The organism is Arsukibacterium sp. (assembly GCF_033721375.1).
Classification (GTDB): domain Bacteria; phylum Pseudomonadota; class Gammaproteobacteria; order Enterobacterales; family Alteromonadaceae; genus Alishewanella.
In genome coordinates this window covers 57,672-115,342 of the sequence record NZ_JAWWAP010000012.1, presented here as the reverse complement: position 1 = coordinate 115,342, position 57,671 = coordinate 57,672, and the positions used below count along the sequence as shown (strand labels likewise).

At 50.2% G+C, this 57,671-nt stretch carries 48 protein-coding genes (2 of these 48 cut by a window edge); 22 read left to right on the top strand and 26 right to left on the bottom strand.

The features are described from left to right. From R3187_RS17575 to R3187_RS17560, 4 genes are all read right to left on the bottom strand, one after another. Nucleotides 1-1,930: the 5' portion of an EAL domain-containing protein gene (locus R3187_RS17575; protein ID WP_318968368.1), read on the bottom strand. 2,651 nt of this gene lie to the left of the window's left edge; 1,930 of the gene's 4,581 nt are visible here — the first part of the coding sequence; the start codon lies at nt 1,928-1,930; the stop codon falls past the left edge of the window. A gap of 118 nt (nt 1,931-2,048) precedes the next feature. After that, on the bottom strand, nt 2,049-3,011 hold the full coding sequence (locus R3187_RS17570) for a cobalamin biosynthesis protein (RefSeq protein ID WP_318968367.1): 963 nt from the start codon (nt 3,009-3,011) through the stop codon (nt 2,049-2,051). A gap of 34 nt (nt 3,012-3,045) precedes the next feature. After that, complete coding sequence (gene mtnN, locus R3187_RS17565; protein WP_318968366.1) at nt 3,046-3,756, bottom strand: 5'-methylthioadenosine/S-adenosylhomocysteine nucleosidase; 711 nt, start codon at nt 3,754-3,756, stop codon at nt 3,046-3,048. An 81-nt stretch (nt 3,757-3,837) separates the two neighbouring features. Next, nucleotides 3,838-4,734: a pirin family protein gene (locus R3187_RS17560; protein ID WP_318968365.1), complete on the bottom strand. Its 897-nt coding sequence runs from the start codon at nt 4,732-4,734 to the stop codon at nt 3,838-3,840. Nucleotides 4,735-4,939: 205 nt separating this feature from the next. Between R3187_RS17560 and R3187_RS17555 the strand changes: the two genes are divergently transcribed. Next, the gene (locus R3187_RS17555) at nt 4,940-5,476 is read left to right on the top strand and encodes a hypothetical protein (RefSeq protein WP_318968364.1); all 537 of its coding nucleotides are present in this window, start codon (nt 4,940-4,942) and stop codon (nt 5,474-5,476) included. 90 nt (nt 5,477-5,566) lie between these two features. On the opposite strand, the gene R3187_RS17550 is transcribed toward R3187_RS17555, so the two are convergent. Further along, nucleotides 5,567-6,022, bottom strand: coding sequence for a methylated-DNA--[protein]-cysteine S-methyltransferase (locus R3187_RS17550; RefSeq protein WP_318968363.1), 456 nt, complete (start codon nt 6,020-6,022; stop codon nt 5,567-5,569). Nucleotides 6,023-6,026: 4 nt separating this feature from the next. Continuing rightward, the gene (locus R3187_RS17545; RefSeq protein WP_318968362.1) at nt 6,027-7,412 is read right to left on the bottom strand and encodes a DNA-3-methyladenine glycosylase 2 family protein; all 1,386 of its coding nucleotides are present in this window, start codon (nt 7,410-7,412) and stop codon (nt 6,027-6,029) included. Nucleotides 7,413-7,602: 190 nt separating this feature from the next. Between R3187_RS17545 and R3187_RS17540 the strand changes: the two genes are divergently transcribed. The 3 genes from R3187_RS17540 (at nt 7,603) to R3187_RS17530 (ending at nt 10,373) form a co-directional block, all read left to right on the top strand. Next, nucleotides 7,603-7,944 (top strand): HopJ type III effector protein, encoded by a 342-nt coding sequence (locus R3187_RS17540; RefSeq protein ID WP_318968361.1) that lies wholly within the window; start codon nt 7,603-7,605, stop codon nt 7,942-7,944. A gap of 70 nt (nt 7,945-8,014) precedes the next feature. Further along, nucleotides 8,015-9,250 (top strand): DUF819 domain-containing protein, encoded by a 1,236-nt coding sequence (locus R3187_RS17535; RefSeq protein WP_318968360.1) that lies wholly within the window; start codon nt 8,015-8,017, stop codon nt 9,248-9,250. A 37-nt stretch (nt 9,251-9,287) separates the two neighbouring features. Beyond that, the gene (locus R3187_RS17530) at nt 9,288-10,373 is read left to right on the top strand and encodes an AI-2E family transporter (RefSeq protein WP_318968359.1); all 1,086 of its coding nucleotides are present in this window, start codon (nt 9,288-9,290) and stop codon (nt 10,371-10,373) included. 120 nt (nt 10,374-10,493) lie between these two features. On the opposite strand, the gene R3187_RS17525 is transcribed toward R3187_RS17530, so the two are convergent. From R3187_RS17525 to R3187_RS17515, 3 genes are all read right to left on the bottom strand, one after another. After that, nucleotides 10,494-12,077 (bottom strand): methyl-accepting chemotaxis protein, encoded by a 1,584-nt coding sequence (locus R3187_RS17525; RefSeq protein ID WP_318968358.1) that lies wholly within the window; start codon nt 12,075-12,077, stop codon nt 10,494-10,496. A gap of 218 nt (nt 12,078-12,295) precedes the next feature. Next, complete coding sequence (locus R3187_RS17520) at nt 12,296-12,490, bottom strand: hypothetical protein (RefSeq protein ID WP_097111743.1); 195 nt, start codon at nt 12,488-12,490, stop codon at nt 12,296-12,298. 166 nt (nt 12,491-12,656) lie between these two features. Beyond that, complete coding sequence (locus R3187_RS17515) at nt 12,657-13,307, bottom strand: DUF2726 domain-containing protein (RefSeq protein ID WP_318968357.1); 651 nt, start codon at nt 13,305-13,307, stop codon at nt 12,657-12,659. Nucleotides 13,308-13,503: 196 nt separating this feature from the next. On the opposite strand from R3187_RS17515, the gene aceB reads away from it, so the two are divergent. After that, nucleotides 13,504-15,108, top strand: coding sequence for a malate synthase A (aceB, locus tag R3187_RS17510; protein WP_318968356.1), 1,605 nt, complete (start codon nt 13,504-13,506; stop codon nt 15,106-15,108). Between the two features lie 738 nt (nt 15,109-15,846). On the opposite strand, the gene R3187_RS17505 is transcribed toward aceB, so the two are convergent. Beyond that, entirely contained in the window at nt 15,847-16,785 is a 939-nt protein-coding gene (locus tag R3187_RS17505) for a LysR family transcriptional regulator (RefSeq protein WP_290618675.1), read from the bottom strand. Between the two features lie 193 nt (nt 16,786-16,978). Between R3187_RS17505 and R3187_RS17500 the strand changes: the two genes are divergently transcribed. From R3187_RS17500 to R3187_RS17485, 4 genes are all read left to right on the top strand, one after another. Further along, nucleotides 16,979-18,565 (top strand): isocitrate lyase, encoded by a 1,587-nt coding sequence (locus R3187_RS17500; RefSeq protein ID WP_318968355.1) that lies wholly within the window; start codon nt 16,979-16,981, stop codon nt 18,563-18,565. A 156-nt stretch (nt 18,566-18,721) separates the two neighbouring features. Further along, nucleotides 18,722-21,982: a winged helix-turn-helix domain-containing protein gene (locus R3187_RS17495; protein ID WP_318968354.1), complete on the top strand. Its 3,261-nt coding sequence runs from the start codon at nt 18,722-18,724 to the stop codon at nt 21,980-21,982. Nucleotides 21,983-21,999: 17 nt separating this feature from the next. Next, the gene (locus R3187_RS17490; protein WP_318968353.1) at nt 22,000-22,371 is read left to right on the top strand and encodes a DP-EP family protein; all 372 of its coding nucleotides are present in this window, start codon (nt 22,000-22,002) and stop codon (nt 22,369-22,371) included. Nucleotides 22,372-22,524: 153 nt separating this feature from the next. Then, entirely contained in the window at nt 22,525-23,493 is a 969-nt protein-coding gene (locus tag R3187_RS17485; protein ID WP_318968352.1) for a diguanylate cyclase, read from the top strand. Between the two features lie 41 nt (nt 23,494-23,534). Here R3187_RS17485 and R3187_RS17480 read toward each other — a convergent pair whose 3' ends face one another. The 6 genes from R3187_RS17480 to R3187_RS17455 form a co-directional block, all read right to left on the bottom strand. Next, nucleotides 23,535-23,759, bottom strand: a complete 225-nt coding sequence (locus R3187_RS17480; RefSeq protein ID WP_318968351.1) for an RNA-binding S4 domain-containing protein — start codon at nt 23,757-23,759, stop codon at nt 23,535-23,537. Between the two features lie 25 nt (nt 23,760-23,784). Further along, nucleotides 23,785-24,495, bottom strand: coding sequence for a tRNA-uridine aminocarboxypropyltransferase (locus R3187_RS17475; RefSeq protein WP_318968350.1), 711 nt, complete (start codon nt 24,493-24,495; stop codon nt 23,785-23,787). A gap of 122 nt (nt 24,496-24,617) precedes the next feature. Beyond that, complete coding sequence (locus tag R3187_RS17470) at nt 24,618-24,959, bottom strand: DUF3718 domain-containing protein (RefSeq protein WP_318968349.1); 342 nt, start codon at nt 24,957-24,959, stop codon at nt 24,618-24,620. Between the two features lie 148 nt (nt 24,960-25,107). After that, the gene (locus R3187_RS17465) at nt 25,108-25,851 is read right to left on the bottom strand and encodes a LytTR family DNA-binding domain-containing protein (protein ID WP_318968348.1); all 744 of its coding nucleotides are present in this window, start codon (nt 25,849-25,851) and stop codon (nt 25,108-25,110) included. Further along, nucleotides 25,835-26,920 carry a sensor histidine kinase gene (locus tag R3187_RS17460; RefSeq protein WP_318968347.1) on the bottom strand — a complete coding sequence of 362 codons (1,086 nt, stop codon included), beginning with the start codon at nt 26,918-26,920 and terminating at the stop codon, nt 25,835-25,837. The genes R3187_RS17465 and R3187_RS17460 overlap by 17 nt, the downstream gene beginning before the upstream one ends. Next, nucleotides 26,917-27,966: a sensor histidine kinase gene (locus tag R3187_RS17455; RefSeq protein WP_318968346.1), complete on the bottom strand. Its 1,050-nt coding sequence runs from the start codon at nt 27,964-27,966 to the stop codon at nt 26,917-26,919. The genes R3187_RS17460 and R3187_RS17455 overlap by 4 nt, the downstream gene beginning before the upstream one ends. 197 nt (nt 27,967-28,163) lie before the next feature. On the opposite strand from R3187_RS17455, the gene R3187_RS17450 reads away from it, so the two are divergent. The 3 genes from R3187_RS17450 to R3187_RS17440 are packed head-to-tail and all read left to right on the top strand — an operon-like array spanning nt 28,164 to nt 30,846. Continuing rightward, complete coding sequence (locus R3187_RS17450) at nt 28,164-29,159, top strand: M14 family zinc carboxypeptidase (RefSeq protein ID WP_318968345.1); 996 nt, start codon at nt 28,164-28,166, stop codon at nt 29,157-29,159. Continuing rightward, complete coding sequence (locus R3187_RS17445) at nt 29,147-29,914, top strand: alpha/beta hydrolase (RefSeq protein WP_318968344.1); 768 nt, start codon at nt 29,147-29,149, stop codon at nt 29,912-29,914. Before R3187_RS17450 ends, R3187_RS17445 begins: the two co-directional genes overlap by 13 nt. 29 nt (nt 29,915-29,943) lie before the next feature. Continuing rightward, a complete protein-coding gene (locus R3187_RS17440) occupies nt 29,944-30,846 on the top strand; it encodes a pseudouridine synthase (protein ID WP_318968343.1) in 903 nt (300 codons plus the stop codon). A gap of 8 nt (nt 30,847-30,854) precedes the next feature. Here R3187_RS17440 and R3187_RS17435 read toward each other — a convergent pair whose 3' ends face one another. The 6 genes from R3187_RS17435 to R3187_RS17410 form a co-directional block, all read right to left on the bottom strand. After that, nucleotides 30,855-31,310: a YaiI/YqxD family protein gene (locus tag R3187_RS17435; protein ID WP_318968342.1), complete on the bottom strand. Its 456-nt coding sequence runs from the start codon at nt 31,308-31,310 to the stop codon at nt 30,855-30,857. Between the two features lie 35 nt (nt 31,311-31,345). Next, complete coding sequence (locus tag R3187_RS17430; RefSeq protein WP_318968341.1) at nt 31,346-34,681, bottom strand: two-component regulator propeller domain-containing protein; 3,336 nt, start codon at nt 34,679-34,681, stop codon at nt 31,346-31,348. 59 nt (nt 34,682-34,740) lie between these two features. Further along, entirely contained in the window at nt 34,741-36,255 is a 1,515-nt protein-coding gene (locus tag R3187_RS17425) for an NAD(P)H-hydrate dehydratase (RefSeq protein ID WP_318968340.1), read from the bottom strand. 28 nt (nt 36,256-36,283) lie between these two features. Beyond that, nucleotides 36,284-38,044: a bifunctional isocitrate dehydrogenase kinase/phosphatase gene (gene aceK / locus R3187_RS17420; RefSeq protein WP_318968339.1), complete on the bottom strand. Its 1,761-nt coding sequence runs from the start codon at nt 38,042-38,044 to the stop codon at nt 36,284-36,286. Between the two features lie 16 nt (nt 38,045-38,060). Continuing rightward, complete coding sequence (locus tag R3187_RS17415) at nt 38,061-38,687, bottom strand: CAP domain-containing protein (protein ID WP_318968338.1); 627 nt, start codon at nt 38,685-38,687, stop codon at nt 38,061-38,063. Nucleotides 38,688-38,763: 76 nt separating this feature from the next. After that, nucleotides 38,764-40,191, bottom strand: coding sequence for a YfcC family protein (locus R3187_RS17410; RefSeq protein ID WP_318968337.1), 1,428 nt, complete (start codon nt 40,189-40,191; stop codon nt 38,764-38,766). Nucleotides 40,192-40,400: 209 nt separating this feature from the next. Here R3187_RS17410 and R3187_RS17405 point away from each other — a divergent pair, with 209 nt between their 5' ends. Beyond that, complete coding sequence (locus R3187_RS17405) at nt 40,401-42,446, top strand: fused MFS/spermidine synthase (protein ID WP_318968336.1); 2,046 nt, start codon at nt 40,401-40,403, stop codon at nt 42,444-42,446. 299 nt (nt 42,447-42,745) lie between these two features. On the opposite strand, the gene putA is transcribed toward R3187_RS17405, so the two are convergent. Next, the gene (gene putA / locus R3187_RS17400) at nt 42,746-46,552 is read right to left on the bottom strand and encodes a bifunctional proline dehydrogenase/L-glutamate gamma-semialdehyde dehydrogenase PutA (RefSeq protein WP_318968335.1); all 3,807 of its coding nucleotides are present in this window, start codon (nt 46,550-46,552) and stop codon (nt 42,746-42,748) included. Nucleotides 46,553-46,856: 304 nt separating this feature from the next. Here putA and R3187_RS17395 point away from each other — a divergent pair, with 304 nt between their 5' ends. Both R3187_RS17395 and R3187_RS17390 read left to right on the top strand, forming a co-directional pair. Continuing rightward, entirely contained in the window at nt 46,857-47,636 is a 780-nt protein-coding gene (locus R3187_RS17395) for a MipA/OmpV family protein (RefSeq protein ID WP_318968334.1), read from the top strand. Between the two features lie 36 nt (nt 47,637-47,672). Beyond that, nucleotides 47,673-48,323, top strand: coding sequence for a hypothetical protein (locus R3187_RS17390; RefSeq protein ID WP_318968333.1), 651 nt, complete (start codon nt 47,673-47,675; stop codon nt 48,321-48,323). Here the strand turns inward: R3187_RS17390 and R3187_RS17385 are convergent. Beyond that, complete coding sequence (locus tag R3187_RS17385) at nt 48,277-48,522, bottom strand: EF-hand domain-containing protein (protein ID WP_318968332.1); 246 nt, start codon at nt 48,520-48,522, stop codon at nt 48,277-48,279. The genes R3187_RS17390 and R3187_RS17385 overlap by 47 nt on opposite strands. Nucleotides 48,523-48,692: 170 nt before the next feature. Here R3187_RS17385 and R3187_RS17380 point away from each other — a divergent pair, with 170 nt between their 5' ends. The 4 genes from R3187_RS17380 to R3187_RS17365 all read left to right on the top strand — a co-directional run bounded on the left by R3187_RS17380 (nt 48,693) and on the right by R3187_RS17365 (nt 52,411). After that, entirely contained in the window at nt 48,693-49,658 is a 966-nt protein-coding gene (locus R3187_RS17380) for an aldo/keto reductase (protein ID WP_318968331.1), read from the top strand. 40 nt (nt 49,659-49,698) lie between these two features. Beyond that, nucleotides 49,699-50,295 carry a DUF6064 family protein gene (locus R3187_RS17375; RefSeq protein ID WP_318968330.1) on the top strand — a complete coding sequence of 199 codons (597 nt, stop codon included), beginning with the start codon at nt 49,699-49,701 and terminating at the stop codon, nt 50,293-50,295. A 368-nt stretch (nt 50,296-50,663) separates the two neighbouring features. After that, nucleotides 50,664-51,230 (top strand): hypothetical protein, encoded by a 567-nt coding sequence (locus tag R3187_RS17370; RefSeq protein ID WP_318968329.1) that lies wholly within the window; start codon nt 50,664-50,666, stop codon nt 51,228-51,230. Nucleotides 51,231-51,286: 56 nt separating this feature from the next. Beyond that, nucleotides 51,287-52,411 (top strand): transcriptional regulator, encoded by a 1,125-nt coding sequence (locus R3187_RS17365; RefSeq protein WP_318968328.1) that lies wholly within the window; start codon nt 51,287-51,289, stop codon nt 52,409-52,411. A 17-nt stretch (nt 52,412-52,428) separates the two neighbouring features. On the opposite strand, the gene R3187_RS17360 is transcribed toward R3187_RS17365, so the two are convergent. Then, nucleotides 52,429-52,887, bottom strand: a complete 459-nt coding sequence (locus R3187_RS17360) for a gamma-glutamylcyclotransferase family protein (RefSeq protein ID WP_318968327.1) — start codon at nt 52,885-52,887, stop codon at nt 52,429-52,431. Nucleotides 52,888-52,899: 12 nt separating this feature from the next. Beyond that, nucleotides 52,900-53,619, bottom strand: a complete 720-nt coding sequence (locus R3187_RS17355; RefSeq protein WP_318968326.1) for a hypothetical protein — start codon at nt 53,617-53,619, stop codon at nt 52,900-52,902. A 220-nt stretch (nt 53,620-53,839) separates the two neighbouring features. Here R3187_RS17355 and R3187_RS17350 point away from each other — a divergent pair, with 220 nt between their 5' ends. The 3 genes in view from R3187_RS17350 to R3187_RS17340 are tightly spaced (at most 3 nt apart) and all read left to right on the top strand, a layout consistent with a single transcriptional unit that may run on beyond the window. After that, nucleotides 53,840-54,496: an ABC transporter ATP-binding protein gene (locus tag R3187_RS17350; RefSeq protein ID WP_318968325.1), complete on the top strand. Its 657-nt coding sequence runs from the start codon at nt 53,840-53,842 to the stop codon at nt 54,494-54,496. Then, nucleotides 54,489-56,924 (top strand): ABC transporter permease, encoded by a 2,436-nt coding sequence (locus R3187_RS17345; RefSeq protein WP_318968324.1) that lies wholly within the window; start codon nt 54,489-54,491, stop codon nt 56,922-56,924. Before R3187_RS17350 ends, R3187_RS17345 begins: the two co-directional genes overlap by 8 nt. Before the next feature lie 3 nt (nt 56,925-56,927). Continuing rightward, nucleotides 56,928-57,671 carry the 5' portion of a lipocalin-like domain-containing protein gene (locus tag R3187_RS17340; RefSeq protein WP_318968323.1) on the top strand. Its footprint extends 315 nt past the window's final position, so only the first 744 of its 1,059 coding nucleotides appear in the window; it begins with the start codon at nt 56,928-56,930; its stop codon lies off the right edge, out of view.

Genomic DNA, 57,671 nt, shown 5'->3' with positions numbered 1-57,671 from the left:
CAATCTGCAGAGTATCAGGTTGTAATCTGCTCAGGCCGCTATGCGAGGAAAACCAGATATCGCCGGCAGCGTCTTTTTGCAGCGCATAGACCTGTTGCGCAATTAGTTTATTGGCAGTGCTGAAGTGATATTTTAGTTCCAGGGTATCGCTGTCAAAGCCCAGCAAACCAATACTGTTGATGCCGATCCACAGAATGCCGTAGTTATCCAGCACCATCTTATCAGCATAGCGTTGCAGTTCTGGGCGGTAAGGGCTGGTCTGATATAACTGGGTAATGGTATTAAGCTGGCTATTGAATATCCAGAGCTGGTCTGAAAAGGTTACCAGAAGCCGGTCAGGGCTGCCGGGCAGGGCACCAACAATACCCGCATAATAATGCATAGGCAGTTGCTGAAATACCTCAAGCTCTTCTATTACTCCGCTTGCCGGGGTATAGCGGTAAACTTTTCCTTCCTGATCAAAATACAGCTGGTTGTTTCCCTGTTCAGCTTTTGCATAGTAGTAAAAATTGGCACTCTTCAGAAGCTCGCGATGTTCATCATTTGCCACCGGCAGCGGCAAAAGCTGACCAGTATCCATATCAAATAAATTAAGGCCGTCAGGTGAGACATACCACAATTGCCCGGGGTTATCATGATCAAGCATAACCTGGAGAATGGTACCCGGATGCCAGGTGGCTTTCAGGTCGTCCGAGACAAAATAGGACTGGGTAACGCCGGTAGCAACATTAACTTTGTTTAAGCCATTACTGGTGCCAATCCATAAGTTATTCTTATCATCGGCTGCTAACTGATACACTTTGTCGTTGCTCAGGTGTTTACCCAGGGTGGTCTGGCGGCTGATATGTTCAAACGCCAGCGAGCGCGGATGCCAGTAAAATACGCCATCGTCTCTTGAGGCTAACCAGTAACCGCCAAAATCATCGGCCACCAGATCCATAATATTGTCATCATATAGGCCAAGATCACTGTCACTAAAGCGCAGCACAAATTGCAGGGTATTGTCATGACTTTCAAAGTGAAATAAGCCCTGCTCGGTCGCTACCAGTGCTTTGCCGTCCAGCCAGTGCAGTTGCCAGATATTATAATCAGCAATATGTTGGCTGGCTTGCAGAGGCGAACTTGCCATCGCTGTGCCAGGCTTTGCTGCTTTTACTTCGGCTAAATTTACACTGTACAGTCCTTCAACAGTACCGATATATAAGCGGCCGGCTGCCACACTCAAATGTTTCACATTTTGCTGATCGTCCGTTGCTGTTTTCTTATCTAAATAAGGCAGGTAATGATGGTTGCCTGTGGTCGTGTCATACTGGATAAGGCCATCGACTGCGCCGATAAACAACTGATCTTCATCTAAAAGCAGGGTTCTGAGCCAGCCATCTTCAATGTTGTTTTCTGTTAAGCTGAGTAAGCGGGTGCTGGCGCCGGTGTTTTTATTTAACCGGTATACTTCATCATCGACAATATATAGTAAATGATTGTTATCCTGGTCTATAACGTCATTGATAAGTTGGTAGTGTGATCGCTCGCTATCGGTAGCAATAGTCATAAATAAGTCAAAAACGCTGCGCTCTTTATCGTATAAATAGATACCAATATGTTCTGCCGCTGCCCAGACTCTGCCCTGGTTATCTTCAATGACTTTGCTAAAGACGATATCGTTAAAACTATGCTCAGCCGCGTGCAAATGGGTCACTTTGTTGGCATCAAAGCGATTAAGGCCACCTTCAGTCGCTACCCATAAAAAACCATTGCTGTCGATCGTCAGATCGCGCACTGTACTTTGCGATAAGCCCTGCTCAGGCGTCAGCGGTTGCAGCAGTGGTCTCTGGGCGATGCTTGAGCAAGATAAGATCAACAACAAGCCAAACAGCATGGTTCTGAAAAAGAACCCGCTTCGTTCAGGCAACAGATCAACTCTGAATATCACGTAATTTCCTACTCCGGCAGCTTTATATCGTTATTAGTGCTACAGCTATTTTGCTGCGACAGACCTTATACTGACTATACCAGTAATGTCTAGTAAGAAGAGTATAAAACCACACAGTTCAGGCCAGTAATATAATGCTGGCAATGTAGCTCGCTAACACACTGCAAAATAACATAATTAGTGCAGTTTGCTGGGCATTTACCAGCAATATTGCCCGCAAAATATCATTGGCGCCGGGTTCAGTGCCACTGCCCAGCCGCTGGCGGGATATTTTAATGCCAGCATAAAATGCCGGGCCGCCCAGTTGGCTGTTAAGGGCACTGGCGCCCGCTGCCAGCAGTAAGCGGCTGGGTATGTTCAGATACAGTGCGCCGGCGTGCCGGAAGTTGCGCCAGGCTTTAACCAGCCCGGTTTGCACCGCCAGCAATATTGCGGAAATAATAAGCCCCGGCGCTACCGCCCACTGATAACAGCGTGCCGCAGCGCGACCAAAATAACGAAAATGAGCGAGTTTGCTGTTCCATTGGCGGGCAGCGACCTGCAGCAGGGTATAGGCCAGTGCCAGTAAACCGCCGCCGATTAAAAACCAGAATAATACTGCTATCAGCTGTGCTGCATTGTAATGCAGCACACTTTCTATACAGGCTTTACTTAACCCCATTGCCGATAATTGCTGACGGTCCCGCAGCAACAGTGGCTTAGCGCGTTCTCTGGCCAGAGTCAGCTGTTGCCGCTTAATACCATCAGCCACCAAAGCAGCCTGCTGCAGGCTAAGCCGGCTGCCAAGACAGAAATATAGTATAAGTGCATCCAGTACCAGTGGCAGCTCTGAAACCAGATAAAAACCAAACGTAATGGCCAGGCTCAATGTCAGTACCAGCAGCAACGCCAGAGTGCCCGACAATTGCTGTTGAAAACGGCTACGGCTGATATCAGGGTGGACCTTGTTGCCAAGCCGCTTAAGCAATATCGCCAGGCCATGAAACGGCGCCCGGGCACCTGGCAATGTCAGCCAGCGGCTGGCCAGCAAAGCCAGCAGCGCCAGCACAGGCCAGGGGGGAAGCGCGTTTAGCCATTGCATTATGATATTATCGCCTGGCCGAATAAGTGGCGCATTACAACTTTACCGAGCTCAGCTGATCCAATAATGCGACCACCATTGCCGAGCTGTTTTTTGATGCAACTTCAAGGTAGGCATCGAAAGAGACCGGAGATTCTTTGCCAGCGATGTCACTCAAGCTGCGGATCACCACAAAAGGGGTATTTAGCATATGGCATACCTGAGCAATAGCGGCACCTTCCATTTCTACCGCCAGCATAGCCGGAAAACGGGCGCGGGTTTGGGCTATTCGTTCCGGATCACACATAAAACTGTCGCCGGTAGTAATCAGGCCGCTTTTGGTTTTACAAAAACCGAGACTGGCAATGGTCTTTTCTGCAGCACTGACCAGAACCGGGTGGGCGCTATAGGCGGCTGGCATTTGCGGTACCTGACCGTATTCGTAACCAAAGGCGGTAACATCAACATCATGATGGCGCACTTCAGTACCGATGGCGATATCGCCGACATTAAGTTCCGGGTCAAAGCCGCCGGCTGAACCGGTATTAATAATACAATCAGGTTTAAAGTGATTAATAAGTAAGGTAGTAGCAACAGCAGCGGCAACTTTGCCAATTCCTGACTGGACAATAACCACGTCATTACCGGCCAGCTGACCGCGAATAAACTGATAGTTGCCAATATGTTCGGTGCTGGTTGCGCTAAGCTGCTGCTTTAGCAGGGCGACTTCCGGTTCCATTGCACCGATAATACCAAATAATTTCATAACTGGGCCTATTTACTGAAACGCTAGACTGAAAACGCTAGTATAAAGGCCCTGCGCCGGAAAATCCTCTGTTAATCGGGCTCAGGTTTGTGGATTGAGCTTAATTTCAGTTGCCGGCCCGCCTGCAGTAAGCTTGCCTTGCTGGTAGTCGCGAATCGCCTGTTCAATTTCAGCACTACTGTTCATGACAAAAGGACCATACTGCACTACGGGCTCAGCAATAGGTTTACCTGCCAGTAAAATTAAGCTGGCTTCACCGCTGGCGACCAGCGTTACCTGTTCACCCTGATTTAGTAAACCGGCATGATGCTCCTTTAATTGCTGCACATTACCTGCTTGTTTTACCGCTACGCTGCCAACAAAGGGGTAAAGCAGCACATGATGCTCTGCCGGTAACGGGACGGTCAGCTCGGTGCCGGCTGCCATCCGGATATCATAGAACAACGGTTCCGTGCTTAAACCATTGATCGGCCCGGTGACTGTGGTTGCGTTATGTTTAAAGCTGCCGGCGATAACTTTAACGCTGACACCCGGTACAACTTCAAACTGGGGTATCTGCTCAGGGCTGATATCGGCATAGGCAGCGGGTTTCATTTTCTCTGCCGCTGGTAAATTTAACCATAACTGAAAGCCCTGCATCAGTCCCTGTTCCTGCTGTGGCATTTCCGAGTGAATAATGCCACGGCCAGCAGTCATCCACTGGACTCCACCACTTTTCAGATGACCTTTATTGCCCAGATGGTCTTCATGCAACATATGGCCATGCAGCATATAGGTCACTGTTTCAAAGCCGCGGTGCGGATGAGGCGGAAAGCCCTTAATGTAATCATCTGCCTGCTCAGAACCAAAGCAGTCGAGCATTAAAAATGGATCAAACCGTAACTGGGCGTTCAGCCCCAGGCTGCGTTTGATTTTCACGCCGGCACCATCTGATACCGACATGGCAGGAATGATCTGTCGTAGACTGCGATTGCTCATAATTTTTCCTGTCCGAAAGGATAGTAAATGTATTAAAGCGCAACTAAACAGAATATAAAATGCCATTTTTGGCGACTATTCGTTCGAAAAAGCTGAAAGATTACTGGCGAAGCGGCTAAGTTCAGCAGCTGTTAAGTCTGAGAGGCTAAGCTACCACTCATTGCGACACTGACAGTTTGACTTAAAAAGTAATGGAGTAACGAAAATGAAAAAAGTTTTAATTGCATCTGCCCTGATGGCAATGACAGTAAGCGCAACCAGTATGGCAAACCCGGTGTGGGATTATGTGGGTGCCGGTTACACCGATGCTGCCGGTGATGGTCCTTACGTTGAGGGCTCTTTCCGCCTGAACCGCAATTGGGTAGCGGATGCCAGCTATGCCCGTTTATCAAATGGCCCGTTTGATGCAAATCAGCTGAAAGCCGGTTTGAACTATATTATGGGTACTACGCTGGACTTTTCACCGAATACCCAGACCTATTTGCTAGGTGGGGTCGAGAACTGGTCTGGCGATGCTGATGAAACCGGCGCTTATGCCGGCGTAGGCGTGCGTCATCCGTTAACGCCACAAGTAGAATTGTACAGCGAAGCGACTTACCACACGGTATATGACGATCACGGCAGTCTGGCTGGCGGTATCGCCTATTTTCTGAGCCCTGCCTGGGCGATTCGTGGAAATTTAGCACTTAACAGCGGCGATGTTAAAAACGAGTTCCGCTTCGGGGTGTCTTATCAGTTTTAATTAATCTGTTTTAAGGCGCTGCCAACGGCAGCGCCTGCCTGTTTGCTTGCAGGTTTGCCGGGTATATCCCGGCTTTTTTATGCCAGAATGTCACGTCCGTTGCTGCTCATGACGCAGCAACCAGGCTTTATTATCGAGGCCTCCGGCGTAGCCGGTAAGGCTGCCATTGGCGCCGATCACCCGATGGCAGGGCACAACAATAGCTATCGGGTTTTTACCGTTAGCAGCGCCCACAGCCCGCACGGCTTTTGGGTTGGCAATTTCCCGGGCAATGTCTGCATAACTGCAGGTCTGGCCAAATGACAGCTTACAAAGTGCCTGCCACACCTGTTGCTGAAAAGCCGTACCGGTGGCGGCCAATGGCAAATCAAATTGGGTCAGACTGCCGGCAAAATACTGTTGTAACTGGCTGGCTGCTTTGTTTGTCAGCGCTGACGGTTTATCGGCTGTCGTCGTTTTTGTTGCAAGATGGATGGCGCTGATCCCCTGCTCAGTGGCGAATATCCGGACCGGGCCCAACGGACTGTCAATGGTTTGCTGAAACATCGGTTTACTCTCCTGTCTGACACCAAAGCTGAAAAGTGGCATAGCTGCGCCATGGCGCCAGGCTGGCATTATCAGCTGCAGTGTACTGGTTACGGGCCAGTGCTTTCTGAATACCTAAGTCGCCAGCCAGCCAGATATCACTGTCGCTCTGGCCACGCATTCTGGCATAGTTTACCGTCCAGGGACCAATGCCTTTAATGCTGAGCCAGCGCTCCGGGCTGGCGTCAGGCTCAGCCAGCACAAAAGCTGCCAAATCGCGTAGAGTTTGCCGGCGTAACGCCGGTACTTTAATCATTTGTAACTCGCTGCCAAGTACAGCCTGTGGGCTGGGAAACAGCTTTTTATCCCCGCCGATTTCAGTTCCCAGCGCCTGCACCAGCCGGTTAAGCTGAGTGCGGGCGCCGGCCACACTGACCTGCTGACCAAGAATGGCTCTGACCCCTGCTTCCCAGTTATTCCAAAGCCCCGGGATCCGCAAACCGCTTATTAACCTGTTGCTGAAAAGCGGGTTAACGGCCAGTTGCTGCTCAATCTGCAGCAGGTTAGCGTCTAAATCCAGCAACCGGCGCAGCTGCTGAATTAACGCCCGCAAACCATGCGAGCCGGGCCAATGTAATGTCAGCGCCAGACTGTGGCTTGTTTTGGGAGCAATCTCAAACCAGCCTGGCTGCTGCAGATAACTGAAGGTCCGGCCGTAACGTTCACCCTCTACCCAGTCTATACCGTTCAGGGTGCGAGCCTGCCAGAATGCCAGCATCTGGTCCCAGGCCAGTGGTGGCCGGTAGTTAAGTTCCAGCTGCAAGCCTGTGCCGCTTGTTTTCACCGTATGGCGGCGGATAGCTGACGGATTGAGCTGCAGTTGCCTGACAAAGGCATCGTTAAAGCGCCGGACACTGCGAAACCCTGCCTGATAAGCAATACTGGTAACAGGTAACTGTGTTTCATGCAGCAGTTTTTTGGCAAACAATACTTGCTGGCTCAGCGCGTACTGGGTTGGGGTTAACCCCATTTGCTGGCGGAACAGTTTACGCAGGTAGCGATCTGTAATACCAAGGCGTGACGCCAGCTGAAGCTGACTATGTTGCTGCAGGGCGCCTTCATCTATTAAACGCAGCGCCCGGTGCAGGGTAGTTTGAGTACCCTGCCAGGCAGCTGAGCCGGGGGCACTGTCAGGCCGGCAGCGTAAACAGGGCCGAAACCCGGCCAGACTGGCAGCGGCAGCAGAAAAATAGTAACTTACCTGCTGCTCTGCCGGTGCCCTGGCCGGACAGATTGGCCGGCAGAAAATGCCGGTGCTTTTTACGGCAGTAAAAAACAAGCCATCAAATCGTGAATCACGGGCCAGTCTCGCTTGTTGGCATACGGCGTTAGTTAACATAAGTGCTGTCATTTTATCCTGAACCAGGCTGAGTATATCAACAGGGTGGGGGAAAGCTGGCCATATCCGGAACTAAAAAGTAATTTATTGTTATCATTAGGGCGGTATTATTGCAGTTCGCGTCGCTGCGGCTTAATATCAGCAGATGGATCCGGGCAGGATAACAAGCGGCCAGCGAGGCCGGTATAACGCAGGAGTTGCAATGTTAGAAAGCTTTTTTATTCAGTTAAGTACTGAGCCTGAAACCATCAGTTTTCAGCAAAGTACCGGTATTATCGACCAGATGTATCATTTTCAGCCCTGCGCTTTTAAAAATGGCGAGCTTGAGAATGCCGCAGGTGAAAATACCGGAAGCTGTAAAATACTGGCATTTGGCGCTCTGCATCAGCTATCAGAGCCACAAACCCTGTTTTTATTCGGTGATTATTACCGGGATGTGCTGGCAAATCCGAAAGGGGATGATCATCAGAATATCCGTAATTTTATCCGCAGCGGCTGGGATGGTGTGCACTTTGAGCAGCAACCACTGCAGTTAAAAGAATAAGGCACCAGCGCTAAACGGTGGCCGGATTTACCCCTGATTCCAATAATAATAAAATGACACAGGACGAAATATGTCTCAACCACCTCTGTTTACAAATGATGCCGTGGTCCTTGGCTTACTGGCTGTTATTCTGGGCCTGGTGTTTTATACCAGTCATAGTACCAACCGTGCTTGCCAGGGGTTTTACAAATATATTCCTGCATTGTTACTTTGCTATTTTATCCCGTCGCTGTTAAACAGTTTTAATATTATTGATGGCGAAACTTCATCACTGTATAAAGTGGCCTCCCGTTACCTGCTGCCAGCCAGCCTGATCTTACTGACCCTGAGTGTCGACTTTAAAGCAATTCTGGGCCTTGGGCCCAAAGCTCTGATTATGTTTTTTACCGGTACTCTCGGTATTATTATTGGCGGACCCATTGCCTTACTGAGTGTTGGCTACTTTTTCCCAGAGCAGCTTGGTGGCGATGTCTGGCGTGGCATGACTACTGTCGCGGGCAGCTGGATTGGCGGCGGCGCGAATCAGGCGGCAATGAAAGAGGTGTTTGAAGTAGACGGCAGTTTATTCTCAGTTATGATCACCGTTGATGTGCTGGTAGCAAACGTCTGGTTAGCTGTGCTGTTATTTATGGCCAGCCGGGCAAAGCAAATTGATGCAGCGAACGGCGCCGATACCCGAGCAATCGGCTATTTGCAGCGGAAAATAGAGCAGTATCAGGCCGAAAACTCCCGGATCCCGACTATTCAGGATATTATGCTGATTGTGGCAGTGGCATTTGGCGTTACCGGTCTGGCGCATGCGCTGGCAGATGTCATTGCGCCCTGGATCGGCCGGGAGGCACCTTATCTGGCCGATTACAGTTTAACCAGTGGCTTTTTCTGGCTGGTCGTTATTGCCACCACCGTTGGTTTACTGTTGTCATTAACCCCTGCCCGTAAACTCGAGGGAGCAGGCGCCTCTAAAGTGGGGACGGCGTTTTTATATATTCTGGTGGCGACCATCGGCATGCAAATGGATGTAACCGCCATTATGAGCAATAAGCTGATGTTCCTGGTTGGCATAATATGGATGCTGGTGCATGCTATCTTATTGCTGGTGGTGGCTAAGCTGATTAAAGCACCGATGTTTTATCTGGCTGTCGGCAGTCAGGCGAATGTCGGCGGTGCGGCGTCCGCGCCGGTGGTGGCAGCGGCCTTTCACCCATCTCTGGCGCCGGTTGGGGTGTTGCTGGCGGTACTGGGTTATGGCTTAGGCACTTATGGTGCTTATATTTGTGGCTTAATTTTGCAACAGGTTGCGCCTTAGCAATGATAGGGCAGCTATTGATAAAGGGAGTTTTCTGTTGAGTAATCAGGTTAAAATTGAGCCAGGACATTGGGTACTTATTGTCTTTTTGTTACTGGCGCTTTATGCCAGCTATTTGCTGATAGCGCCCTATATTGGTCCTGTGGTGCTGGCTTTTGTCTTGTCATTACTGTGTTTTCCGGTTCACCAGAAAATTGTTCAAAAAATTCCTGATAAACCTAATTTGGCATCAACTATTACCTGTACGTTACTGGTATTGGTGATTCTGATACCTGCCGCTCTGGTTTTAATGGCCATTGTGCAGCAAGGGATCACGTTCGCGAAACAAAGCTATCAATGGGTTGAACAGGGTAAGGCCGAAGATTTGCTGCAGCAGCCTGTTGTAAAAAATACTATTGATCGGTTAAACGAGTTTTTGCCGAACAGTGATTTTAGTATTGACGGTATTATTGATAAATTTACTGAATTCGCTTCTGGTTTCAGTAAAGAGCTGCTTGATATCAGCACCAAGATAGTTGGGGATGTCACAGGGATGATTATCAGTTTTTTCCTGATGCTATTTGTGCTGTTTTTTTTATTGCGGGACCATAAGAAAATTATTGAGGGTTTGTACTGGATCTTGCCACTGGCCCGCTCGCAGGAAGAAAAATTACTGACCGAAGCAAACACGGTAGCACGTTCTGCAGTGCTGGGTACCTTCCTGACCGCACTGGCGCAGGGGGCGGCAGGCGGCATTGGTATGGCGATAGTGGGTATGCCAGGTTTATTCTGGGGCACAATGATGGTGTTTGCCTCTCTGATCCCGGTGGTCGGTGCGGCATTAATCTGGGTGCCTGCCAGTTTATATCTGATACTAACCGGCGACTGGCCCTGGGCACTATTCCTGATTTTCTGGGGAGCTGTTGTGGTTGGTTCTATAGATAATTTTTTACGGCCCGTATTGATGCAGGGCACGTCAAACATGAGTACGCTGTTCTTATTCTTATCTCTGATTGGTGGTTTGCAATTGTTTGGCATTATTGGCCTGATTTACGGGCCTATAATATTTGGCTTAACTCATGTATTGATTAAGCTTTATACTCTTGAATTTCAGGAGTTCCTGGAGAAACAAGACAAAAGCTAATTATTGTCTGGCCGAAGCTGACAGCTCAGCCAGCACCACCCGCAAGTTACAGAAAATTGCCGGTGAGCTGCATGAGCTGGTAGTAAGGTTCAAACGCTAATGGCTAAACACAACCGGGAACTATGCCACTTTAAACTGACTGGCCAGTTGTTGCAGCTCTGTGCCCAGCCGGCTTAAGTCGTTGCTGGCTGCCGCTGTTTCTTCACTGGCGGTAGCCGATTGTTCAGCCACGTCCCGGATGCTGAAGATACTACGGTTAATCTCCTCTGCGACAGTACTTTGCTGAAGCGCCGCGGCAGCAATTTGCTGATTCATCTGCTGAATGCTGGTTACCGCAGTGTTGATAGCCTGTATCGCGTCACCGGCATCATCTGCACTTTCCAGGGTTTCGTTGGCAAGGCCAGAGCTTTTATGCATGTTGCTGACGGCTGCTTCTGCTCTTTGTTGCAAAGTGCTGATCAGCTGCTCTATCTGGCCCGTTGATTCCTGCGTGCGAAACGCCAGGGCTCTTACTTCTTCTGCAACTACGGAGAAACCCCGACCGGCTTCCCCGGCTCTGGCCGCTTCAATAGCCGCATTCAGTGCCAGCAGGTTGGTTTGGTCGGCAATGCTTTTAATGACATCCAGCACTGAACCAATATTATTGCTCTGCTCTTTCAGCTCGCCGAGTGAACTTGCTGAGGTGGTCACCTCATGGGCCAGCGCTTTAATTTGTTTAATGGTTTTCTGAACAACCTGCTCGCCTAATGTTGCCTGATCAGAGGACTCTGTGGCGGCAGATGACGCATCCTCTGCGCTGCGGGCAACTTCCTGCACCGTGGCAGCCATTTCGTTCATTGCCGTAGCAACCTGCTCTGTTTCTTCTTTTTGCTTGCTAACGCCTGCCGAGTTTTGTTCGGAAATGGCAGCCATCTCTTCAGTTGCGGTCGCCAGCTGAGAAATACCCGAAGTAAGATTATTGATTAACGCCCGCAGACTGATGCTCATTTTCTGCATGGCCTGCATCAGCTGTCCGGGTTCATCATGGCGGTTGGTTGGCAAATCTTCAGTAATATCACCGGCGGCAATTTTCTCAGCTACTTGCACTACGTGTTGTAAAGGAGCTACAACCATCTGGGTAATAATAAGCGCAGCCAGCACCCCGATAACAATGGCGACAATCGCAGCAACAATGATCATCAGCTTCAACTGGCTGGTTTCCTGTTCCAGAATTTCCAATTGATTGGCTACAGAGCGGGTACCCGCATCGTCGGCCGCCAATGCAGCCGCAATCATTTGTTGCTCAATAGCCGGCAATTGGCTCTGCCCGGCCTGGCCATTAAGCCTGATAATTTGCGATAGCTGCTGCTGATAGGTAGCAATATTGGTTAGCATTTCCCGCATTAACGCGGCACTTTCGTCAGTAGTAAACAGTGGCAGGGTTTTTTCACCCAGCTGCCGGGCCTGGTTACTAAGGTCCAGTGCTCGCTGCAGATACTGGGGATCTTGCTGGATCTGGAAATTCTTATCCTGATGGCGGGCTTCACTGACCAGCAGGTTGGTTTCACTGACATTAGTTACAACCTGAAACCGACTGGTCATACTGCTAAGCGCGTTATAACTTAATACGGAACTTATTATCAGAATAAACAATACCAGGCCAAAGCCGGTAAGTAACTTGGCCCGGACACTCAGATTTTGGGTAAGGGTTGAAATAGCAGACATGTTAGACGCCTCACTTAAATATTTTGTTGGCAATGACAGATATGCTCCTCTGACTGTACAGGAACGATAGTTGTTACTGTTGATTAAATAAGCTTAAGTGTAATCCGGCCTAATGCAAGTTTTTGCCGGGAAAGGTTATTTTGTCGTCAGCAGTAAGCAGAAAATAGAAAGGCCAGCAGTACGCTGGCCTTGATTTATACCGGCCTGAATAAATACAGCTAGACGCTGATATTGATATTCTGACCGATATTTCCTACTGGTGATGCTGCTGACGTTTGCTCAACCGTCTGCATGGCACTTTGGACCAACATGTTGGTCATCTGTGCCTGCTGGTTTTGCTGCTTTTTTGCCATAACTGCGCCCAGTACTTCAAAGCTCTGTGCAGTTGCCAGAGCACCAACGGATTGACTCATAGTACCTCCTATTCACAATACGTCAGCACTGTATCGGCAGGGTGCAGAAATACTTTAGGCATTTTTTTGCCGGTTTGTTTTTTGGCAGTATTCAGATAAATGAATGCCGCCCGTTGCAGCGGGCGGCATTCCAACTTAGCGCGGAGTGACTCATTTCTCCAAAGCGTTAAGAAGCCTGTATCAGCGCAGTTTGCTGCGCTTTAATTTGGGAGTGTGATAATACCGGGGTTAAGCCGGTACCAGCAGGTTGGGCCGGTTTGTAAGAACGTACTGGCCGGGTCGGGCCTTTTTTAACCAGGCCTTTGTACAATGGTTCCGCTTTAACCGTTGGTTTGCCTAAGCGTTGGGCCAGTGCCTGCTGTAAATCAGCTGCGGTATAACCAGCTTTAATTTTAATTCGCAGGTAGGGCACGCCCGCTGCTTCCAGCGCGCCACTGACGAACCAATCCGGTGCTGCTTTGTGGCCATCTTTATTGCTGTTATTAACTAAATCCAGTACGGCGACTACCCGTAAATCGTCTGCAGCACACAATACGAAATCCAGATACTTGGCATTGAGTTTTACCAGGGTACTGCGCCGGGCTTTTTCATTAGCATTTTCTTTTACTTCGATAACATCGGCAAGCTTGATCCGGTTTAAAACTTTGTATTCGCCTTCTACAGCCTTTTCCAGCAAGTTCTGAAAAGAGCGCTCTACCGGGCTGAACAGGCTATTCCGTTTTTGTACCTGAAACGGGTTTCCGTTATCGATAAAGCGACTGGCAACCATCGCTACCAGCACCACCAGTGCTACCAGCAACAACATAATAAATTCCATGCCTACCTCCGACGATAATTTGACATACGCAGTTATACTGAAGTTATGAAGCACAAGTCGTGCCATAAATATCAGATGTTTAGCATTTAATATATTGTTTTGAGTGATGCCAGGCATTTTAGCCATTAATGGTATTTATAGTTGGAAAGGGCTTATAGTTAAGCTACTAAAAGTAACGACAATACAGAGGCTGGATATGGCTGATACAACTAACCGGGCCGGTTTAACAATAACCGGCCAGCTAAACAGCGACTACGATCACATTTTAACGGCAGAAGCCTGTGCTTTCGTCACCGAACTGGTGCGGGAGTTCCGGCCGCGTTTAACCGAATTACTGGCCGACAGAATAAGCCGCCAGCAACAGTTTGATAGCGGCGCCTTACCTGATTTTCTGCCGCAAACCGCGACTATTCGCGGCTCTGACTGGCAGGTAGCGCCGATCCCGACTGATCTACAGGATAGAAGAGTAGAAATAACCGGCCCGGTTGACCGCAAAATGATTATTAATGCCTTAAACGCCGATGTAAAAGTGTTTATGGCCGACTTTGAAGACTCGCAGGCACCGAGTTGGGCCGGCGTAATAGAAGGCCAGATCAACCTGCGCGATGCTAACTTAGGGTCCATCAGCTATACCGATCCGCAAAGTGGTAAACACTACGCGCTGCAGGATAACACGGCACTGTTAATTGCCAGGGTACGTGGTCTGCATTTATGGGAAAAGCATTTACTGGTAGACGGTGCGCAGGTGCCAGGCTCGCTGGTCGATTTTGCCCTGTATTTTTATCACAACTGGCAAACCCGGCTGAAAAATGGCTCTGGTGTCTACTATTATCTGCCAAAACTGCAAAGCTACACTGAAGCGAAGTGGTGGGATGATGTGTTCAGCTTTACTGAGCAAAAATTTAAGGTGGCAACCGGTACTATTCGCGCCACGGTGCTGATTGAAACCCTGCCCGCCGTATTTGAAATGGATGAAATTTTGTATAGCCTAAAAGATCATATCGTGGCGCTGAACTGCGGCCGTTGGGATTATATTTTCAGCTATATCAAAACGTTAAATAATCATGCTGACCGGGTGCTGCCAGACAGGCAGGTGGTTACGATGACCAAGCCGTTTTTAAACGCCTATTCGCGGTTACTGATTAAAACCTGTCATAAACGCGGCGCGCTGGCGATGGGTGGTATGGCGGCCTTTATTCCGGCCAAAGATGCCAGCGAGAACGAAAAGATTCTGGCGCGGGTTACCGCCGATAAAGAACTGGAAGCCAGTAATGGCCACGATGGCACCTGGGTGGCACACCCGGGCCTGGCAGCTACCGCCAATGGCGTATTTGCTAAATATTTAACCGGTGGTAAGGTTAATCAGCTGGATGTCAGCCGCGAGCAGGATGCCGAGATCACTGCTGAGCAGTTGTTAGCACCTTGCGAGGGTGAGCGCACTGAAGAGGGCATGCGCACTAACATCCGGGTAGCGCTGCAATATATTGCCGCCTGGATCAGCGGTAAAGGCTGTGTGCCAATATATGGCTTAATGGAAGATGCGGCCACGGCAGAGATTTCACGCACGTCGATTTGGCAGTGGATTAAGCATGGAAAAAGTTTAAGCAACGGTAAGTTAATTACCAAGGCCCTGTTTGCCGACTTTTTAGAGGAAGAGGCAAAAGTAGTGTTACAGGAAGTAGGAAGCGAGACCTGGCAGAGTCAAAACTTTGACCGGGCCAAGCAATTGCTGCTGGACATTACCACAGCTGATGAACTGGTAGAGTTTTTAACGTTACCGGCTTACCAGCTGCTTGATTAACCTGAGTAAACCAAACCAAAGGCGCTGCCATTGCTGACAGCGCCTTTTTTGTTTTCGGTGCTAATGGAGTTGTTGTTCAATGCCGGATACAACACTCTTCCTCACTCGCCAGGGCAACTCGCCCGTTGCCTTGCGGCAGGGGCTCAGACACTCCCCGGCTCCTTCAAAAGAGGTTCTATCCTCTATTGGTTAAGCCAATACCTGAAAGAGAATGGCTGGAACCCCGTTTTGGTCGACACAGAGTGTCTGAGTGAGTGCGCTAGCGCGAGCGACAAATACGTCGGGAACGTATTTGAACAGCTTCAGCTGGCTCGCGAAGGACAGGACGTCCGAAGTAGTTGCTGTGGCGAGCCAAGGCGGGTGTTGCAGTTGTTCTCCCGACATGCCGGATACAACACTCTTCCTCACTCGCCGGGGCAACTCGCCCGTTGCCTTACGGCAGGGGCTCAGACACTCCCCGGCTCCTTCAAAAGAGGTTCTATCCTCTACTAGTTAAGCCAATATTTGAAAGAAACAGCTGGGACCCCGTTTTGGTCGACACAGAGTGTCTGAGTGAGTGCGCTAGCGCGAGCGAGTTGCTGTGGCGAGCCAAGGCGGGTGTTGCAGTTGTTCTCCCGACATGCCGGATACAACACTCTTCCACACTCGCCGGGGCAACTCGCCCGTTGCCTTGCGGCAGGGGCTCAGACACTCCCCGGCTTCTTCAAAAGAGGTTCTATCCTCTATTGGTTGAATTCGCTAGTTTAACTCATCAGCCGTTTCAACAATCAACCGTCTGAACCAGATATGGCTGGCGTCCTGGTGTAATAGCGGGCTCCAGATCATTTTCAGCTCTATCGATGGAATGGCAAAAGGCGGGTCCATAATGGCCATTGTCGGGTCATTTTCATATAACTTAGCGGCGCGGCTGGGCAGGGTTGCAATTAAATCAATGCCCACAGCCAGGTGCATCGCCACATGGTAGTTTCGTGTAAACACCGAGATATTACGCTGCTTGCCCAGCTTGGCTAAGGCCTCATCTACCCAGCCGAGCTTTTGCACATCTTTTGGATCCATGCCGACACCGACACCAAAGCCGGTTTTACTAACCCAGATATGCTGGGCCTTTAAATAACTGTCCAGATTAAAGCGCTTAACAATAGGATCGCTGGCGTTAATAAGGCAGGAAAAGCTGTCGCGCCAGACGGTTTTCTGGTGAAACGACTGCGGCAGTTGATCAAAGCGGTTAATCGCCATATCTACTTTGCCGTTTTCGACATCATGAAAAGTGACGTCTGACGGCGTCATAATATCCAGACTGGTTAATGGAGCCTGTACGCGCATCTTTTTTAGTAATGCTGGTATCAGCGTCGAAGCAGCGTAATCACTGGCCATAATCCGAAATACCCGCTGGCTGTGCAGAGGCTCAAAATCTTTATTTGGCTGCAGCGTTTCTTCCAAGGTTAGCAGCACACCCCGCACCACCGGTGCCAGCTCGCGGGCGCGTTCAGTGGGTACCATGCCATCTGACGTGCGAACCAGAATAGGATCATTTAATAAGTCGCGCAGCCGTTTTAAGCCGTTGCTCATTGCCGGCTGGGTAATGTTTAACTGGTTGGCAGCCCGGGTCACGTTTTTTTCGCGCAGTAACACATCCAGATAAACCAGCAGGTTTAAATCCATCTTATTAATATTCATCTGCAAAATACCTTGGGCTTTATTTATAACTAAGTTGAATCATAGCATTGGCCGGGCTGTCGCCGTCAAGCGTAAATTGATATTCACTGAAAAAATGATGAGCATCATAAAAATCAGCTATATGAATTGTTGTTTTGTTCTCTATAGTGAATAACAACAACCAGCACAACAGTTTTAGCAAGAGGAAACGGCAATGACAGCTTATCAAGACGATATCAAACACTTCGACAATGTATGTAGCAAGGCCGGTTCTGCCTGGAATGCGATCAGCCCGGAATATGCTGCACGGATGAAACTGCAAAACCGCTTTAAAACCGGGCTGGACATCGCCCAGTACACTGCCGACATCATGCGCGCTGACATGGAGGCCTATGATGGCGATACCAGTCAGTACACCCAGTCATTAGGTTGCTGGCATGGTTTTATTGGTCAGCAGAAACTGATCGCTATCAAGAAACATTTCGGCACCACCAAGAAAAAATACCTGTATTTGTCGGGTTGGATGATTGCCGCGCTGCGCTCTGAGTTCGGGCCATTGCCGGATCAGTCGATGCATGAGAAAACCTCAGTACCGGCACTGATTGAAGAACTGTACACCTTTTTACGCCAGGCCGATGCCCGCGAACTGGGTGGCTTATTCCGCCAGTTAGACGACGCGACCGACGCGGCGAAAAAAGCCGACATTCAGGCAAAAATTGATAACTTTGAAACCCATGTCGTGCCGATTATTGCCGATATTGATGCCGGTTTTGGTAATGCTGAAGCTACCTACTTACTGGCTAAGAAAATGATTGAAGCGGGTGCCTGTGCAATTCAGATTGAAAATCAGGTATCAGATGAAAAACAATGTGGCCACCAGGACGGTAAAGTAACAGTACCGCATGCCGATTTTCTGGCAAAAATTAACGCTGTGCGTTATGCCTTTTTAGAACTGGGTATTGATAACGGCATTATTGTGGCCCGCACCGACTCACTGGGTGCCGGTTTAACCAAGCAAATTGCGGTTACCAACGAGCCTGGCGATTTAGGCGACTTATATAACAGCTTTCTGGATGGCGATGTGATCAGCGGCGCTGACGATATTGCCAATGGCGATGTGGTAGTGAAAGCCAACGGCAAACTGTTAAAGCCAAAACGGCTGGCCAGTGGTTTATTTCAGTTTAAACAAGGTAGCGGTATTGACCGGGTAGTGCTGGACTGTATTACCTCATTGCAAAACGGCGCCGATTTACTGTGGATAGAAACTGAGAAGCCGCATGTTGGCCAGATCGCTGAGATGGTAAACCGGATCCGTGAAGTGGTGCCTAATGCCAAGCTGGTTTATAACAACAGCCCGTCGTTTAACTGGACGTTGAATTTCCGCCAGCAGGTATTTGATGCCTGGCAGGCCGCCGGTAAGGATGTGTCTGCTTATGAGCGTGCTCAGCTGATGAACGCCGACTATGACAGCACTGAACTGGCGCAGGAAGCGGATGATCGGATCCGTACCTTCCAGGCTGACGCGGCGCGCGATGCCGGTATATTCCATCACTTAATTACCCTGCCAACCTACCATACTGCGGCGCTGTCGACCGACAATCTGGCCAAAGAGTACTTTGGTGATGCTGGTATGCTGGGCTATGTTGCTGGCGTGCAGCGTAAGGAGATCCGCGAGGGCATTGCCTGTGTCAAACACCAGAATATGTCAGGCTCTGACATTGGTGATGATCACAAAGAGTATTTCTCAGGTGAAGCTGCGTTAAAAGCCGGTGGTAAGCACAACACCATGAACCAGTTTTAAGCTTTTGACAGGGCTTTAAACTGATGTAACAGTTCCGCTACGTGGTCAGTTGACCCCAGGCAGCCGTAAGGCTGCCTTTTTTATTAACTTAATGCGTTTTAGCATGTTATGTTGTGCAGCATTAATCAGTAGCTGAACCGGCAGAATTATCAGACGATGAGCAATACTTTCTTTTTTGGTGACTGGCAGGTAGAGCCTGCTGCCAATACCCTGCGCCGGGGAAAACAGCTACAGCAACTTGAGCCTAAGGCCATGGATGTATTGCTGTTGTTATGCGGTCATCCGGGCGAGGTGCTAAGTAGCGACGATATTGTCAGGCATTGCTGGCCGGATACCGATACCGGAGATAACCCGCTGCATAAAACCATTACCCAGCTGCGTAAAGCACTGGGCGATAATGCCACTAAGCCGACATTTATAGAGACAATCCGCAAACGGGGCTACCGCACGCTGGCTGAAGTACGCTTTCCACTGGGCCAGCAGCAAAGCGTGCAAACGCAAAGCTGGCAGCAGGGTTCGCCTTTTCCCGGTTTGCAGGCCTATGACGCCCGCTTTGCCAGTGTATTTTTTGGCCGCGGCGCACAAATTGATACCTTGCTGAACCGTATTGCCCAGCAAATAAAGTTCGGCCGCGATTTTTGTCTGCTGCTTGGGCCAAGTGGCAGCGGTAAGTCGTCGCTGATCAATGCCGGGGTCATGCCCAACCTGCTGCAAGCCGGCGGCTTTAATGGTGTTGAGGTGGTGTCGTACAGCAGCCTGGATTTAGCTGATGTTAGTCAGAACCAGTTGTTCAGCAGTCTGGCCAGTGCCTTGCTGGACTGGGAGCTGGGCCCGGAGCAGACCCCGGTATTTGCCGGTGACAGCGCCGCCAGTCTCGCTGAAAAGCTGCAGCAGCAAACAGACGCCGTCTGTCAGCATTGTAAAACCTTACTAGCGAACAACCGCCAGCATACCCGCCGCTTTGCGCTGTTTGTCGACCGCTTGGAAGTATTGTTATCGTCACCGCTATTTAGCGAGCAGCAACGAACCGACTTTGTCGCGCTGCTGGAGCAGCTGGCCAGCAGTGGTGCTGTGCTGATTATCAGCGCCTGTCGCAACGAGTTTTATCCCGATTTAGTGGCTTACCCAAGTTTAATGGCCGGTAAAGCCAAAGGCGCACATTTTGATTTAGCGGCGCCTGGGCGCGCTGATTTACTGCAAATGATCCGTTTACCGGCGCTGGCTGCCGGGCTTGGCTTTGATACTGATCCGGCTAATGCGCTGGGACTGGATGAAATACTGATGCAGGAAGCGGCCAGTAACCCTGATGCGCTGCCAATGCTGCAATATACCCTGCAGCAGTTGTACCTGCAGCGCAGCGAGGATAACAAGTTACTGTTATCTGTGTATAACGCCTTAGGTGGCATTGAAGGCGCCATTGGTAAAAATGCCGAGCAGGCAATTAACCGTTTGCGTAAAACCGAACAAGACAGCTTGCCGCGGGTATTGTCACTACTGGTTACCTTGCGCGAAGACGAGCAAAGCATTACCAGTCGCAGCGCCAGACTGCAACAGCTAGAGACTGACGCTGAGCGGGCACTGGTTAATACTATGATTGAGCAGCGGTTATTTGTCTCGCATCTGCAGCATGGCGAGCCCTGTTTCAGTATTGCTCATGAGGCATTGTTAAGGCGCTGGCCGCGCGCCACCGCCTGGATAGCAGAACACTTTGACAGCTTAAGTGTAAAAAGCCGGCTGCTGCATTTAAGTCAGCGCTGGCGCAGCGAACAGCAAAACAGTGCTTATTTACTGGCCGAGGGTAAGCCGCTGCAGGAAGCACTGCTGCTTCAGCAAAACCAGCTGTTTCAGCTGGATAAAGAAGAAACCGAGTTTATTCAGGCATCCAGCGCCAAAGCAAGGTTAAAGCGCTGGAGCCGCCGCGCCACTCTGACCGTGCTATGCCTGCTTACCGTTACTGCAGTTACGATGAGTGTGCGCAGTTTTAATGCTGAGCAACAGGCGCAGCAAAAACGCCTTGCCGCCGAAAACCTGCTGGGTTTTATGGTAGGGGAGTTTGCCGATAAGCTGCGCAGCATCGGCCGGATGGACTTACTCGACGGTATCAGCAATAAAGCGCTGGAATACTTTACCGATTACTCAGCTGATGATTCGGCACTAAGTACCGAAGCGCGACTGCAGCACGGCCAGACGCTGGAAGCGATGGGCGAGGTGGCCTACTCGCGCGGTAAAACCGACGAAGCAGTTGCAGCATTACAAGCCGCCCGGGTGCAGTTGGAGGCAGTTTTGCTGCAACAGCCGGATAATTTAGAGTTGTTAAAAACCCTCGGCGCCAATGCCTTTTGGCTTGGCCAAATTCAGTATGACGCCAGTAACTGGCAGGCTACCCAGCCGGAGTTTGAGCGCTATTACCAGTATAGCCGGCGGATGTACCAGTTAGCGTCGGATAATATTGATGCCATTATGGAACTGGCATACTCTACCAACTCATTGGGCTCGCTGGCGATGCAGCGGCAGCAGTTTGATAAGGCTCTGTTGAATTTTGAAGAGTCGTTGCGGCTAAAACTGCTGGCGCAGCAACTTAAGCCTGGTAGTGAGCAATTGATGGCAGATATTGCAGATACCCGTTCCTGGCTGGCCAGTGCAACGCTGGCCGATGGTGATTTGCTCTCTGCTATTTCAATTCACCAACAACTCCAGGCAGAGCTTGAGAACCTAAAAGCATCTGCTGAGCCTTATATGCTTGATATTCTGACGAGTAGTTATCAATTGCTGGCTGATTTACTGGAGAATCAAGGCAAAATTGAGGAAGCCTTGACCAAAACCCGCCAAAGTTCAGTCGCAATAGCGAAAACATTACAACAAGATCCAGACAGTAGCACGTGGAAGCGACGTCAACATTATCATAACTTTCAAGTGTTTAAATTTCTGCGTTACTTAACTGAAAACGAAATTGAGTATGCGCTGGCAGCGCACCAATCTGCATTAAATCAAGAGCGTGAATCGTTAACTGAGATTACAGGTAAAGAAATTGAAATCCGGTTATGGCGCACTGCCGCTATGCAGTTACAAAGAATTGATAATTTTGCCGGCAGTAAAAAGTACGCCGATCTGGCATATGATGCATCCGTTAAGTTGGTAGATAACTATCCAAATAATATGAGCTATGTCGCGTTTTTAACAGATAGTCAATTATTGCAAGCTAAAGCTTTATTCAACCAAAACCAGAAAGAGGCAGCAATGTCTTTGTGTCAGAATGTCCGGCAACGGTTAGGAAATGTGGTTGATACAAACAAAGACACTCGATACATCACTATCTATGCAAAGGCGTTGGATTGTTTAGATCAATTGAACAGCCAATCTGACCTGCTGTCCTTTTTGCAGAGAAATCGTATCGTCAATTTTCATTTCAGCCCATAATCTTAAGGAAATAAACTATGTCAAATACGCAAGCCGTCGGTGTAATCCAGGTGTTGGTTAACCTGGAAAACGGTGAACCGGTCTTTAACTACCAGACAACAGACGGCCAGCCGTGTGATGGAGACGTTACAGTGACAGAGGCGGGTACTATTACGTATCAGCTTGTTGACAATACCGGTAAAGGTTTGAAATTCGTTGGGGTTGGTTTTATCACTCCGTTTGACGGTGTTATTGATGCAATCACGGTCAGCAGTGATGGCCAGTTAGTGCAAATGCTGGATTTAGATCGCAGCGCTGGTACTACTAAATTTCAATTTGTTCTTACAAACAGTAGTAATACGTTGATGGTACTTAGTCCCGATCCTCAGGTGAAAAACGAGCCTGAGTAACATTTCTTGATTCGGTAAGTCTCAAAATAGCCCCGCAAGGGGCTTTTTTATTACAGTAAATCAATAGTTTAAATCAGAAGGTTGTCAGAAGGTTCGCACGTGTAGTAAAGGCTAAAGTTGGCAGCAGTTAAGCCAGCTTAGTGAGATACGCCGATGAAAACTGCACACAACAAAAACCAGCTGCAACCTCTGGCCCTGAATGATGACAGCCTGTGGGGGGACGAAAATGACATGGCCAGCTGCCTGGATATTGGCAGTTTTGTGCAGTATCTGGCTGAGGCAGTGCTGATTGTCAGCCCCGATGGCATAATTGAATGTGGCAATGCCAAAGCCGCGCTGTTGCTGAATTGCATTGGTACCCCGTTAATTGGCCGGCAGTGGCCGGAGTTTTTAACCAGCCGCTGCCAGCAGCAGTATGAGGGTTTGGTGCAGCTGGTGGCGAAACGGGTTTTGTCGTTGCAGGCAGGGCCGAGCGAAATGGCGGTACGCTGCGCTGATGGGGTGATAAAAGACATAGAGCTGTCGGTGTCGTTTTTGCCGGAGCCTGCAGCCCGGCTGGTGCTGGTAATGCGCGATTTAAGCCGTTATAAAGCAGAATGCGAGCAACTGCGGTTACAGGCGACTACCGATGCATTAACCGGCCTGGCTAACCGCCGTGGTTTTGATGAGCAGTTGCACAAGCAGTGGCAGCAATGCACTGAAGCAAGGTTACCGCTTAGTGTGGTGATTATCGATATCGACTTTTTTAAACAGTTTAACGACAGTTATGGCCATATTCAGGGGGATGCCTGCCTGCGTAAAGTCGCAGCAGCCATTGTCCGGGCTATGCCCACAGACGCTAAGCTGGCGGCGCGTTACGGTGGTGAAGAGTTTGCGCTGATTTTACCCAATCACAATGAAATAAGCGCGATAAAAGTGGCGCGGGACGTACAGCAGGCAGTACGGCAACTGACGTTTCGCGACGCCGGATTAGCGGCCACGGTCAGTGTGTCGGTAAGTCAGGGCGTAGCCACCGAGGTTAACGGCCAGTATCGTACCAGCATGGCACTGCTTTGTGCGGCTGACACCGCGTTATACCGCGCGAAAGCAGATGGCCGCGATTGTATTAATACCGGTAGCTAGCAAGAGCCTGATGCCAGAACCCTGATTTCAGGAGCACTAGTTCAGGCGCCTGATACCAGCACCAGGGTTTCGCTGCCAAAGCTCAGAATATCACCGGCGTTTACCTGTTTGCGCTTCTGGGTTTCGACCACGCCATTTACTTTTACCAGGCCGGCATCAACGGCCGCTTTTGCTGCACCGCCGCTGTTACATAAGCCTTCAAATTTTAAAATTTTATACAGTTCAACCGGTTGTTTATTAAGAATAACATCACGTTTGTTGCTCATATCAAGAGACCTTTTGTGTCACGCTTCAAGCGGGTTCGCTTAAGCTTAAATGGGGTTTGCCTACCAGATAGGCGCGGCGAAAATCACTGAAGTAACCGCTAAGCTTGCTGGCAGCGTCGTTCTCGCCTGCCATTGCCAGTACTGCTATAGCGACTTCAGCCGTGCAGAGCTGATGTAAATGGGCTGCTTCGCGCAGCGCATACTGTGATGCCTGTTCCGGTTGAATACCCAGTACCGGTAACTTAGCCAGATAGACGCTTTTAAACATTTTTTTTGCTTCACGCCAGGTACCATCCAGCATGACAAATAATGGGATTTTGCCGGTAGTCGCCACGCTTAGCTCGTCGCTATCTTGTATACAACGCTCTGGCGCAGCATATTGTTGCGGAAAAACCAGCACCGGTGCATAGCGCTGATCATTAAGCAGCGCCAGCAACGCCGGATCGGGCCGGGTCCGATCCCAGACAAAGGCATGGTTATCGGCAATCACATCGCATATCAGCCTGCCGGTATTGCTGGGCTTATAACACTCGCCGGTATACATAATAAAACAGAATGCACAATTGCCGGCCGCTTCAGGCTTTGCAGCACAGATGCACTCGGTAACAGGTAATAAGCATAGCCCGCAACGTACTACCTTGCTGCCTCTGGCATTAAATACCCGTTGCGATTTGGCCAGCTGCTCAGTACGCAGCGTCAATATAGCATTGCTATGCAGCCTGGGGGTTTGCGACATCGTTACAATCGGCCAGCCATTAAAAAGCCGCTATTGTAGCGGCTTTTGCTATCAGCTGCGCGCTGAATCTGCATATTTGATCATTTGCTTATTTGATCAGTTGATTGGGCAGTATTCACACTTCAGTTTGCGGCCGGGCCTGCAACATCCTGAATAGTAACCCGGCCTTTAATCCGATCTTCATAGGGCTGCAGCATAGATGTCACCCTGAAAGCCTGGTTGGCTCTGGCAAAGTCCATTAGCTTCTTATTATTGCAGACGATTTTTTCAACCGCATTTTGCTTGCTGATCCGGTATTCTTGCAGGGTTTTGGTTAAGCCTATACGATCATCATCGGCAGTTTCACTACATACCTGAACTAACGCATTGTGTAAGTAACTGTCTGCATAATAATCATCGGCTGCTGCCGGTACTGCCACACTGGCACTTGCCAGAGATACTGCGAAAAAAATTGCTGTTTTCATCGTTCTGTCCTCTGTTATTTAACAAATGGCGTTTGCCATGACCAGAGTTTGGCAAGGATCAGTATTGATTGTCGCTGCTTTGGGGTAAGCGGTGGCATGGTTGTTATCAAGTGATAAGCCGGGGTTGAACAGGGATAAACGGTATTATTCAGCTTTGAGGAAGCGCAGTTAACTGCCCGCTCCAGTTCAGCTTGTAACGTCTGGATGCATTAACCAGTTTGCCATTGCTTAGCACAAACTGATAATCATTATTATGGGGCTGCAGTTTACGGACATGATGTAAATTAAGTAAGGTAGAGCGATGGACCTGAACAAATTGTTCCGGTAGACGTTGCAGTAAATCTTTCATCGTTTCACGAATAACCAGTGTTTCGTTCAGCGTATAAATACACATATAATTGCCGGCTGCTTCAATAAGCAGAATTTCAATGTCGTCCAGTAACAGGGTGGCGCCACCCGTTTTAAAGGCCAGTTTACTGGCAGGCGTCATTGGTGGTTGTTCTGGTTGCTTATCAAGCGCTGTTCTGGCATCCAGCAGCGATTGCGCCAGACGCTGGCGTGACACCGGCTTAAGCAGATAATCAAAGGCGAAGTGTTCGAAGGCGGCAAAAGCAAATTGCTCGTATGCGGTAACCAGAATAAACAGCGGCCGTGCCATGGCAGAACCTTTGCCGGTTTGCTGCAAAATATCAATGCCTTTGACACCCGGCATCTGAATATCCAGAAAAACCACATCGATATCCGGGGCGGTTTGTAAAAAACGTAGGGTGTCATCGCCATTGTCAAAGCAGTCGACAATCTCCAGGTTAGAATATACTGCCAGTTTAGCTTTCAGGTTGCTAATGGCCAGAGGTTCATCATCGGCAATAATCACTTTAAGTGGCTGGGTCATGCAGGGCCTCCGTTGCAATGTTGAGCTGGCTGTAAAACCCTGTTGCGCTGTAACTTAGCGATAAACTGGCCCTATGGCCAAACAGCAGCTGCAGTCGCTCAGTCAGGTTAATCAGATTAACCGGGCGCTGTGCGTCAGGCCAGCCAGCGTCAGGGTCTGCGCCTTGCTGGGCCAGGGTGATCTGCAATTGCGTGGCAGACTGCTCCAGCCGGACCAGCAGGCAAAGCGCGCCGGCAGTTTCTGCCACGCTGTACTGAATAGCATTTTCTGCCAGCGGTTGTAGCAATAATGGTGGTATCAGTAAAATAGGCAGTGGTTGGGGCAATTGCCAGCTTATCTGCAGCCTTTCGCCAAAGCGGACTTGCTGAATTGTCATATAGGCTGTGAGCGCGTCGAGTTCCTGCTGTAACGGAATAAATTCCTCCTGCTGATTTTTCAGCGAGTGGCGCAAATAGACACATAAATGCTGGATCAACTGCTCGGCTTCCTGACCGCTGCGCTGCACTATCAACGCATTTAGAGCATTCAGGGTATTAAACATAAAATGTGGATTCAGCTGATAACGCAATACTTTTAACCTGGCCTGGCGAGCTTGCTTAGCCAGTTGTTGTTGTTTAACCAGGCCGGCGAAATGCAGCTGGTTGGTTTTTAATAGCATAAATACCGCCAGCCAGCCGGCTAAGGGCAATAACACCAGATTGAACGCCAGAAAAAATTTCAGGTTGGAGCTGACACCCTGCAGCATATCGGATGCATAAGTGGTAATCAGATACTGGCGCAACAACACCATTAGCAACCACCAGGGCAGCAGCACCAGCAGCAGTCGTTTTAACTGAACCAGCAACGATCGCTGCTGCGTCAACTCATGCTGGCCCAGGGCGCCGGTGAGCAGAATATTCAGCACGGTAACCAGTGAGTATATCCATATATAAGGCCAGCTTGATTCATCCTGCAGCGGCACCAGCACGCTAAGATGGGTAAACTTGATTAGCAGATAACACAACCAGTACAACAAATGCCAGTACCAGAAACTGGCCAGGCGCTGCTGTTCAGCGTTTGCAGCTGTCATGCCGTTTGCCATGGTAAGCAGATACTGACTGCAAACCCCTGAGGACTGGCACCGATTTCCAGCCGGGCTTTATCGCCAAAATGTTGTAAAAGCCGGTTGCGAATATTATCCAGCCCGACTCCGGCACCGCCGCAATCAGTTTGCAACTGGGAGCCGGGACCGTCATCACTGACACACAGCTGCAGGTTGTCCTGCTGTCGTTTACCGCCAATGGTAATAGTGGCGCCCTGTTTGCGGGTTGCAACCGCGTATTTAATGGCATTTTCCACCAAAGGTTGTAGCAGTAAGGCCGGGATCCGCTGCCGTTTTAACTGTTCATCAATTTGCCAGTTAACTTTCAGTTTGTCACCAAAGCGGGTTTTCTGCAGCAGCAGATAAGCATCGATAGCGGCCAGCTCGTCGGCAAGTTGTACCAGGCTGTCGGGTGATTTACTCAGCGAATAACGTAAAAATGTCGCCAGCTGCTCCGACATCGTTTCGGCATCATCATAGCGCTCTGCCTCCAGTAAAGCGCAAACAGAATTCAGGGCGTTAAAAGTAAAATGCGGATTAAGCTGCTGGCTTAATGCCTGTAGTTCCAGCTGCTGGATTTTCTGGCTTAGCGCGGTGGTCTGGGCCAGCCGTTGCAACTGCTGCTGATACAGTAACACTGTCAGAAAGCAGGCGGTCCAGACAAAAAATGCCAGCACTGAGGTGTCAAGGTTGCCAATCAGTAGCCGGGCATCAACAACTTCTTTGTCCCATAACAGCAGCCAGAAGGCATTCTCTGCCGGAATATAAACCAGCGCAACCAGGGCTACGCCCAGAATTAACTGCAAGTTACTAAATGCCTGCCGGGCAAGCCGCTGATGACTCCAGATAACTAATGCCGCTGTCAGCAGCATGGCGACCAGCTCACTGGCCAGCATCATCGGTAAATAAGTCCAGTCATAGGGCTTTTCTGATACGACAGCAACCTGCCAGGAGGCAAGCAGGCCCAGTACTAAAATGGTTAACCAGTAATACAGATTAAAGCGTAATAACTTTCTGCGACAGACTAACGGCATATCCGGCCCCACAAGCTTAATTAATCACTAGTATAAGTGCCACGGCTGATTTTGCTGCGCGCTCTGGATAAGCGGATGAAAATCCGGGGCAAAACCAGTGAAAATCTTCATAAAACTGCCATGTTCAGCTGTCAGACATCAGATATGCTGGCAATTAAATTTTTTAATGATTCGAGGTTTGGTTGCAACAGCAGGATATGCTGCCTGAGCTTGCCCAGTTACAGCAATTAATTGCCAGCGCGCCACAGGCGCTTCGCTCAGAAATACTGACCACGGTGCCGCATATGACTGAGCAACTGCCGGTGTATGCGTTAGCATTGGGCAATTCAGACCCAAAGTTACCGGCCGTAGTACTGGTGGGGGGTGTGCATGGCCTGGAGCGGATAGGCACCCAGGTGGTGCTGGCGTATCTGCAAACCCTGCTGGAACGGCTGCCATGGGACAAATGTCTACAGCATACCCTGGAGCACTGCTGTATTTATTTTGTGCCGCTGCTTAACCCGGCTGGCATGGCAAATGGCTGGCGCGCTAATGGTAATTGCGTTGATTTGATGCGTAATGCGCCGGTAGAGTGCCAGGAGGGGGCGGCCTGGCTGGTCGGCGGCCAGCGGTTCAGCCGGGCCATACCCTGGCACCGCGGCCGGCCGGATAAAATGGAAACTGAAAGCCAGGCCCTGGTAAGTTATATCTGCCGCGAGTTATTTGGCCGGCCATTCTCGCTGGTACTGGATTGTCATTCCGGCTTTGGCCGCACAGACCGGATCTGGTTTCCCTATGCAAAAAGTGCCCGCCAGCCCATATCGCATCTGGCTGAAATGTACCGTTTACGGCAGCTGTTTTTTCAGACTTATCCGCATCAGAACTATATTTTTGAACCGCAATCACAGCATTATTTATGTCATGGCGATTTATGGGATTATCTGTACGATCAGGCGTTGGCGCAGCACACAACGATGCTGCCACTGACCCTTGAAATGGGCTCATGGAACTGGGTGCGAAAAAATCCGTTTCAGTTGCTCTCCAGCCTTGGCATGTTTCATCCGGTAAAACCGCATCGGGTAAAACGGGTGCTGCGCAGTCATCTGATCCTGATTAATTTTCTGATTAATGCTTCCTTGTCTTATCAGAACTGGTTACCGTTAACCCATCGACAGCAACTGGATAATGCAGCAAAGAGGCTATGGTATCCGTGACCGACAATAACACACCGGTATTGCTGCTGCGTGGTTTAACCCGCGAGCAACGCCATTGGGGCCGGTTCAGCTCAATGCTGGCTGACAAGCTGGCTAACCCGGTGCTGGGTTTTGACTTTGCCGGCAGTGGCGAGCTGTATCAGCAACGCTCACCCGCCGATATCAGCGCGTTGCGCCAGTCTGTCCGCAGCCAGTTACAGAACCATTCTGCGTTTACCGGTAAGGTGCATCTGGTGGCGTTGTCATTAGGTGGCATGCTGGCAGCAGATTGGGCGCTGGCTTTTCCGGCAGAAGTGGCCTCAATAACCCTGATTAACAGCAGTGCCAGGCCGCTGGCGCCATTTTATCAGCGGTTACGCTGGCAGAACTACCCGGCGCTGGCCGGCTTGTTTTTGCTATCAGCCAGTAAGCGCGAGCAGCGTATTTTAGAGCTGACCACCGCCCGTGCGTATCAGGACCTGCAGATTGTCAGCCAGTGGCAGACCTGGCAGCAGCAACGACCGGTATCAGCTGGCAACGCGCTGCGTCAGTTGCTGGCCGCCAGCAGGTTCAGCCTGAAGGCGAAGCCAGCCTGTCCGGCGCTGATTATCAGTAGTCAGGCCGATAAGCTGGTGAACCCGCAATGCTCAGTGGCGCTGGCAGACTATCTGCAGGCCATTCATCAGCAGCATAGCTGGGCCGGTCATGATATTGCCCTGGATGATCCGCTCTGGCTGGCCGGGCAAATAGCCCAATTTATTCGGCAGCTGTGTTAATCTAGCGCTTATTTTTGCCGGAACACGTTATGTCGATAGCCCGTCAGGCCTCTGAAATTACTTTGCCAGCGATTAATGACGGCTGGGATAGCGTGCTGCAGTTTTTATGCAGCCAGTTTCCGTTTATCAGTGAGGCGGTATGGCGCGAGCGGATGGCATCAGGCAAAGTGCACTGGTTTAATGGCGATACGGTAACGCCGGCAACGCCTTTCTCGCCAAGTAAAAGACTATGCTATTACCGCGAAGTTGCCGCAGAGCCAGTAATTCCGCTGGCCCATCATATTATCTTTCAGAACGAACATATTATTGTTGCCGATAAACCGCATTTTTTGCCGGTTACCCCGGGTGGCGACTATGTCAACGAGTGCCTGCTGGGCCGCTTGCAGCGCGATACCGGTATTGCTGATATGGTGCCGGTACACCGGCTGGACAGGGATACCGCCGGGCTGGTGTTGTTTTCAGTAAACCCGGATAGCCGGCCAGCGTATTATCAGTTGTTTAGGCAGGGGACTATCGAAAAACAGTATCAGGCCGTGGCAAGATTAACAGCAGAAGTGGCAAAGGCTGTACTACCGCAGCACTGGCATATTGAAAACCGGATTGAGAAAAGTCAGCCGCGCTTTATCAATGCTATTGTGCCGGGCGAGGTTAATGCGGTATCTGATATTACCCTGGTGGCTAAAGCCGGCGGGCTGGGGCTGTTTGAATTACAGCCGCATAGTGGTAAAACCCATCAGCTGCGTTTACATATGCTAAGTTTGGGCCTGCCTATTTTGCATGACAATTACTACCCGCAGTTACTGCCAAAACAGCCACCTCAGTTCGCGACACCACTGCAACTGCTGGCAAAACAGCTAAGCTTTACCGACCCGCTCAACCAGCAATTAACCCGGTTTAGTAGTAAGCAGTTACTTACTGCCTGGCCTGATTAGCTCTGGTATCACCTGTCTTGCTGGTGCTGCTGCAGTAATTTGTCCAGCTGATTGGCAAACGCCTGGCGGTCGCTCTGGTTTAACGGCGGGGGCCCGCCGGTATGCACGCCGCTGCCGCGCAGGGTGTCCATAAAGTCGCGCATCGTTAGTTTTTGTTTAATGGTGTCGGTACTGTAAAGCTCGCCCCGTGGGTTAAGCGCCCGGCCACCTTTGGCTAATACATCAGCAGCCAGCGGAATGTCGGCGGTAATAACTAAATCGCCCGGCTGGCAGCGACGGACAATTTCATTGTCCGCTTCATCAAAACCATGGGATACCTGCAGGCTGCTGAGAAAAGGCGACGGCGGCACCCTGATAAGCTGGTTTGCAACCAGCACCGTATTGATTTGCCGTTTTACGGCGGCCCGGAACAGAATTTCTTTAATCACCACCGGACAGGCATCGGCATCAACCCAGATTTTCATTGTGCTGCTCACTTACCTACTGAGAATTGAGTGAATTAACGTTTTTTATCAGGTGTCAGTGGCAAAAACAGCCGGAATTCTGTGCCTTTACCGACCACAGTTTCCATTTCTATGCTGCCATGCAGTACCTGAGTGACCAGATTGTAGCACAGGTGCAAGCCCAGCCCTTTACTCTGGCTAGCCCGGCGGGTGGTAACAAACGGATTAAATACAATATCCTGAATACTTTCATCAATGCCTTTGCCGTTGTCGCAAACTTTCAGCAGTAACTGCTGAGCGTTAATCCGCACCTCCAGCGTTATCTCACCACTGTCATCCGGTTCAAACGCATGCAGCAACGCATTTTCCAGTAAATGGCTTAATACTGTTGCCAAAGCACTTGCCCGCAGCTGCAGCCTCAGGTTATCCGGGCATTGCAAAATTATGCTGACAGCAGCATTGGAGGGATTAAGCCGGGCGACCAGATGCTGTAACCAGGGTTTAAGTTGTATATTAACGCTTTCGGTAACGGTTTCGTTTACGGCCAGCTGCTTAAACTGGGTGACCAAATCGGCAGCCCGTTGCAGGTTATAACTAATCAGTTGCAAATGTTGTTCGCTGTCGCTGACAAACTGACTGAATGCTTTGCTGCTGAGCGTTTTATCGTCAAAGTGCTGTTTTAATTCGGCCAGCTTACCGGCCAGCGCGCTGCTGGCAGTGATGCTGACCCCGACGGGCGTATTGATTTCATGCGCTACCCCGGCTACTGTCTGGCCGAGTGCTGCCATTTTTTCATTTTCCAGCAAGCTTTGCTGTGCCAGTTTCAGTTGCTGGCTGCGATCTTCTACCTGGCGGGCTAAATCGCGGGCCTGCAGTTGCGCGACCCGGGTTCGTACTTTTACCAGTAAATAAATGGCCAGGATCAGGCTTAGTACTAACAACAACGCAAACCACCATTGCTGCCAGAATGCCGGCATAACGGTTAATGCTAGCCCGGTTTGATGTTCGCTCCACTGTCCTGTGCGGTTAGTGGCCTGAATTTGCAAACGGTAGTCTCCTGGCCACAGGTTGGTGTAGCTGGCAATCCGCTGGCTGGCGTCAGAATACTGCCATTCCTGATCAAACCCTTGCAGCTGATAACGGTACTGCAACTGCTGGGGGGCGGATAAATCCATGGCGCTGAATTCAACACTGAAACTGCGTTCATCCGCCTGCAGGGTTATCTTTTGCTGAACCGGTGCAATTTGCCGGGGCCGGCCTGCTACTTTCAGTTCCGACAGCAGCACTTGCGGCTGGAACTGCCAGCGGCTGAACTTCAGCGGATCAATGACCAGTAAACCCCTGCTGCCACCAAACAATAATAAACCGTCGCGGGTTTTGTTGTAAGAACGGTACCAGGGCGTGCCAATATCAACGCCATCTGCCGGGGTCAGCTGGTACAGCAGGCCGCTGACCGGATTGTAGCGGAACTTGGCTGTCCAGATATTGCCCTGATGATCTTCCAGTAAATTGGCACCAAAATCTTCATTAAGCGTGCTGTTAGTGAACGCGACCTTAGTCAGGGCTGAAGTTTGCTCAGCAGTTTGCACCGGTTTTGCAGTGTTGGCTGAGCGTTGCTGCAGGTACTGCTGATAGTTAAACTGATACAATCCGGCAGGTGTGTCGAGCCACAACCGGTTCTGACTGTCATTCAACAGTCCCAGTATATTGGATAGCGGCTCTGCCTGTATCGCCTTGGCAGTGGGTATCGTTTGTGTTGAAGGTTCAATCAGATACAGTCCGCTGGCGCCGGTTGCCAGCCAGATATTGCCATGCTGATCTTCCACTATCGCATTAATGTAATCCTGTAATGGTTCAGCATCATCCTGCCTGATCCGGACAAAGCGTTGTTGCTCGGGCTGCCACATCGCGACACCGGTACTACTACCGAGCCATAACCGTTGCCGGCTGTCAATAAACAGCGTCCGCACATTGGTACGCCAGATCCCCTGCTCTGGGCCCAGCAAGGTAAACTGACCGCTTTGCGGCTGATAGCGATATACCTGGCCCGGATTGACCCCAAGCCAGATAGTGCCATCAGCCTGTTCCGCCATGGCCCTGATCCAACCATGTTTCAACTTGCCCGGGGTACCGCTCTGTGGCTGGTGGCGGCCAATAATGCCACTGACCGGATCAATGATTTCTATGCCATTGCCGCGACTCCCGAGCCACAGCTGACCATTGGCTAATTCAAGAATGCTGCTGATATCGCCACTGCGGATACTGTTGCTATCGGTCAGGCTTCGACGCAGGGTGCTGATCCCAGGCTGGCCATTAAATCGCTGCAAACCGCCGCCATAACCGCCCAGCCATATTTTACCGGCACTGTCTTTTAATAAAGTGCGGATATCCTGATGTGCCAGACTAAACGGATTGGAAATATCGTGCTGATAGCGGCCAATAAGCCGTCTGTCACTGACCGAGAGCCGGCTGATACCGGCAAAACCTGCCAGCCAGACTTCATCGTCACTGACTTGCATAATATCGTATACCGGGCCGGGTACGCCGCCGGTTGTTAAATGTTGGGCAACGGCAGTCAGACGGTGGTTAGCGGTTATCGCAAAGGCGCCGGCCCGATCTGTGCCCAGCCAGATTTGATCAGCGACCCGGGCCAGCGTCAGTACCTGGCCGAGTTGTGTTTCCGGGCTGCTGATTTGATAAGGACCGGCACTTCCTGGCGTTAGCAGAAATAAGCCGCTGCGACTGCCAATCCATAAATTTCCCTGCTCATCAGCCAGTAACGCTCTGATATCCTGTAACTCTGGCTGTGGCGGCACAAACTGCAATACCTGACCGTTCTGGTCTAACAGGGCTAAGCCCTGGTTTCCGGCCAGCCAGATATCACCTTTACTATTTTCCGTGATCGCCTGCACCTGATAGCCAAAATCGTCAGCGATACCCGGGGCGGATATTTTGGGCTGGTAAAAGCTGTCACTGCCACTCTCGTAACGCTGTATTCCGCCAGGGGAGGTTGCCAGCCATAAGGTGCCATCCGTTGCCTGATACAAATCCCGGACAAAATTGCCTGCTATCGAACCGGTAGTCTGGTTACTGCTCAGTTGTTGGGCCCCGGCTTGCAAATAACGCCGGAAACGATAACCGTCATAGCGGATTAAACCGCCGGTACTGCCAATCCATAAGCGGCCATATTTGTCCTGCGCCAGTTTGGTAACAATATTATCCGGAATGTGCTGGCGGTCGGCAATGCTGACAAAAAACTCGCTGGCAGGGGGGAAGTATGTTGCAGGACTCTCTGCTGCCGGAGCAGTCAGACCAGGCGTTGTGGTCAGTACAAAGCCCGTTAAGCTACATAGCAGGGTGACAAAAAACTGGTTCAGAAAACGATGCGCCAAGGCGTACTGCTCACGATAATCACGAAGTAGGTTAAATTTACGTCTGTTTTTATTAAAAATCAATTAATTAACTGTAGTTTTAACTGGTGTATCAAATCAGTGGCAACCAGCCAGGGGCGCTGTTGTTGCCGGGCAAGGGTAGCCGCACTTTGCAGGTGCAACCAGGCGGCAAGTTGACAGGCAGCCCGCCCACTAAGCCCCTGAGCCAGCAATGCGGCAATAATACCACTGAGCACATCACCCATACCACCACTGGCCAACGCCGGATTGGCATCTGCCAGCAGGCTTATCTCGCCTTGCTGATCGCATATCAGGGTGCCGGCACCTTTAAGCAGTACAACGCCACCAAACCGCTGCTGCAACTGGCTGACTGCTGCCAGCCGGTCTTGCTGAATTTCTTTATTGCTGCAGTTAAGTAACCGCGCGGCTTCGCCCGGGTGGGGAGTTAACACCCAGTTTTGCCGTTTAATGCGTTGTTGCTGCTCTGGCCCCAGGCCGGCAAGAAAATTCAGGGCGTCAGCATCCAGCAACATCGGTTTGTCGGTTGCCAGCGCCTGGGCCATCAGGGCCTGGCCCCAGCTTTTTGCACCCAGGCCCGGGCCAATGGCAATAACACTGGCAGTATTAAGCAGCTTGCCACAGTCGTCGCTGCTTACCATCACTTCCGGCTGGCGGCTTAACATAACGCTGATATGCTCACTGCGGCTGTATAAACTTACCTTGCCGGCACCGCAGTTTACGGCAGCCTGGGCGGTCATAACGGCCGCGCCGCCAAAGCCATAATCACCACCAATAACCAATACATGGCCAAAGTGGCCTTTATGGCTGTTAACCGGCCGCGCTGGCAGCAGTGTATTAACCTCAGCACCACTCAGGCTGCAACAGGCCGGGCTGATCCCGGCCAGCTCGCTGGCCAGTTGCAAAGGGCTTAACCACAGCTCGCCACAATGTTCCAGGCCGTCCTGCATCAGTAAACCGGCTTTCAGACCAATAAAACTGATGGTAGCAGTGGCTTTTACCGCTACCGGCATGGCTGCGCCACTATCCGCACTGATCCCGCTTGGAATATCTATCGCCAGCACCGGTGTGCTGCTGTCATTTATCGACTGGATCAGCTGACAGGTTGCTTTATCCAACGGCCGGTTCAGACCAATCCCGAACAGGGCGTCGACCAGTAATTCTGCCCCGGCAAAGTCATCTACCAGCGGAACGCCGGCATTTTCTGCTGCATCGGCTGCCTGCTGTGCCGTTTCGCCAAGCTTACTGTGATCGCCATGCCGGCAGAGCCGTACCTCATAACCCCGGGCCCGGGCCAGTGCGGCCAGCAGATAGCCATCGCCGCCATTATTGCCAGCGCCGGCATACACCAGAATATTTCGCGGCGCCGGCCAGCGCTGTTGCAGTAGTTCCAGCAATGCTGCAGCTGCCCGCTGCATTAAAATAAAACCACCGTCGCTGCCAAGCCGGGTTATTGCCCGCTGCTCCAGCTGCCGAATACTGTCAGCCCGGTACAATGGCTGCTTTTGACTGGGATCGACAGGAAGTATTTCGGCTGTTGGGGTATTAGCTGGCATTGGCTACTCAGTATTGGGCTAAGTCAGGTTAATCGTTATCCGCCTCAGGGACAGTGTCATAATTAGCATAGCGCAGACAAAAGCGCAGGTGGTCAGGGTAGGGGAAAATATCTTCCACAATGCCATCACGAATTGCCTGTTGCTTGCTGCGCCAGTATGCTGCGTCCAGCAACTCCGGGTGTTTGCTGAATAGCAACTGTCGTAGCTGGGGTTGCGGCGTAACAAAGGTAGCAATTTGTTCAGGGAATACATCGCCCGGCGCCGCACAGCAGTTTGCTTCGGCGTTAATGGCATCTTCAAAATTATCTGTTTTGGTAAAGGCGCGAAAATTCACATCCAGCAGATACTGCACTTCATCGTAGTCGTAAAACACCACCCGTTTATGCCGGGTAACCCCGAAGTTTTTTAATAACATATCACCCGGAAATATGTTGGCGGCAATCATTTCTTTTATGGCATTGCCATAGTCGTTCATGATAACGGCTTTTTCAGCAGCATCAGCCTGCTCCAGATAAATATTCAGCGGCACCATCCGCCGTTCAATATACAAATGCTTAATAACGACCAGTTCATTGTCTATTTGCATTGACTGACCAATGGTATCACTGAGCTCCTGCAGTAACTCTGGGGTAAAACGACTCTTGGGTAAGGCGACATCGGAATATTCCAGGGTATCAGCCATTCTGCCAACCCGATCGTGTTTTTTTACCAAAAGGTAACGGGCTTTTACGGTGGCGCGGTCAAACTCTTTGCTCGGGGCAAACTTATCGCGAATAACCTTAAACACGTAAGGAAACGAGGGCAGGGTAAACACCATCATCACCATGCCACGGATACCAGGCGCGGCAACAAACTGATCCGTGCTTCTGGTTAAATGGCTTAACAGCTCGCGGTAGAACTCGGTTTTGCCTTGTTTATGCAAACCAATACTGGCATACAGTTCAGCCAGGGTTTTATGGGGCAGCAGTTCCCGTAAAAAATGCACTAATGCTGATGGCACCGGGCACTGCACCATAAAATAAGCGCGGGAGAAGCCAAAAATGATACTCATATGCTGAGGATCGGTCAGCAGGGTATCCAGGTATAAACCGGCACCCTGCTGGTGCAGCAGCGGAATAATGAACGGCTGCTGGCCATCGGGGGTAACCACCCGGCCGACAATATAAGCCGCTTTATTGCGGAAAAACACAGATTTAAGCATATCAAACCGGATCTGGTGCACCGGGTAGCGACCATGGACTGATTGCTTAATAAAGCTTTTCACAATGTAACGGATATCACGTTCCAGATTAATAAAACCGGTGTTAAAGGCGAAGTCGGCGACGATTTGCCGGATACTTTGTTTCAGGCCGTCCTCTGCCGGAAAATAACTCTGGTAAACCGAGGAAATCGGGGCCGGCAAATGTTGCTGGTTAAGAGTCGATTCAACAAAAATATTCTGATTGTGATAATACTTGCGGGCAAATAAGCGGCAGAACACCGAGTTATAAAAGGTTTCTGCCAGTTCAGCCTGCGGATGAAACAACAAGTATTCTAAATACTGTTGTTTCACCTGCTGCCATAATGGCTCATTTAAACAATCCGATGGCATCGCCTGTTTCAGTTCGGCCACTGTTTCGGCAACCCGATGATCATAAAATGAGATCCGCTCAGAGCTGTCCTGCTGATAGGCCCGCCAGTCGGCCTGCTCAAACCGTTGCTTGGCTTTAGCGGTTACCTGTTGAAACAGCTGAAAGTGTTTGCGAAAGCCCTGCAGGATCATCTCCGCAATTTGCCGGGTCTGGGCCATTGACTACATTTCCCTATTAATTAATACAGCCGATATCATAGCAGGTTACCACCGGATCCTCCGGCGCCGCTTCCCTGGCGACATACACCGCCCAATACTCAACATGCGGGCTGGACCATTCATAGTAAAAGCCAACACCTATATGGTTCTGTTGCAAATAAAAAGGCAGTTCTCCCAGTAAATGACTACGGTGTCCGGCAGACGTTTTAAAAACACGCCAGGCTTCCTCTGCTGTGCTGTAGCCTCCGGCTACCGCTTCCACCTGATTACCAATTGTACCGCTGTAAAAAGGCGGCAGTTGATAGCCGAGCATTCGTAATCGCTCGTTTGCCCCCAAACCACCAATATAATGATTAACTTTGCCACCTTTTGCCATCGCTTTGGCTTTATCAGCAGCGGCCTGAGCGAGTAGGGGATGACAGCTTAATGTTGCGCGTTGCTGTTCGGGATCCTGAATGATTAGCAGCGCAAGTTGCTGGGCTTTTTCATTCAGGCCACAATCTGACACATTACCGGAGTTAACTGTGATTTTCTTGTTGCTGTCTGCCTGGCTTTTAAATTGCGGTGGGCTGATATCTGTCGGTTCAGGTGAAGATAATACTGATGCTGAAAACAGCATCAGTATTATTATAAAAATAAACATTACATTTTATTCAATATTGATGATTAACTTTACGTTAAACTCATCAACATTCAATGTCAACAGTTGCTCAAAGTCGTTAGTTACTGATTATATTACTATTCTGAGCTGTAGGTGGCTGTACGTCATCACCATAACCAAACACCACCGCCAGTATCAGCACCAGAGATGCAGCGAGCATCAACTTGGCTATCAGTGGCAGACAAAAGCGAACCCAATGACCATACGGAATACCGGCAATACCGATAATGCCCATTAAGATGGCGTTGGTCGGAATAATCATATTAGAGAAACCATCACCAAACTGATAGGCCAGTACTGCAACCTGACGCGGAATTTCCAGTAAGTCAGCCAGTGGTACCATTAACGGCATGGTGACAAAAGCCTGACCGCTGCCTGATGGGATAAAGAAGTTAAGCAAGGTCTGAATGATCAGCATGCCGACTACCGCAATTTCAGCACCAACATAAGATAATGGCAGTGACATACCGTGTACCAGCGAGTGTAAAATCTGGCCGTCTTCCATGACTAGCGATATACCGCGTGCCACGCCGATTAAAATTGCCGTGGTGGTCAGCTCCATCGCGCCGTCAATAAACTTTTTGGCAGCAATATCAACGCCAATACGGCTGATCACGGTTGTTAACAGGCCCCAGGCGATAAAGCAGGCACCCAGTTCATACAGATACCAGCCATGGATCCGGATACCATAAGCAACAATACCGATAGTGGCGAGGAAACTGGCTAAGATCAGTTGATGTCTGAATGAGAGTTTCGGGTAGTCGGCACTATGGCTGTCGCCAAGTGGGCAGGGCAAGTCAGCAACCATTGAGTTTGCCGGATTGGCCAGTACTTTTTTCGAGTAACTCCAGACATGGTGAAAACCAATTAACACAAAGGGCAGGAAAATAGCTGCCCGCAGTGGCCAGCCTGATAAAATAGGTAACTCAGCAATTTGCTGAGCAATAACCAGGGTAAAGGGATTAACTGCTGAAATACCATAGCCGATACCATAGCCGGCTACTGTCATACCTACTGCTGTCATGGCGTCGAGCCGCATTGCCTTACACAACGCCACCAATATCAGCACAAAGGGGATATATTCGCCAGCAGTACCAATAAAACTGGATGCCATGGCAAAGCAGAACACCACCATAAAGATTAATATTTGCGGTTTTTCACCAAAGCGTTCCAGCATCCGGCCGATTAACGCATCCACCGTGCCGGTAGCCCGGGCAATCGACAATACGCCACCTAAGATCATCACAAAGAAAATAACATCCTGGGCGCTGGCAAAGGCGCGCGGAATGGCAGTCAGTAACTGCCACGGGGTCATATAGTTTTTATCTTCAACCAGGGTAAAAGTACCCGGTACCACGGCCTGACGGCCTGATTCGAGTGTTTGCATTTCAAATGCACCCTGCGGCACTATCCAGGTGGCAATCATGGCGATAACCATCATCGAAAACAGCAGGGTAAGGGTATGAGGTACTTTAAATTTGCCCATGGTTTAACATTCCCGTAAATAAAACCTTGATTAACAAATGTGCGGTTTACGCAGCGTTATTCTGATTAAAAGCACAGGAGTCTACCCCAAGCACGGCTGCACCACAAATCTGACTTTTGTGCCGTCGCCAAGCTTGCTACTTGCCTGCGGGCCGGCCTTTGTATAGGCTTGGCGCCTGAATTTAGTCACCTTGCCTGTGGAGCCTTGCTTTGGCCTTGTTTCCCCTGACCATTTTTTTAAGTGCCGCATTATTATTCCTGGTGCAACCGATGCTGGCCAAACAGTTACTGCCCTATTTTGGTGGCGGCGCTGCCGTCTGGACCGCCTGCATGTTGTTTTTCCAGAGCCTGTTGCTGGCAGGCTACGGTTACGCCCATCTGCTTAGCCGCTATCTGGCGCCGAAAAACCAGCGCCGGGTACACAGCAGTTTGCTGGCGCTGGCCCTGGCCAGCTTACCGCTATTGTGGCATGCCAATATTAACCCTGACGTGCTGCTCTCACCGCTGGCTGCTATTTTGCTGCTGTTAAGCCTGACGGTGGGCCTGCCATATTTATTGCTGTCAGCCACCGGCCCGTTATTACAACACTGGTTTGCCAGCCGGTTTCCGCTGCGCTCACCTTACCGGTTGTATGCACTGTCCAATTTAGGCTCACTCGGTGGCTTGCTGGCGTATCCTTTTGTGGTGGACCCGCTGTTCAGCCTGAATGAACAGCGCCAGTACTGGGTGCTGGGGTTTGTGCTGTTTGCGCTGACATGTCTGCTGTTAATGTGGCGCGAGCTGGGGCAGCTGTCAGCGGCTATCCGCGCCGTCAGTGCCCGCCTGAATAAGCGATTTACGCTGCGCTGGCTGGCATTGTCAGCCTGTGGTGTGGTGCTGCTGCTGGCGGTAACTCAGCAACTTACCCAGAATGTACCGCCGGTACCGTTTTTGTGGGTGCTGCCGCTGAGTTTGTATTTGCTGAGCTATATTGTGGTGTTTAATAAACCGGCCTGGTATCAGCGCGGTTTATGGCTGTATCTGTTCTGCCTGAGTATGGTGTTTGGTTTACTGCTGTTTTATCTGGGCCGCCAGTTCGATTTGATTTCCCAGCTGCTATTGTATCTGACTATCTTATTCAGCGGCTGTATGCTGTGCCATGGTGAACTTGCCCGCTTAAAACCTGAACCTCAGTATCTGACAGGCTATTATCTGTTGTTGGCCGCCGGCGGGGTACTGGGCAGTGCCGCGGTTAATCTGCTGGCCCCGCTGTTGTTTGACCAGTACTGGGAGTTTTTACTGGTATTGCTGGCGATTTATCTATTACTACTCTGGCCGGATAGTGGGGCAAAGCCACGTTGGCAGCAGGGCTTATGGCTAACTGGCGGCCTGTTATTCGGGCTTAGTATTATTGGTCTGGAATGGCAACTGGGCCAGCATAATGTCTACAGTGAACGGAATTTTTATGGCAGCCTGGTGGTGCGGGATCTTACCATCATTGATGAGGCAGGCAACGGCCAGCAACAACGCCAGCTGATAGACGGCACCACCAGCCATGGTGCCCAGTATCTTAAGCAGCCACTTTCCGGCACTGCCCAAAGTTATTACCGGCCGGGTACTGGCGCCGCACTTGCTCTGCAGCATTTTTTACCGGCAGCACCTACCCGTAACATTAGTCAGTTACAACAGCGCCGCTATGGCCTGGTGGGGCTGGGTGCCGGTGCGCTGGCGGTCTATGGCAGGCCGGGTGATAGCATGGTGTTTTATGAGCTGAACCCGGCAGTCATTAAGGTCGCGACCGAGTATTTCAGCTATCTGGCTGATAGCCCTGCAACGGTTGACATTGTGCCAGGGGATGCCCGCTTAACCCTGGCAGCACAGTTGGCACAGCAAGGTAGTCAGCAGTTTGATGTGCTGGTACTGGATGCCTTTAGCAGTGACAGTATTCCGCAGCATCTGCTGACCATTGAAGCCATGCAACTGTACTGGCAGCACTTACAAAGCGATGGTGTGCTGGCAGTGCATGTGTCAAATAATTATCTGGATTTAACCAGCTTGCTTCGTAATCAGGCGGCAACCCTGGGGCTTGCTGCCTATTTTATCGCAACCGAAGCGCAGGGGATTAACCCGGCAGCCCAGTGGGTGCTGATTACCGCCAACCAGCGTTTTATCAGCCAGCCGGTTATTCAGCACGCACTAAGCCCCTGGCCATCGCCGCTTAATCCTGACGTTAGCTGGACAGATCAGCGTAGTAATTTATTGCAGGTGTTGAAGTGAAGACAAAGTTGGCAGCTGATGCAGAAGTGAGTGGGGGGTAAGGTTCGCGAAACTATATGCCTGTGGGGATAAGGGTGCGGGGGCTGATGTACTTACGTAACAGCAGCATGGATGCTGCGCAGGCTGAAGGGGCACAGGGATGTGCTCCTTGAAGCCGGTGAAGTAAGTATTTTCAGCCCTCGTGCCCTGGCCGGAGTGCTGTGTAATTAAGTACACCAGCTACCCAGCCTCGCAAGTAGGGTGGTTGCCGGAGTGCTGTGTAATACCGCACACCAGCTACACTGCCTCGCAAGTTAGGCTTATGACTCGTCGTCTTCCACCATCGTCATCAGTGAGGTATTACCGCCCGAGGCCGTAGTATCAATACTGATGGTTTTCTCGGTGATTAAGCGCTTAATCAGCGTATCGTAATACTCAGCACTGATCACCGGCAGGATTGCCCCCTCACGTTTGGCCAGTTGCTGGCTGAAGTAACCTAACCTTGATGAACGGGCAGCTACCACCGCACCGGCTAAATGCGGGTGGGCCAGAATAGCCTGCAACTGATCGGGCCGGGCTACCTGGAATACACCTTTGGCGACCCCTGTGGCAATAAACTTATCCCGAAACGCCTGGGCTTCATCGTAAAACAGCTCGGAGGCAACGGTAATAACCGTATTACCGGCAGCCAGCGCGGTAATGATAGAAATTGCCCAGAAATTAAACGACGTACTCTTATCGGCGTAGCAGACAACGCAGCCGCGTGGCTCATAGTGCAGGGTGTTCGACTCACCGGTCGGCCCCGGCAATACTTTGGGCTTACGCATATGTTTTTCCAGCCGGTTCAGCTGGGCCCGCGCATCCGCCAGGGTAGAGCCTAAGTCGTCTGCCAGTTCATCGATAATATCTACTGTGGCAATTTTTGCCAGTAACTGACGAACCACCGATACCCGGTCATTCAGCTTGGTAGCGCGCCATTTCTTCTCATCCCGCAATGAATTTTCCATCAGTTGCTGCACCTGAGCGTCAGCATCAGCAGTATGGTGTAAATCCAGCTCATCCGGCGTCAGGTTGGTCATCTGCACGTTTTCCGGCGAGGCTTGCTCTTTTACCAGACGCAGTAAATAGTTCGGGCCACCCGCTTTAGGGCCGGTGCCCGACAGGCCACGACCACCAAATGGCTGAACACCAACAATGGCGCCAATCATATTGCGGTTTACATAAACGTTGCCGGCGCGCGACATTCTGGCCAGGTATTCACAGCGCTCTTCAATCCGGGAGTGAATACCCATGGTTAAGCCATAGCCTGTGCCGTTAATCTGGTCGATAACCTGATCCAGATCTTTCGCCTTAAAGCGGATAATATGGACGATTGGCCCAAATACTTCGCGCTTTAATACCGATAAGTCTTTAATTTCATACAAGCGCGGCGCAAAGAAATAGGCACCGTTTTTGCTGTTATCCGGAATATCGCACTGATAGTGCAAAGTGGCTTTGTCTTTCAGATACTCAACGTGATCTTCCAGGTTTTTCAGCGCCTTGCCATCGATAACCGGGCCAATGTCGGTGCTGAGCAGTGCCGGGTCGCCAACATGCAGCTCCTGCAATGCGCCTTTTAGCATAGCAATAATGCCATCGGCGACGTCTTCCTGAATAAAAAGCACTCTGAGCGCTGAGCAGCGCTGGCCGGCACTTTGAAAACCAGAACTGATAACGTCGTCCACCACCTGCTCGGGCAGGGCGGTTGAATCAACAATCATACAGTTCTGACCGCCGGTCTCGGCAATCAGGGGTACCTGAATGTCGTTGCGGTTCGCCAGGGTCTGGGCGATCAGGGTGCCGGTATCGGTTGAGCCGGTAAACATCACGGCCTGAATGCGCGCATCAGGGACGATGGTTTTGCCTACGTCGCTGCCGCGGGCAATCACTGCCTGCACCACATGCTCTGGCAAGCCGACAATACCCATCAGCTCAATGGCACGCAGCGCAATTAAACTGGTTTGTTCGGCTGGTTTGGCGATAACAGTGTTGCCGGTAACAATGGCTGCGGCAACCTGACCTAAGAAAATGGCCAGCGGGAAATTCCACGGGCTGATACATAAAATCACGCCGCGTGGTTCGAACCGTTCATCTTTGGCAAGCTCTTCAGCGCGGGCAGCGTAGTAGCGGCAGAAATCGACGGCTTCCCGTACTTCATCAATGCCGTCCTGAGCCACTTTACCGGCTTCTTTAATACAAATGGCCACCAGCTCATCGTGATGACGCTCTAAAATATCGCCTATCCGGCGTAGCAGGTTGGCGCGCTGGGCAATCGGCGTTTGCGACCAGTCAGCAAAGGCTTTATCAGCATTACTGAGCAGCTGTTGCATCTGATCAGGGCTATGCATGGTGACATGGCCAATAATTTCCTGATGATTGGCCGGGTTTTTCACCGGTACTGCGCCGGTGGGTACGGTATCGTCGCTGATTACATGCGTTTCAAACCAACGGTCGAGGTTGGCTTTAAACGGCATCAGGCTATTGATGTCGGTTAAATCCAACCCTTTGGAATTGGCCCGCTCTGCGCCGTATAAATCCAGCGGCATTTTAATCTGGGTATTGTATTTGTTACGCAGGCCCTGCAGAGTTTCTACCGGATCCGGCAGCAACATTTCCACTGGCTTGGTGGTATCAACAATAGCGTTGACGAAAGAGGAGTTAGCACCATTCTCGAGCAGGCGACGAACTAAATACGCCAGCAGATTTTCATGCTCACCGACCGGGGCATAGACCCGGCACTGAATTTTTTCAGAGCTGACAATCTGATCGAACAGCGATTCGCCCATGCCGTGCAACCGCTGAAATTCAAAGCCGGTGTTATCACCTTTGGCCACTTCTAAAATGGTGGCAGCGGTGTAAGCATTGTGGGTAGCAAACTGCGGGTACAGCACATCACGCGCTTCCAGCATTTTAATCGCGCAGGCTTTATATGAAACGTCGGTTGATGCCTTGCGGGTAAATACCGGGAAGTGATCCAGGCCATCCTGCTGGGTGGTTTTAATTTCGGTATCCCAGTAGGCGCCTTTAACCAGCCGTACCATCAGCCGGCGGCCAACTTTACGGGCCAGCTGGGTCAGCCACTCAATCACAAATATGGCGCGTTTCTGGTACGCCTGTACTGCCAGGCCGAAGCCGCTCCAGTCGCCTAAATCCGGATCGCTGAAAACGGCTTCAATAATATCCAGCGAAATATCCAGCCGGTCAGCTTCTTCGGCGTCAATGGTAAAGCCAATATCATATTTTTTAGCAATTAATACTAATTCTTTAAGCTTGGGGACTAATTCAGTCATCACCCGATCACGGTGGCTGAATTCATAACGGGGGTGGATCGCTGATAATTTTACTGAGATACCCGGGCTTTTAATCGGACCACGGCCTTTAGCGGCTTTACCAATGGCATGAATAGCCGTTAAGTAACTTTGATAATAACGATCGGCATCGGCCATGGTACGGGCACCTTCTCCCAGCATGTCGTAGGAATAGACGTAGCCTTTTTTCTCGGTATCTTCAGCACGGTCAATCGCATCATCAATGGTTGTGCCCATCACAAACTGCTTGCCCATAATCTTCATGGCAAAGTTAACAGATTTACGAATAACCGGCTCGCCCAGGCGTCCCAGGGTTTTTTTCAGAATACCAAATTGCTCTGCTTTACTCTGATCAGAGTAGTTAACCATTTTACCGGTAACCAACAAGCCCCAGGACGACGCATTAACAAATAATGATTCGCTGCTGCCTAAATGCGAGCTCCAGTTACCATTGGCCAGCTTGTCACGGATCAGCATATCCTGGGTTTTTTTATCCGGTACCCGTAGCAAAGCTTCGGCCAGACACATCAGCACTACGCCTTCTTCGCTGGACAGGGAAAATTCGTTTAACAAGGCATCTATACCGCCCTGACCATCCTGATCTTTGCGGATATTCAGAACAATTTGCCGTGCCCGCTCCCAGGCCCGGCTGCGCGCTTTCACGCCCACTTCGGCCATTGGTAATAACATGTCAATGATTTGATTTTCATCAATCCGGTAATAGTCACGGATTTTTTGTCTGATGGGACAGTTGGTAGTTAAATCACCAGTAAATAACATAATAAACCCTTAACAAAATGGCGGTTGAAGCGCAGTGCTTCAGCCGGCTGGGTGGCACGAAAGCAAGCGTGCATACTAATCAAAATGTAGCAGAATGTGCTGGCTTAATTGGGCTGTTTTTCCCTAGTTTACAGGGCGCAACTGCAATTTAGCCGTATAAAATGCTGCCGATCCTGTCAGAATGTGCAGAGCACCAGCGTTGCTTCAGGTTTACTGGCTGATCGGATTACATCTGACTACAGTAATAAGCCTGACAGTGTTATACGCTGCAAGTTCAGGAATAGACACCAACTAAGGTTTGCTAATGGATAAAATTCGTCGGTATTTCACACTCTTATTCATAGGTTCAGTGCTGTTTTTAAGCGGCTTTGCATATGCACAGCAAGGCCAGCCACCAACCCGTCAACAGCCGCCGCAGGGCTTTTTGTATGGGGTGGGAGTTGGCATAAATCAGGAAATTTATCGCGGTTACAAACGTCGCACTATTCCACTGCCATTAATTGGTTATCGTGGTGAAAAACTGTCGGTATACGGCCCTTTTGTCAGTTATCAGTTGTTGCAACATGCTGATTTGACTGTCAGCGCTAAACTTGCCCCCCGCTTTGCCGGTTTTGATGAATCTGACAGTAATGTGTTTGCCGGCATGGCTAAACGCAAAAGCTCACTGGATGGTGGTATCGGCTTGCAATGGCGTAAGCAAAGCTGGCTGGTAGAAGCGCAAGTTCTGCACGATTTACTCGGCAATTCCAAGGGGCAGGAATCTGAGCTGAGCGTAGCTTATGGGTTGCGGTTTGGCCCGGTGCAACTGGAACCCAAACTGGGTATCAGCTATTCCGACAGCAAACTGGTCGATTACTACTACGGCGTGCGCCTGAATGAGGCAACCGCTAACCGGATGCCCTACAGCGCCAAATCGGCATTTAACTACAACGCCGGCATATCGCTAAGCACCCCGGTATTTTTTGGTGGCATGACCCGGCTGGGTATTGAACACCATTGGTATGACAGCACTATCAGTAATAGCCCGTTAACTGATCGTGACACCGGGGTTTCGGCATTTTTATCCTGGTCGAAGTTTTTCTGAGTATGTTATCGGTATTTTTCTGAGCAGGGAGCCGCAGTGATCAAGCATATTGTTATTGTTACAGACATTTTTGGCCTATGCATTGGGCTGGAGCAGTTAGTGCAGGATTTAGCTCAGGCGGGGAAAAATCAAACGGATGCGGATCAAACGGCAGGCAGCAGACTAAGCATCACGGTTATTGATCCGTTCCAGCAACAACGGCAATGTTTCAGTAACGAGCAACAAGCCTATGCGGCCTATACCGAGCAGTGTGGTCACGATAACTATGCCAGTACGGTAGCCAGAGCCATTGTGCAGCCGGCAGATTTGGCCATTGGTTTTAGCGCCGGTGCCAGTGCGTTGTGGCGGGCGCTCTCCACGCCTGCGGCTGCTAACATCAAACAGGCTATGTTATTTTATCCTGGGCAAATTCATCAGTATCTGAAGCTGACACCCGACATTCCGGCGAGCATTATATTTGGCGCCAGTGAGCCGCATTTTAATGTGGATGCCATGCTGCAATTATTGTCACAAAAGCCATCTGTTAGTGCCTGTAAAACGATGTATCAGCACGGTTTTATGAACCAGCCATCAGCCGCTTTTAGCGAAGAAGCCTATCAGCATTACCTGAATGTTATAAAAGAAAGGTCGGGCGGGCTACTTAATACTCCCACCAACACTGCTGCCACCACTGCAGAAACTCGGTGAAATCAATATAACCATCGCCGTTTTTATCAATAAGTTTAAAGCCCTCATCGACATGGCTGGCTTTGGTTTTCGGTGCCAGTACCGTCAGCAGTTCAATAAATTCAGTAATATCAATCTGGCCATTGCCGTCACGGTCAAAAAATTCAAATTCGCTTTTAATTTCTGCCTGTTGTTGGGCAGTTAATGTTTCGGTACTCACGTTCCTTGCCTTATAAATTAGTCAAATTCCGGCCCAGTGTACTTGGCGCAGAAATTTCTGTCTACGCCGGTTGCTAGCTGCCTCCGGTTTGGCGACATCGGGCAGGGACTGTTATGCTTTAATGATATTTTTACTCTGACGACCCGGGACAATCTGACAGGGGGCAAACGATGCGTACTCGGTTGAGCCGCAGGCATAGCTTGAAATTACTGGGGGCAGCAGTCGCTGCTGGCTTTTTACCCTCTTTGCCTTTCATCGGCGCACCGGTTTTGGCAAACCCGCCTGAGCCTGGCAATAGCCCTATGCTGAAAAAAAGTCTTGGCAATGCTGACACAACCCTGCCGGTTATCGGTATGGGTACCTGGCGCACCTTTAATGTTGGTAGCGATCCGGTGTTGCTGGATGCCAGAACCCAGGTCGTTAAAGCCTTTTTTGAGCACGGCGGTGGTCTGGTAGACTCGTCGCCGATGTACGGCTCGGCCCCTGACGTTATGGGCTATGCCCTGCAAAAGCTTGGCATACCCGACAGCCTGTTTTCGGCAGAAAAAGTCTGGAGCCCGGCAGGTGGCTCAGCGCGTGAGCAGGTGGCTGAGCTGAAAAACCGCTGGCAGGTCGAGCGTTTTAATCTGGTACAGGTGCACAACCTGACCGACTGGCGCGAGCATCTGGCCGCATTACAACAAATGAAAGCAGAAGGTAAGCTTGGTTATATTGGGATAACCACGTCGCACGGCCGTCGCCATCGGGAGCTGGAACAGATTATGACATCACAGGATATCGACTTTATTCAGCTGACTTACAATATAACGCACCGCGAAGCTGAGCAGCGTTTGCTGCCATTAGCGCAGGAAAAAGGCATAGCAGTAATAGCCAACCGGCCTTACGACGGTGGCAGTTTGATTAAAGGCATTCAGCGCCGTGGCGAGCGCTTGCCTGACTGGGCTAAAGCGGAGTGCGGTTGCACCACCTGGGCCGATTTTCTACTGAAATTTATTGTCAGCCACCCGGCGATCAACTGTGCCATTCCGGCAACGACTCAGGTAGTGCATATGCACGAAAATATGGCCGCCGGTAGCGGCCCTATGCCATCAGCGAGCGCACGGCAGCGGATGCAGCGTTACGTTGCTGCCTTATAAATGGAAGCACGATAAACGGAGACACTAAAAAGGAGGCGCTATGAGCGGCGGGGCGGGCTATCAGTTACAGCAATTTATCCCCTTTAGCCATGATGTTTATCTGCGGTTATTAGAGCGGATTGGTGAAACTTACTGGCCCTGGCATATTGCGACGCTGTTGCTCGGTGTAATAGTGCTGCTGCTGGCACTGCGACATAAAGCCAGAGCCGGCAGCATGCTGCTGGCACCACTTTGGCTGGTTGTCGGTGTGGCGTTTTTTCTCCGCCACTATGCTGAGCTGAACTGGGCCGGTAATTATATTGGCTATGCTTTTATCGCCGAGGCGGTATTACTGCTGTGTATTGCGCTAAGCGGGAAAGGCCTTGCTGAAAAAGCACCCGACAAACGGCCAATGGTCATTATTGGTTTGGCTCTCGCCTTAACCGGGCTGGTGGGCTGGCCCTTTATTGGCCTGTTAAGCGGCGACTCCTGGTATCAGGCGGCGGTGTTTGGTATTTATGCTGACCCTACCGCTATTGCTACCCTGGGCCTGCTGCTGATAATGCTAAGAGGCTGGCTGTTGTGGCTAAGCGCCATTATACCGCTGCTGTGGCTGGTGGTCTCAGGCCTGACCTGGTGGGTGTTGCTGACGTTTTAGTTTTAGTGTACCTGCATCGGTACCGGATACAACGCTCTTTCTCACTCACCGGGGCAACTCGCCCATTGCTTTGCAGCAGGGGCTCAGACACTCCCCGGCTCCTTCAAAAGAGGTTCTATCTCTATATGAGAAGCCAGTACTTGAGAGAGAACGGCTGGAACCCCGTTTTGGTCGACACAGAGTGTCTGAGTGAGCGGAAGCGAGCGAGTTGCTGTGGCGAGCCAGGGCGGGCGTTGCAGCTGTTCTCCCCCCCAAATGACGGATACAACACTTTTCCTTTAAATCTCAGCACTTCCTCATCTTTTGCTCATGTATTTTCAGTCTGGTCAGGTCATGCTGCAGCTTTGGCAATCATCAGGAAATACGCTATGCAAACATCTGAACCTAAAAAAACATTCTGGCAAAACCCATGGCGAATTGCAGGCTGGGGGCTGATTGTCAGCTTGTTACTGCTGCCGCTAATCGCTATGCAATTTACCGCGGAGGTAAACTGGACCGGCTTCGACTTTGTGGCCGCCAGTATTCTGCTTGGTGGCACCGGCTTATTAATTGAACTTGGCTGTCGCTTTAACCGCAGTGGTGCTGGTCGCGCTGGTTGGGCAGTAGCCGTATTAACCTCGTTGCTGCTGATTTGGATAAACCTGGCAGTGGGTATAATTGGTAGCGAAGATAATCCGGCTAACCAATTGTATCTTATTGTTCTGGCATCGGTGCCACTGGGCGGATTATTGGTGCGCTTTAAAGCTAAGGGTATGAGCTATGTGTTGCTAATTACAGCCGGTTTGCAAATCGCAGTAGAAGTAGTAATCCAGGTCGGTGGGCTGGGTGCTGCGCCGGTTATCAATGCGGCTTTTGCGCTGTTATGGTTATTGGCAGCGGGGTTACTACGAAATGCTGGTACAATACTCGCCGCAAGCGCGGCTTCTGATGCATAATAAAGCCATTGTAATGCAGCCCATCGGGCTACATAAGCCGGGAGTAGTTTGGTCTTATGACGGCACAGCGTTATTATTTTGCCGATTTTGTGTTGGATCCGGCACAGCGCCAGTTGTTGTGTGGTAGCCAGCAGCTGGAGCTAAATGCCCGTTATCTGGATGCGTTAGTATTACTGGTGCAGGATGCGGGCAAGCTAATCAGCAAACAGCGGTTTTTTGATGAAGTCTGGCAGGGCACGGTGGTAACTGACGAAGCACTTACCCAGTGTATTCGCAATTTACGCCGTCAGTTGCAGGACAGCGCCTCCGCCCCCCGTTTTATCGAAACGGTACCCAAACATGGTTATCGCTTTATTGCCGCGGTAAGCTGCTCAAGCCCGGCTGCAGCAGCCGAACAATCCTCTGGGCAGCCAGGCAGGCGCCAGCTGCTTTGGCATTTAACCGGGCAGGGAGCATTAGGGGCTGCGATAGCCGGGCTGATTGGCGGTGGGCTGTATGGGCTGGTTGGCGCAGCACAGGCGCTGGCAACCGGTAGCCAGGCGCTTTCGGTATTGCTGGTGATGCTAACGGTTACCACGCTGATTGCAATACTGGCCGGGGCAGCGGTGTCATCCGGCCTGGTGTTGGCAAAAATGTGGCTGATCAAGTCGCCGGGGCAGCAGCAAAAGCAGCTGCAGCTCAAAAAACTCGGCTATCTGTTACTCGGTGGTGGCGCCGCTGGCTTATTAATCGGTGCTTTTGTCAGCTTATTGCTGCAGGAAACCTTTTTGTTATTTCTGGGGCGCAGCCCGGCGCATATTACCGGTGCCACCGAGGGGTTAATAATTGGCCTGGCGGCAGGCATAAGTTACTGGTTACTGTTGACTGCCCGTCGCTCTGCCAGCCGGCAGCGTTTTAACTATGTTGCTGTGTTTCAGGCAGCGGTGCCCGGTTTGCTGGCAGGTTTACTAATCAGCCTTGGCGGTGGGGTGTTGCTGGCAGGCAGTCTGGCGCAACTGGCGACAGAATTTCCGGATGCCGCCGCCGCTGGCTTGCTGGCGTTGGATGGCTTTAGTCCGGCACAGGGCTTCAGCACGGCGCAGGGGTTCAGTATCTCAGGCATAGTCAGCGCGATGCTGGAAGCCGGCTTATTTACTACCGGCCTGACTCTGGGATTAACATCCCAACCGCTGCGGGGATAGCCAGCGCGCCTGCTTTTTTAATCGGCAAGCTCATCTGTCAGCTCCTGCACCAGCGGGTCCATAAGTTGGTAAACCCAGACAGTCTCACCACTTTCAAGCGGTAATTCTACCCGTTCATAGCGCACACCCAGCCGCTCATAGCGGTCCAGCGCTCTAAGCTCGGTGCCGCTTACGGTAATAACCTGACCTTTGGTAACCGCCCCGGGTGCGGGCTTTATATCCCGCGCTTCTTGCTGATAACCGGGCAGGGTTGCCGGCACGCCTTTGCCGGCACGGCCCATGACCAGAGCGCGCACCCAGGGCTTTTTCAGCGTGCCGTAGACGAACACCGAATAGCTGGCGTTGTCGTCTATTTCAGGCAGCGCAACGGTTGGCTTATAACCAAAAGGGCTGACAAAGGTCAGCCACAGGTAACCGGTCAAGATGATAAAGATGCCAGATAACAGCAGCAGGCTAACTTTGATTAACTTTTTCATCCGGCGGTCAGATCACATCCATTTAATAATGCCATGTAAAAAGCTTTGTATCGCTTCACTTGAGCCTATTGGGATCCGTAAGAGTCTGATCAGAACTAAACTGAACCCTATGAAGGTTGCCAGGTGGCGAAATTTTCCAAATTTAATAACGAAAAGGCTGAATACCAGCAAATAGATTATCTCAGTACTGAGCAATGGCAGCACAGGAGTGAATTTATCTGGCGGCATAACACCTCGCCAGAATACAATCATTCCCCTCCCTAATGCCGGCGCAATCATAAAAAATGCACTGCAAATCAACCACCACGCATGTTCATCAATTATGTGGCGATTAAAAATGGCTTTTGATACGGCAAATACAAAGGCACACATCATTAAAAACTCGATAACCAATGTGCCGTAGAAAAAGGCAATGGGCGGCCCGGGTCTGGTTGGGCTATAAGACTGAATGATTTTTAGCGGCACATCTAAAATGCTGATGCCGCTTGCTACTACCGCACCCGCTATAAAAAAACCAAAGATACCAAGGGTTCTGTGGTTGGAGACTTTGCCATGAACGATTAAATAAGGTTGAATAATCACCAGCAGATACCAAAGCGTCACCGCCCAGTAATGGATATGAATATTCCAATACACCGCATTTACTTTCGCCCAGTAGAAATTAAAAATGCCGAATTGCGCGATAAGAAAGGGTATGAACATCCATATGTAGAGTTTTCGGTATTTATCCACCGGTGTCCTCAGTGTCGGGTAATTCTTTAGCCACATTAAGTGTAGTCAATCAATTTGAAGATGAAAAATAATTGGCCAGATTAATTTTACCTTATCAATATCGTCTGACACGCTATGGTAGCAATAAGACTAATCATTTATCGTTGTCTGGGGCGTGTTGACAGCGTTATCACAACCGCCATGGTAAAGTAGCTTTAACACGAACAAAGAAGGACTTACAGTGATAAGCGTGACCGATTTATGCTTCCATCGCCAAGATGGCGATCAAGTTCACACTTTGTTTGATGGCTTTAGTTTTAACATAGCAGCGCAAGAGCAAGTTGCCTTGCTTGGCGACAGTGGCTCAGGTAAGACGACCTTACTGCATTTATTAGCTGGCCTGCTCAGCCCTGATAGTGGTCAAATTGAGGTCAATGGCGAGCTTATTTCTGCTTACAACGAGCAACAGCTCGCACATTATCGCCGTAAAATAGGGCTTATTTTTCAGCATTATCAATTGCTTGAATGTCTCAGTGTTAAACAAAACATTTTATTTCAATATAAGCTCAATTTCCCCCGGCAAACCCCTGCAGAGCTGAACACACTGGTTGAACAACTGGGGTTAAGCAACAAGCTAAATAAGTTACCCAGCCAACTTTCAGGGGGCGAGCAACAACGGGTCGGCATTGCCAGAGCGTTGCTTAATCAACCAAAACTGATTTTAGCCGATGAACCCACCGGCAATCTTGATCAGGCCCGCTCGCACCAGGTCGTCGAAATGCTGACAACTTTGTGTAAAGAACGCCAAATTAATCTGGTTATGGTGACGCACTCACAACAGTTGACCCGCTATTTTGATAGCGTAAAAGTGTTGGCTAACGGCCAGTTTAATGGCTGAAATTAAGCTTATTTTAACCACGCATGTTGCCTATTTCCGACGTCATCCCTGGTTGTTATTATTGTTTATCGTTGGCTTGAGCTTAGGCAGCGCGCTACTTACCGCCATTGCCGGGCTTAACCAGGAAGCCAAAAATCGTCACCAGAAGTCTTCGGCACTGATTGATGCGACAGTCAGTCATATTGCAAAACCGCCAATGGGCCAGCAATATATCGACGGTAAAGTATGGATAACCCTGCGCCAGCAGGGCATCACTAACGCCCAACCGGTTTTACGCGGCAAGCTAACCCTGGCTTCCGGTAAAACCCTGTATCTGCAAGGCATAGATAGCCTGATTTGGCTGACCCAACAAGTACCGGTAAGCGCTCCTCAATCAGGCAATAATAGCGATACCGGTTTTGCTTTTGACTCCATCATGATAGACAGCAAAACGGGCGCCAGATTGGCGCTTAATGGCAACAGATTAGCGCTTACTGGCAACACGCTGCAGCTTGCCAATAGCCCGCATACTCCAAATTTCACTCTGGTGGATGACATTGGCATGTGGTCGATTACCGATATTGCTTATGCTGATATGCTGCTTAAGGCTAACGGCCAAATCAGCTTTATCGAATTCGTTGGCCTGACGCCCGGGCAAATTCCCAAAATCGAAGCCATTCTGGCTTATGATGCAAGATTAGTTGCCGCTCAGGAGCAAGATTTTGATGCCTTATCGGAGGCTTTCTTTTTTAACCTCGCCGCACTGGCATTGCTTGGCTACATTGTGGCGGCTTTTTTAAGTTTTAATGCTATCAAGCTTGCTATTGCCGGTCGGAAAAAGCTCCTTACGCAGTTTACTCTTTTAGGGTGTTCGCCAAAGGCCATTCGCCTGGCCATTGTCATTGAGTTTACCTTAATGAGCTTTTTAACGGCGCTACTGGGCAGCATGTTGGGGTTTGTTATTGCCAATGCACTGGTGCTTGATATCAACCGCACCCTGGTGGGGCTTTATCAACTGGAACAAGCGCTTACTATCAGCTGGCAATGGCAAACTCTGGCGCTGGGTTTTGTGGTCAATCTCGCCACTATGGTACTTATGCTACTGCCCCAAAATCTGATAGCCCAAAATCTACTGACCCCAAAAAACAGTCTGCAAAATAACAGTCGCTTAGTCTTTTATTCAGTTTTAGCTGCTGTCATGGCGGCCATTGGTTACTTTTATTTCAATGCTCAATCTGAATTCGAGGCACTGTTACTTTGCTTCTTTATTATCTTGCTGTTTGTGCTGATCACACCCAAATGCCTGCAAAGCTTACTTAGCTGCAATAACCCGTTCGGGGATCCGTTGTGGCAGTGGTTGTATGCTGACAGTAAATTGCAGTTGCAAGAGTTGCGTATTGCCATAGTGGCGATTTTGGTAGCGCTTGGCAGTGCCATTGGCATGCAGATCATGGTTAAAAGCTTTAGTAACACGCTTAATGCCCATCTGGAACAACAATTAAGCGCAGACATATATATTCAGGTCGAACAGTATCAGCCCGAACTTCGGGCACGTCTGAAAGCAGATCCTGACATCAAACGGGTTGGCATCTACATGGCGGGCGATGGTTATGTAAATCAAGTACCTGCAACGCTTGCTAGTTTTGGTACAGGACAGCAGTCATTTGCCCACATTAATCTGACTTCTGGTGACGCGGTCAATGCCGGACACTTTGCCAACAATGGCTGTATTGCTAACGAGCAAGCCCGCATAAAATATAAGCACCAGCCAGGTGACATGGTGGCATTTCACCAAAACCAGCATATCTTTGAATGTCGGATCTCGGCTTTTGCCTACGATTATGGTAACACGGCTTTAAGCCTTATTACCGAGGAACAAACGCTGCAAGCGAGCCCATTACACTGGCAAGTGTATGGTTTGTCTGTCACGTTAAATGAGCAGATCACAGTAGCGCAACTGACCGAGCGACTGATTAACGATTATCAGATTGATAGCAGCTATATCACTGAGAACAAACGCTTTAAAGAAATAGCCAACAGGCTGTTTAACGACACTTTTAAGGTCACAAAAGTATTAAATGGCTTTATTCTCGCCATTGCCTTAGTCAGCCTCTGTATCAGCCTGCTGAGCTTAAGTGCCCAGCATGCAAAGCAATTGGCCGCTTTAAATAATTTAGGCGTCGATGCCACTCAGTTGCAAAAACTAAAGTTGGTGCAAACAACACTGTTAGTGGGTTTTACCTGCCTGTTCGCATTGCCATTAGGCTTCGCCCTTGGGTTTGCGTTATTAAAATTTGTGATGCCTATCGCATTTGGCTGGACTATCCATTTGCATGCAGACCTGCCAGCGCTGTTAAGTACCTGTGTGTTATTGCTGGTTGCTGCTATGGTATGCGCCTATCTGCCCGTTAAGCAACTTACCGCCAGTTTGCATCCAAAAAGGCATTAACCAATGATTAAATGCGCTTTTCTGATCCTCGTCATGCTTCTAACGTTATTGCTGTTGGGCTGTGAACCTGCAGCAACGTCAAAAAACTCGCAAGCATTACAGACAGTAAGTGGTGAGCCGGTCGACAAAAAAACAGGGCTGGTTTTTCCGCAAGATCATGGCCCTCACCCCGAGCAAGGCATTGAATGGTGGTATATCACCGCGAACCTCACTGCAGACACTGGTGAAACATTCGGTGTGCAGTGGACGTTATTCAGAACACAGCTGCCTTTACCTTTTGCATCAGCCTGGTGGGACAACCAGCTTTATTTTGCCCATTTTGCGCTACAACACCAGCAAACCCATATTGCGTTTGAACGCTTTGCCCGCAGAGGACAAGCCGCGATTTCAGCAAGCCCGTTCTCAGCGCAGTTAGATGATTGGTCGTTAAAAAGCACACAGCAAGACTTTTTACCGCTACAACTGCAAGCTGAGCAGGGCGATTATGCTATTGATGTGTCGCTCGGTAATAGCCCACTTATCTTGCATGGTGAAAATGGCTATAGCCAAAAAACAGCTAGCGGCCATGCGTCTTATTATTTCAGCTATCCGTTTTTAGAAACCAGCGGCACGGTCACGTTTAATGGCAAACAATACAATGTATCGGGTAATGCCTGGTATGACAGAGAATGGTCGGCAAGTTTACTGGATAAAAGTCAACTCGGCTGGGATTGGTTTAGTCTGGTTAGTGAGCAGCATCCCAAACAA

Bases quoted from the DNA above. Each gene is read 5' to 3' on its own strand.
- R3187_RS17570 (WP_318968367.1), bottom strand. From the start codon at position 3,011: ATGCAATGGCTAAACGCGCTTCCCCCCTGGCCTGTGCTGGCGCTGCTG.
- mtnN (WP_318968366.1), bottom strand. From the start codon at position 3,756: ATGAAATTATTTGGTATTATCGGTGCAATGGAACCGGAAGTCGCCCTG.
- R3187_RS17560 (WP_318968365.1), bottom strand. From the start codon at position 4,734: ATGAGCAATCGCAGTCTACGACAGATCATTCCTGCCATGTCGGTATCA.
- R3187_RS17555 (WP_318968364.1), top strand. From the start codon at position 4,940: ATGAAAAAAGTTTTAATTGCATCTGCCCTGATGGCAATGACAGTAAGC.
- R3187_RS17550 (WP_318968363.1), bottom strand. From the start codon at position 6,022: ATGTTTCAGCAAACCATTGACAGTCCGTTGGGCCCGGTCCGGATATTC.
- R3187_RS17545 (WP_318968362.1), bottom strand. From the start codon at position 7,412: ATGACAGCACTTATGTTAACTAACGCCGTATGCCAACAAGCGAGACTG.
- R3187_RS17540 (WP_318968361.1), top strand. From the start codon at position 7,603: ATGTTAGAAAGCTTTTTTATTCAGTTAAGTACTGAGCCTGAAACCATC.
- R3187_RS17535 (WP_318968360.1), top strand. From the start codon at position 8,015: ATGTCTCAACCACCTCTGTTTACAAATGATGCCGTGGTCCTTGGCTTA.
- R3187_RS17525 (WP_318968358.1), bottom strand. From the start codon at position 12,077: ATGTCTGCTATTTCAACCCTTACCCAAAATCTGAGTGTCCGGGCCAAG.
- R3187_RS17520 (WP_097111743.1), bottom strand. From the start codon at position 12,490: ATGAGTCAATCCGTTGGTGCTCTGGCAACTGCACAGAGCTTTGAAGTA.
- R3187_RS17515 (WP_318968357.1), bottom strand. From the start codon at position 13,307: ATGGAATTTATTATGTTGTTGCTGGTAGCACTGGTGGTGCTGGTAGCG.
- aceB (WP_318968356.1), top strand. From the start codon at position 13,504: ATGGCTGATACAACTAACCGGGCCGGTTTAACAATAACCGGCCAGCTA.
- R3187_RS17505 (WP_290618675.1), bottom strand. From the start codon at position 16,785: ATGAATATTAATAAGATGGATTTAAACCTGCTGGTTTATCTGGATGTG.
- R3187_RS17500 (WP_318968355.1), top strand. From the start codon at position 16,979: ATGACAGCTTATCAAGACGATATCAAACACTTCGACAATGTATGTAGC.
- R3187_RS17495 (WP_318968354.1), top strand. From the start codon at position 18,722: ATGAGCAATACTTTCTTTTTTGGTGACTGGCAGGTAGAGCCTGCTGCC.
- R3187_RS17490 (WP_318968353.1), top strand. From the start codon at position 22,000: ATGTCAAATACGCAAGCCGTCGGTGTAATCCAGGTGTTGGTTAACCTG.
- R3187_RS17485 (WP_318968352.1), top strand. From the start codon at position 22,525: ATGAAAACTGCACACAACAAAAACCAGCTGCAACCTCTGGCCCTGAAT.
- R3187_RS17480 (WP_318968351.1), bottom strand. From the start codon at position 23,759: ATGAGCAACAAACGTGATGTTATTCTTAATAAACAACCGGTTGAACTG.
- R3187_RS17475 (WP_318968350.1), bottom strand. From the start codon at position 24,495: ATGTCGCAAACCCCCAGGCTGCATAGCAATGCTATATTGACGCTGCGT.
- R3187_RS17470 (WP_318968349.1), bottom strand. From the start codon at position 24,959: ATGAAAACAGCAATTTTTTTCGCAGTATCTCTGGCAAGTGCCAGTGTG.
- R3187_RS17465 (WP_318968348.1), bottom strand. From the start codon at position 25,851: ATGACCCAGCCACTTAAAGTGATTATTGCCGATGATGAACCTCTGGCC.
- R3187_RS17460 (WP_318968347.1), bottom strand. From the start codon at position 26,920: ATGACAGCTGCAAACGCTGAACAGCAGCGCCTGGCCAGTTTCTGGTAC.
- R3187_RS17455 (WP_318968346.1), bottom strand. From the start codon at position 27,966: ATGCCGTTAGTCTGTCGCAGAAAGTTATTACGCTTTAATCTGTATTAC.
- R3187_RS17450 (WP_318968345.1), top strand. From the start codon at position 28,164: ATGCTGCCTGAGCTTGCCCAGTTACAGCAATTAATTGCCAGCGCGCCA.
- R3187_RS17445 (WP_318968344.1), top strand. From the start codon at position 29,147: ATGGTATCCGTGACCGACAATAACACACCGGTATTGCTGCTGCGTGGT.
- R3187_RS17440 (WP_318968343.1), top strand. From the start codon at position 29,944: ATGTCGATAGCCCGTCAGGCCTCTGAAATTACTTTGCCAGCGATTAAT.
- R3187_RS17435 (WP_318968342.1), bottom strand. From the start codon at position 31,310: ATGAAAATCTGGGTTGATGCCGATGCCTGTCCGGTGGTGATTAAAGAA.
- R3187_RS17425 (WP_318968340.1), bottom strand. From the start codon at position 36,255: ATGCCAGCTAATACCCCAACAGCCGAAATACTTCCTGTCGATCCCAGT.
- aceK (WP_318968339.1), bottom strand. From the start codon at position 38,044: ATGGCCCAGACCCGGCAAATTGCGGAGATGATCCTGCAGGGCTTTCGC.
- R3187_RS17415 (WP_318968338.1), bottom strand. From the start codon at position 38,687: ATGTTTATTTTTATAATAATACTGATGCTGTTTTCAGCATCAGTATTA.
- R3187_RS17410 (WP_318968337.1), bottom strand. From the start codon at position 40,191: ATGGGCAAATTTAAAGTACCTCATACCCTTACCCTGCTGTTTTCGATG.
- putA (WP_318968335.1), bottom strand. From the start codon at position 46,552: ATGTTATTTACTGGTGATTTAACTACCAACTGTCCCATCAGACAAAAA.
- R3187_RS17395 (WP_318968334.1), top strand. From the start codon at position 46,857: ATGGATAAAATTCGTCGGTATTTCACACTCTTATTCATAGGTTCAGTG.
- R3187_RS17380 (WP_318968331.1), top strand. From the start codon at position 48,693: ATGCGTACTCGGTTGAGCCGCAGGCATAGCTTGAAATTACTGGGGGCA.
- R3187_RS17375 (WP_318968330.1), top strand. From the start codon at position 49,699: ATGAGCGGCGGGGCGGGCTATCAGTTACAGCAATTTATCCCCTTTAGC.
- R3187_RS17370 (WP_318968329.1), top strand. From the start codon at position 50,664: ATGCAAACATCTGAACCTAAAAAAACATTCTGGCAAAACCCATGGCGA.
- R3187_RS17365 (WP_318968328.1), top strand. From the start codon at position 51,287: ATGACGGCACAGCGTTATTATTTTGCCGATTTTGTGTTGGATCCGGCA.
- R3187_RS17360 (WP_318968327.1), bottom strand. From the start codon at position 52,887: ATGAAAAAGTTAATCAAAGTTAGCCTGCTGCTGTTATCTGGCATCTTT.
- R3187_RS17345 (WP_318968324.1), top strand. From the start codon at position 54,489: ATGGCTGAAATTAAGCTTATTTTAACCACGCATGTTGCCTATTTCCGA.